The organism is Rhizobium sp. 62_C5_N11_2, from assembly GCF_051811185.1.
Taxonomy (GTDB): Bacteria; Pseudomonadota; Alphaproteobacteria; order Rhizobiales; family Rhizobiaceae; genus Rhizobium; species Rhizobium leguminosarum.
In genome coordinates, this window is sequence record NZ_JBPWPW010000001.1 from 4,557,672 (window position 1) to 4,613,705 (window position 56,034).

Here is a 56,034-nt window from a genome sequence, read left to right on the forward strand (position 1 = left end):
TGACCGGCGACGACGACGAAGTCTGACGACTGCATTTCGGCCCGGCGAGGAAAAAATTCTCCGGGCCGCATTTTTTTAGGCTTGCTATCTCTGAAAACCGGAAGTAATAAGCCGCCACTCCGCAGGGCACGCCTTGAGGAGTATCCCAGGACCGGCCTCGAGCCGGACCACCTTGATGGGGCTATAGCTCAGCTGGGAGAGCGCTTGCATGGCATGCAAGAGGTCAGCGGTTCGATCCCGCTTAGCTCCACCACGCTTCGCCCTTACGGGCTTCGCGTGGCACCGCCGCGAGAAACCGTTAGGCCGAAGCAGTGCCCGGCATAGCCCGAAGGGGGACGACGGGCTGAAACGCTGATGTGGTATGTTTATATTCTCCGCAGCGTTGATTTTCCCGATCAGGAATATACCGGGTCTACCGCAGATCTGAAACAGCGGCTTGCGGCTCACAATGCCGGAAAATCCACCCACACTGCCAAATTCGTACCATGGAATTTGCTCTGGTATTGTGCCTTTCCCGACAAGCACAAAGCCCTTGAATTCGAAAAATATCTGAAATCGCATTCTGGCAGGGCTTTTGCCAGCAAGAGATTAGTCTAGCTTGATTGGGATCCCGGTCGCCTGACCAATTAAAAGACCGATTCCGATTAGGCACCGCATGCTGCCGTGCGAAAACCGAACAGCTAATTTGTGCGAATATGCTTGGCACATTCGCAAATAAAAGACTCTCACCTCCCCACGCCAACTCCGGCAGGCCGCCTGCGCAGCCCGCCGGCGCCTTGCGCTCACATCTCGACGATAACAGCCGTCACCCGCCTGACCACCGGCAGCACCAATAGCAGGACGGGAAAGGCGATCGCCCAGGAGAGCGCCCATGCGGAGGGCCACATGGCAAGTGCAGGCGCAGTCAGGCCTTGTGCTCTCACGATGCTGATCGCTGAGACGACTGAGGTCATCAACAGCGAGAGGATAAGCGGCATGACGATCGTATTGTAACGTTTGGGGAGTTTGCCTTTGGGCATTTTGATCTCCGTAAGGTGCCGATCAGACAATTGCGCAGCGCCGATCGGCGGGTTGCGCGTTGATTGACGTAAACGCTTACGGAGCTTCGATCTGAAGCAACGCCGTTTCTATGGCCGAAAATGTGTTGCCATTCAAGTCCGCCCCCATCCGCTTCCGATCGCCTTTGCCAATTCCTCAATGAGAGGATGTATGTTCGTTGCTGGAATCTCAGCGATTCGGCTCCAGGACCCTCAGCCAATGACCAGATCAAGACGCCGTCGCATCATCCGGACCCGACGAACCCTGACCGGGCTCGCCCTCGTCGGCTCGATCTCGTTTCTGGCTGGCATGACCGATGCGACCGGTCTTCTGCTGACCGGCGATTTCGTCTCCTTCATGACAGGCAACACGACGCGGGCGGCACTGGCCTTGAGTGAGGGCAATCTTTATCACGCGGCGGTCCTGATCTCCGCCATCGTCGTTTTCGTGCTCGGCAACGCGGCTGGGGTCGTCATCGCTCATGTCTCCGAGCGCCGCATCTTCGTGGTGCTCGGCTGCGTCGGTCTCGTCCTGGCGCTCGCCTCGATGATGACGGTGCAGAACATGCTGTTCGCTCGGTTCTACATGATCGTTTTTTCCATGGGCATGGTGAACGCTGCCGTCGAACACATCGAAGGCCTGCCGATCGGCCTAACCTATGTGACCGGCGCCCTGTCGCGCTTCGGCCGCGGCATCGGCCGCTGGATCATCGGCGACCGCCATATCGAATGGACGATCCAGATTGTGCCCTGGGGGGGCATGATGCTTGGCGCGATCGTCGGCGCCGTCCTGACGCGGCTGACGGGCGCGCATGCACTGTGGCTGGTCTCCCTCTTCGCCATGGTGCTTGCACTTGCTGCCATGTTCATCCCGCGGCCGCTTCAGCGGCGCTTCAACCAGAAGATCGCGCCACATCGATCGGCCGCTGCGCGCGTGAAATAGAACCGTCGCATTCCTGTTACCGTCGAATCGGATAGAAAGGACCGCCGCCAATCCCCAAGGAGTGGGTCTTGTTCCTGATTTCGAAGCTTGTCTGGATTTTCGCTCAACCGCTGTCGCTGGCATTCTTCCTCGTCTTTTTTGCCCTGCTTGCCGGTCTTCTGCGCTGGCGTACCTTAAGTATCCTCGGCGCAACGGGTGCGGCCCTCATCCTTTTCGTCACGCTCTACACCACGGCCGGCAACCTTCTGATGCAGGGTCTCGAGCAGCGCTTCGCAAAGCCCGCCGCTGATCCGGGTAGCCTGCAATGCATGATCGTGCTCGGCGGCGCCTTCGAAAATGAGGTGAACACGGCGCGCCACGGCATAGAATTAAACGGCGGGGCCGACCGCTTCATCGAAGCCTTGCGGCTTGCGCAGAAATTTCCGCAGTCGCGCATTCTGGTATCGGGCGGCGACGGCTCCATTTCGGGCATCTACGAAGGCGATGCGGCGGCATCCGAGCGCTTCTTCCCGCTCTTCGGCGTTGGCAGGGATCGCCTGATCGAAGAGAGGCAATCGCGCACGACCTTTGAAAACGCCGTTAACACCAAGGAATTCCTGGCAAGCCAGGGGCTTTCCAATTGCCTGCTGATCACGTCGGGTTTCCACATGCCGCGGTCCGTCGGCATCTTCCGCAAGCTCGGCATCGATATCGTGCCCTGGCCGACCGATTATCGCACCGATGGCCAGGTGAGGCTCGGGCTCGATTTCACCCAGCCGAACCTCAACGCGCAGAACCTGGCGACGGCGATCCGCGAATGGTACGGCTTGGTGGGATATTATCTCGCCGGTCGCACGTCGGAACTTTATCCGCAATAGAGCGCCGCGCGTCCAACAGGACGCGCCAAGGACGCTCTATCACTTTGAATTTGCGAATGACTCGAAAATCGATTCCGATTTCGGGTCTTGCGCTGAGCTATTTCTTCGAGATGGTGACGAATTTCGTGCCGCGGACGCGGGCCGTCACGATGCAGGGATCACCTTCGGTGCGGTCGCAGAAACGCGGATGCATCTTCATCGCCAGCACCATGTTGCCGAAGCGCTGGACGAAATCGTAGCCATAGATCTGCGCCGTCGCGATCATGAAATAACCGCCCTCGGCAACCTGCAGGTAGAAATTATAGGTGCAGCCGTCGTCATTGCATTGCGGCCCCTTCTGCCCGTCGCAGGTCAGCTGGCCCTCGTTGACCACCGCATCGATCAGGCCATCATTGTTGATGTCCTGCCGGATGATGAAGCCGTCGGCAAATTCGGCCGTCTTGCACTGCTCCTGGAAGTGTTTCTTCTCGTAGATCTCAGGATCCGAGATCAACGATTGCTGGCCGAAGGCGACAGCCGGCATGACAAGCAGCAGGACGATATTCAGAACGGCGAGCACCAGCGTTTTCACGGCTTTCCTCTTTTGGATAAAGGCTCTGTAGCCCAATGCATGTCGTCCAAAAGTGTGCAGCGGTTTTGGGACAAAGACATGCATCAAATAAAGACCTTCGCTTTATGACGCCGCCGCCTTGCGCCGCCCTTGCCGCCGTGGTTCTTTCCCGAGAATAGGTAGAGCATGATGTCGTCCGAAAACTGCTGACATTTTTCGCCATCATGCTCTGAAACTTCTGCCGGTTCCGAGGTTCGCATGTCCTTGCTCGTCTATCTCGATTATGCCGGCATTGCGCTGTTTGCCGCGACGGGCGCGCTCGCCGCCTCGCGCAAGCAGCTGGACCTGATCGGTTTTCTGTTTTTCGCCATGGTGACGGGAACGGGCGGCGGCACGGTCCGCGATATCGTGCTCGGCCGCGTGCCGGTCTTCTGGGTTCTGAACCCGGCCTATATCCTCGTCTGCTGCGTCATGGGCGTCATCGTTTTCTTCACCGCCCACCTGCTGGAATCGCGCTATCGCCTGCTGATCTGGCTGGATGCGATCGGCCTTGCCGCCTATTGCGTGATCGGCGCCGCCAAGGGCCTCGCCGCCACCGGCTCGCCGACCATCGCGATCGTCACCGGCACGCTGACGGCGACCTTCGGTGGCATCCTGCGCGATCTGATGGCAAACGAGCCTTCGGTGCTGTTGAGGCCGGAAATCTACGTGACCGCAGCCCTCATCGGCTCCGGCGTCTTCACGCTCGCCAATGCGCTCGGAGTGCAGCTCTATCTTGCGTCTGCCTGCGGCGTCGTGGCGGCCTTTGCGGTGCGCGGTGGAGCCCTGTGGTTCGGCTGGACCTTCCCCACCTACAGGCACAAGCCTGGCCGGCATCCGGACGATGTCATGTGAAGCCTAATGCATGTCGCCCAAAAAGTGCGCAGCGGTTTTGGGACACCGACATGCATAAAAAAAGGATCTAAAGGGCGTCGCATGAGGCCGATCCGGCGCGGCTCTAGAGGCGTCGTCAGCCCTGCTTCGCGCGCAGGCGGATCACCACGTCGACATGGGCGATCTCCATGCCTTCAGGCGGTTCCGGCAGATTGGCGATCGTCAGGTTGCTGACGGGAATGTCGAGCACCTCGTTTTCGCCTTCGACGAAGAAATGGTGATGGTCGGAAACATTGGTGTCGAAATAGGTCTTGGCGCTCTCGACGGCGAGAACCCGGATGAGACCGGCTTCCGTGAATTGATGCAGCGTGTTGTAGACGGTTGCCAACGACACTGGCACGCCGGCGGCAACCGCCTCCTCATGCAGTTCCTCGACGGTCAAATGCCGGTCGCCCTTGGCAAACAGGAGGTCGCCGAGCGCGACACGCTGGCGAGTAGGGCGCAGGCCCGCACCGCGCAGCCTTACCTCTATTGCGATCGGGAGTGCACCCGTCATCAAAACCAACTCCAGTTATTCTGGCATAAAGCAATCATGTTTCTTTAAGGGGTATAACTTTTGCATCGGAGCCTTTCAATAGTTCAATGGGGACAGGAGCCTCATAAACGCGGCAAAAACGGGCTTTTGACGCAAATAGGTCTGGTCCCGGCCCTAGCCTTCCTGTATGCGACCACCAAATAATGGCGCAAGCCTGGTCCGGGGCGATGAATGAAGCTGCCTTGCTTGTGCTTCATTTTCTGAAGAACTTGGACTACACGTTCACATCCATCGGCTTGATGCGGGGGGAAAAGAAACTTTATGACGACCAGACAGTCCAGCTTCTCGTATGAAGAACTCATCGCTTGCGCCCATGGCGAGCTGTTCGGCCCCGGCAATGCGCAGCTGCCCCTGCCGCCTATGCTGATGGTTCACCGCATCACGGATATTTCCGAAACGGGCGGCACCTTCGATAAGGGCTACCTCCGGGCCGAATATGACGTTCGCCCGGATGACTGGTATTTTCCCTGCCATTTCGAAGGCAATCCGATCATGCCAGGCTGCCTCGGTCTCGACGGCATGTGGCAGTTGACCGGTTTCTTTCTGGGTTGGCTCGGCGAGGCAGGCCGTGGCATGGCGCTTTCAACAGGCGAAGTGAAATTCAAGGGCATGGTCCGGCCAGAGACGAAGCTGATCGAATATGGAATCGACTTCAAGCGTGTCATGCGCGGCCGTCTGGTCCTCGGCACCGCCGACGGCTGGCTAAAGGCGGACGGCGAGACCATATATCAGGCGGCCGACCTTCGCGTCGGTCTATCGAAAGACAAGACGGCCTGAAACCGCATTTCGAGCGGCTGACGAAAACAACAAAGGTTTGATCAGATGAGACGGGTAGTTGTCACGGGTCTGGGTGTCGTGTCCTCGATCGGAAACGACGCGGCCGAAGTCACCGAATCCTTGCGGCAGGCAAAGTCGGGTATCTCCTTTTCGAGCGATTTCGCCGAACATGGATTCAAGTGCCAGGTCTGGGGTAGTCCCAAGCTCGGTTCGGCGGAACTTGCCGAACTGGTCGACCGCCGCGCCATGCGCTTCCTGTCGCAGGGCGGTGCCTGGAACCATGTCGCCATGAAGCAGGCGATTGCCGATTCCGGTCTTGAGGACAAGGACATCGGCAACAACGAACGCACCGGTATCATCATGGGCTCCGGCGGCCCGTCCACCCGCACCCTCATCGAGGCTGCCGAAATCACTGTGAAGAACAACAGCCCGAAGCGTATCGGCCCCTTCGCCGTGCCGAAGGCGATGTCCTCGACCGCATCGGCCACACTCGCCACCTGGTTCAAGATCCACGGCGTCAATTATTCGATCTCGTCGGCCTGCTCGACGTCGGCGCATTGCATCGGCAACGCCGCCGAGATGATCCAGTGGGGCAAGCAGGACGTGATGTTCGCTGGCGGCCACGAGGACCTCGACTGGACGATGTCCAATCTCTTCGACGCCATGGGCGCCATGTCCTCCAAATATAACGACACGCCGGACAGCGCTTCGCGCGCCTATGACGTCAACCGCGACGGTTTCGTCATCGCCGGCGGCGCCGGCGTGCTGGTGCTCGAGGAGCTGGAGCGTGCCAAGGCCCGCGGTGCAAAGATCTATGCCGAAATCGTCGGCTACGGCGCAACCTCGGACGGCTACGACATGGTTGCCCCCTCGGGCGAGGGCGCTATCCGCTGCATGCGCCAGGCGCTCGCCACCGTCAAAGGTGATGTCGACTATATCAACACCCACGGCACGTCGACGCCGGTCGGCGACAGCAAGGAAATCGGCGCCATCCGCGAGGTATTCGGCTCGAAGATTCCGCATGTCCAGTCGACCAAGTCGCTGACCGGCCATTCGCTTGGCGCTGCCGGCGTGCAGGAATCGATCTATTCCCTGCTGATGATGCAGCAAGGCTTCATTGGCGAAAGCGCTCATATCACCGAGCTTGATCCCGAATTCGAAGGCGTGCCGATCGTGCGCAAGCGCATCGACGACGCCAAGATCGATATTGCCCTCTCCAATTCCTTCGGCTTCGGCGGCACCAACGCCACGCTCGTCTTCCAGCGCTATAACGGATAATAATATGACGGGAATTATGCAGGGTAAGCGCGGGCTCATCATGGGCGTCGCCAACAACCACTCGATCGCCTGGGGGATTTCAAAAGCTCTCGCCGCACAAGGTGCGGAACTCGCCTTCACCTATCAGGGCGATGCGCTCGGCAAGCGCGTCAAGCCGCTTGCTGCCGAGGTCAGCTCGGATTTCGTGCTGCCCTGCGACGTCGAGGACACCGCCTCGGTCGATGCCGTGGTCGACGCGATCAAGGAGCGCTGGGGCAAACTCGATTTCATCGTCCATGCCATCGGCTTTTCCGACAAGAATGAGCTCAAGGGTCTCTACGCCGATACGACGCGTGAGAATTTCAGCCGCACAATGGTCATTTCCTGTTTCTCCTTCACCGAGATCGCCAAGCGCTGCGCGCCGTTGATGGAAGATGGCGGTGCGATGCTGACGCTGACCTACAATGGCTCGACGCGCGTCATCCCGAATTACAACGTCATGGGGGTTGCCAAGGCAGCGCTTGAGGCTTCGGTGCGCTATCTCGCCGCCGACTACGGCCCGCGGGGCATCCGCGTCAATGCCATTTCCGCCGGCCCGATCCGCACGCTTGCCGGCGCCGGCATCTCGGATGCGCGCGCGATCCTCTCCTGGAACCAGCGCAATGCACCGCTGCGCAAGACTGTGACCATCGATCAGGTCGGCAACTCGGCTCTCTACCTGCTCTCCGACCTTTCCTCCGGCGTCACCGGCGAAATCCACTTCGTCGACGCCGGCTTCAACGTCACCTCCATGCCGACGCTGGAAACGCTGCGCAAAGCGGACGTCGAATAAACATTATTCGATCGAAACTCAAAGGCCGTGCGCAGATGATGCGCACGGCCTTTTTCTATCGATAAGAATGATCGGATCGAGGCTGCTTGAGCCCTATTTCTTCGCCCACAGCACCTTGAAGCGGGCGTTGCGGCAGGTTTCCCCGCTTTCCCTGAAATTCGCCGCCAGAACCGGTTCGTAAGGCAGGCCGCGATTGGCGACGAGCATCAGGCGGCCGCCGCCGCGAAGGGCGGATGCGGCAGTCTTGATCATTGCCTGGCCGAGTGCCGGCTCGGCTGCGTGCCCCTCATGGAAGGGTGGGTTCATGATGACGAGATCGTATTTGTCCTTGACCGGCTCACCCGCCAGATCGTGCCAGTAGAAGCGCGCAGGCGCGTTCGGGCAGTTCTCCGCCAGATTATCCCTGGCAGCCTCCAGAGCCGCGTGATCGGCCTCGTAGAGGTCGAGGCGCGTCAGTCCACGCGACTTCTGGGCCAGCTCGACGGAGAGATAGCCCCATCCGGCGCCAAAATCCGCAACGTCGCCGGTGAAATCCTGCGGTAGGCGCGAGGCCAGCAGTTCCGATCCGGCATCGATGCGGTCATGCGAGAACATGCCGGCGGTTGCATTGAAACGGCCGTCGACACGCACCGGCGCCTTTGCCAGCTTGGAGACAATCTCATCGGCATCCGCCGGCCGGCCGAACCAGAAGGCGACGCCGTGATATTTCGGCATATGGTCGACTGCGAGATTGAAACCTTCCATCCGCTTGCGCAGCGGCTGGATGCCGTCTTCCTTCGCGCCGGCAACGACGATCAGGCCGCCGACCCGTGTGCGGGCAATAGCGGCAGCAAGATTGGCCTCGTTCTCACCCTTGTGCTTGGTGCAGAGCACCAGAGCCGCATCGTAGTCCTCGCCGTCGATCTCTGGCTTCGCTTCGATGCGCTGCGCCAGCAGCTGCCGATAGAGTGGCCGGAAGCCCTGGACGGCGCTGAGCGAGGCGGCAAAGCCCTCCGGCAGCGCAAAGCCTGCCTCGGCGCCGAGGAAGAGTACGCGCTCGCCCTCGCCGGGCGCCTCGACTGTGCCGCTGGCAAAGGGATGGAACAGGGTCTTCAGCGTCTCGCTGCTCATGGGCCTCGTCTCGTCTTAAAGCATGTCGCGCAAAAGTGTTCAGCGGTTTTGCGATCACGACATGCGCAAAACCAAGGACCTAAAGTGTGGCAAGCGAATCTGAAAGATCGCGCCACGCTTTAGGATACAAAAAAGGGCGCGGAAGCATTCCCGCGCCCGATATTAAATTTGGAAGGCGGCTTATTCGGCCGCTTCTTCCTTCTTCTTCTCGTTCGGGATTTCCTGGCCGGTGGCCTGGTCGACGACCTTCATCGACAGGCGAACCTTGCCGCGTTCGTCGAAGCCGAGCAGCTTGACCCAGACCTTGTCGCCTTCCTTGACGACGTCCTGCGTCTTGGCAACACGCTCGGAAGCGAGCTGCGAGATGTGGACGAGACCGTCGCGGGCGCCGAAGAAGTTGACGAAGGCGCCGAAGTCGGCGGTCTTGACGACCGTGCCTTCGTAGACCTGGCCAATCTCAGGCTCGGCGACGATCGAGTGGATCCACTTGCGGGCCGCTTCGATCTCCTTGCCAGAGGACGAAGCGATCTTGACGGTGCCGTCGTCCTCGATGTTGATCTTCGCGCCGGTCTTTTCGACGATTTCGCGAATGACCTTGCCGCCGGAGCCGATGACTTCGCGGATCTTGTCGACCGGGATGTTCATGACTTCGATGCGCGGAGCGAATTCACCGAGCTGGCCGCGGCTTTCGGTAATGGCCTTGGACATTTCGCCGAGGATGTGGGCACGACCGCCTTGGGCCTGGCCAAGGGCGACCTTCATGATCTCTTCGGTGATACCGGCGATCTTGATGTCCATCTGCAGCGAGGTGATGCCGTCGGCGGTACCGGCGACCTTGAAGTCCATGTCGCCGAGGTGGTCTTCGTCACCGAGAATGTCGGAGAGGACAGCGAAGCGATCGCCTTCCAGGATCAGACCCATGGCGATACCGGCCACCGGCTTTGCCAGCGGAACGCCGGCGTCCATCAGAGCGAGCGATGTACCGCAGACAGTCGCCATCGAGGACGAGCCATTCGACTCGGTGATCTCGGAGACGACGCGCAGCGTGTAGGGGAACTGCTCGACGGTCGGCAGCATCGGACGGATCGCGCGCCATGCGAGCTTGCCGTGGCCGATTTCGCGGCGACCCGGGGAGCCCATGCGGCCGGTCTCGCCAACCGAGTAGGGAGGGAAGTTGTAATGGAGCAGGAAGCGCTCCTTGTACATGCCCGTCAGGCTGTCGACATACTGCTCATCTTCGCCGGTGCCGAGCGTGGCAACGACGATCGCCTGCGTTTCACCGCGGGTGAACAGCGCCGAACCGTGCGTACGCGGCAGAAGACCGACTTCCGAAACGATCGGACGAACGGTTTCGAGGTCGCGGCCGTCGATGCGGCTCTTGGTGTCGAGAATGTTCCAGCGGACGATCTTTGCCTGCAGGTGCTTGAAGATCGCGCCGACTTCTTCGGCCGTGTACCTGGCGTCGCCTTCCTCGGGGAGGAAGTGTGCCTTCACCTTCGCCTTGACGGCGTCGACGGCGGCGTAGCGGTCGGCCTTCTGGGTGATCTTGTAGGCTTCGCGAAGTTCACCTTCGGCAAGGCCGAGCATCTCGCTTTCGAGAGCGGAGTAGTCTTCCGGCTGGAAGTCGCGCGGCTCCTTGGCGGCAACTTCGGCGAGCTTGATGATCGCGTCGAGAACCGGCTGGAAGCCCTTGTGGCCGAACATGACGGCACCGAGCATGACGTCTTCGTTGAGTTCCTTGGCTTCGGATTCCACCATCAGCACGGCGTCGTAGGTGCCGGCGACGACGAGGTCGAGGCTCGATTCGTCCATCTCGTCGAGATGCGGGTTGAGAACGTATTCACCGTTGATGTAGCCGACGCGCGCACCGCCGACCGGGCCCATGAAGGGAACGCCGGACAGCGTCAGCGCTGCCGAGGTGGCAACCATCGACAGCACGTCGGGATTGTTTTCAAGGTCGTGCTGGATGACGGTGACGACGACCTGCGTGTCGTTCTTGTAGCCTTCCGGGAAGAGCGGGCGGATCGGGCGGTCGATCAGGCGGGAAACGAGGGTCTCGTTCTCGCTCGGGCGGCCTTCGCGCTTGAAATAGCCGCCGGGGATCTTGCCGGCAGCGTAGGTTTTTTCCTGGTAGTTGACGGTGAGCGGAAAGAAGTCCTGGCCGGGCTTCGGCGACTTGGCCGAGACGACGGTGGCGAGAACGACGGTTTCGCCGTAGGTGGCGAGAACCGCGCCGTCGGCCTGACGGGCGATCTTGCCGGTTTCGAGCTTCAGCGGGCGGCCGGCCCACTCGATTTCCACTGTGTGTGTATCAAACATCTCTTGTCCTTCAATGCGGGAGCACGCGCCATCGCCGATATCAAGGCGCAGCGCACAGTCGACCGCAATCAATGTGACGTATCACGGGCAAGACAACGGGAGGCTTTTCATCCTCGGCTTCCTCAGGAGTTCTTGAGAAACCGGGCCAAAGCTCATTGATAAGCCTTGGCCGAAAGCATCCGGCAATCCTGCCCCATGACAGGTCAACGGTTGGTTTGGCAGATCCGGCCCATCCGGGTCTACCGGTCTTTCCACCGCGTAAAATAGGGCGCGGCTGGAACATTTCATCGGGAGCCGTGTCCCGAAACACATCCGGCGGACGCTTGGAAAGCGCCCGCCGGATAATCTTAGCGGCGGATACCCAGGCTGGTGATCAGCTTGGAATAGCGGCCTTCATCCTTCTTCTTGAGATAATCAAGAAGCGAGCGGCGGCTCGAAACCATCGTCAGCAGGCCACGGCGGGAATGGTTATCCTTCTTGTGGTCCTTGAAGTGTTCGGTCAGGTTATTGATGCGTTCGGTCAGGATCGCGACCTGGACTTCCGGAGAACCGGTATCGCCTTCAACGGTCGCATATTCCTTGATCAGCGCAGACTTGCGCTCAGCAGTGATCGACATCGGGTGATCCTTTCTAAGAGGAGGAGATAGAGTCGCCAAAAGCCGGGATGTCGTCCAGCTTTGGCCGCGAATGCAAACGGGCGTACCCGATGCTGGCGCTGCCTATAAACCAAATATGGATCGATGGAAAGAGGGGTCGTCCTTGGCGGCTTCAACGGCCCGCCATGGCGCCCCGGATCATCCCGTCATAGGCTGAAGGATCCTGCAGCATGGCGAAATGGCTCACATCTTTCAGGATGACGAGTTTAGCGCCCGGAATCTGTTTTGCCATCATTTCCGTATGGTCGAGCTTTACGGCTTCATCATGATCGCCGATGGCAAGTGTGACCGGCACCGAGATCTTGCCAAGATCGGCGGCCGTCCAGGCAGGCTGGGTTGCCCACATTTCGGATATCTGCTTGACGAAGGCGTCGTATTCGTTCGGCGTCGGCGACAGCTTCCTGTAATATTCGCCGGCGACGTTGATGTAGTCGTTGAAGACCTTGTCGTTCAACACGTCTGGCTTGACGCCCTCTGTCGTGACATTGGCTGCCTGGGCAATGACCCGCGTCAGCTTCTCCGGATGTTTCATCGCCATGTCGATGCCGATGATGCCACCGTCCGACCATCCGACAAGCGTCACCTTGTCGATCTTCAGATAGTCGAGAAGTGCCACATAATCCGATGTCATCAGGTCGTAACCGAAGGGCTGCTGGCTGCGCGTCGAGCGTCCATGGCCGCGGCTGTCGGCAACGATGACCAAGTGGTCCTTGGCAAAATCGGCGACCTGATGACCCCAGACCTCGGCATTTCCAAGTCCGCCGTGAATGAACAGGATGGGGTCGCCTTCGCCGTATTCGGCGTAATACATCTTGATGTCGTTCACTTCGGCCATGCCGCTCGTCTTTGCCGCCGGCATCGAAGGAAAGGCCGGGAGCTCGGCCCAGCGCTCGGCGGATCGAGCGTTGGCCACGGTCAGGAACATCGAAAAGAACGTCAGTATTCCGATAGCAGTTACGCGCATATTCTTTCTCCTGTCGGGCCACCATGGCCCCTCGGGCCGCTATGGCGGCCCGACAGGGAAGATATCGCATCGTTACCGGCTGACAATCGCTATCGTTGTGGGGTCAGGCGAAAACACGCTTCGGGCGAAATTCGCCCTGGCCGATCTCGCCGATCGCGATCAGCCTGCCGCGGGCGGTCGCATAGGCTTCGCTTTCGGCAACCGGCGCATCGCGGCCACGCACCAGGATCGGGTTGCCCATCTTCAGCCGGTGCGCCTGGTCGTCGTTGATGACGAGATGGGGCAGGGCCGATAGCGCTTCGCAGGTGTCGATCAGCAGCGCGTCGAGGGCCGCCAGCCGCTCGTCCATATCCTCGATCGCCTCCAGTGCCACGAGATCTGCGAGCGGCACCATGGCCTCTTCCGCGAAGGGCGCGACGAAGGTGCGCCGCAGCCCGGACACATGGCCGTAGCAGCCGAGTTCGCGGCCGAAATCGCGCGCCAGCGCCCTGACATAGGTGCCCTTGCCGCATTCCACTTCGAAATGCGCGCTATTGGCGTCCGGGCAGGCAAGCAAGGTCAGCCGGAAGATATCGACCTCACGTGAGGGGATTTCGACGGTTTCGCCTTCGCGCGCCAGATCGTAGGCGCGTTCACCCGATATCTTGATAGCGGAAAACTGCGGCGGCACCTGGCTGATGGTGCCGATATATCGAGGCAGGATATCGCGGATCTGCTGTTCGCTCGGGCGTTTGTCCGAACTCTCAGTTACCTCGCCCTCGAGATCGTCGGTCGCGCGCTCCTCGCCCCAGCTCACCGTGAATTCATAGATCTTGCGGCCATCCATCACGTAGGGAACGGTCTTCGTCGCATCGCCGAGCGCGATCGGCAGCATGCCGGAGGCGAGCGGATCGAGCGTGCCGGCATGACCGGCCTTCTGCGCCTTGTAGAGCCATTTGATCTTGGAAACGGCTTCCGTCGAGCCGAAATCCACCGGCTTGTCGAGGATCAGCCAGCCGGAAATCGGCCGGCCCTTGGGTTTGCGTGGTTTGGACATGCGTCTCTTCTGTTTATTGTTCGTCATTATCGCCGTCGAGGTCGCGGCTCACCTCGGGCGAACGCAGCAGCTCGTCGATCTTCTTGTAGTTGTCGAAGCTGGTATCGTCGCGGAAGCGCACCTCCGGCATGTATTTCATCTGCCGGAGCTGCTGCCCGAGCCGGCCGCGGATGAACCTTGCATTGCGGTTCAACGCCTCGATGACGATGCTGTGGTCTGAAACGCCTAGCGGCGTCACATAGGCGGTAGCGATCTTGAGGTCTGGCGACATGCGCACTTCCGAGATCGAGATCACGGTCGCTTCGATGACGTCATCACGCACTTCGCCGCGCTGCAGCACCTGGGTGATAGCGGCGCGAACCTGTTCGCCAACGCGCAGCATGCGCTGCGAAGGCGCGGAAGAAGTTGCTCTGGTCATTGTTATCTCTATTTGCCGATGCGGCTGGGAATCGAACCCGTCAAAGGAGAGCGTCCATGACTCTTTTGGTCGAAAAGGTCAAGGCGGCAGATGCCCGAAAGCCATCCGCCGGTGGCGGATGGCTTTCGGAAAGCTCAGGCGCAGCAGTTTAGAGCGTGCGCGTGATATGCTCGACGCGGAAGCACTCGATGACGTCGCCGGCGCGCATGTCTTCGTAGTTTTCGAAGGCCATGCCGCATTCCTGACCCATCGGCACTTCGGACACTTCGTCCTTGAAGCGCTTGAGCGTCTTGAGCTTGCCTTCGTGAACGACAACGTCGTTGCGGATGAGGCGGACGCCCGCACCACGTTCGACCTTGCCTTCGACGACACGGCAGCCTGCGACCTTGCCGACCTTGGTGATGTTGAACACCTCGAGGATCTCGGCATTGCCGATGAAGGTTTCGCGCCGTTCCGGAGACAAGAGGCCCGACATCGCTGCCTTCACGTCATCCACGAGGTCGTAGATGATGTTGTAGTAGCGGATTTCGATGCCTTCGCGTTCGGCGAACTGGCGTGCCTGCGTATTCGCACGAACGTTGAAGCCGATGATGGCCGCGTTCGAGGCTTCGGCGAGCGAGATATCCGACTCGGTGATGCCGCCGGCACCCGAATGGACGATGCGGGCGCGGACCTCGTCGGTGCCGAGCTTCTCCAGCGCGCCGGCAATCGCTTCGATCGAGCCCTGCACGTCGCCCTTGATGACCAGCGGGAACTCCTTGATGCCGACGCTCTGGCGCTGCATCATCATCTGTTCCAGCGAACCGCGCTGTCCCGACTGGCGGGCAGCCGCCTTGTCGCGGGCCAGACGCTGACGATATTCCGAGATTTCGCGGGCGCGGCTTTCGCTTTCGACGACGGCGAACTTGTCGCCCGCCTGCGGCGTGCCGGAAAGACCGAGAACCTCGACCGGCGTTGCCGGACCGGCTTCCTTCACATGGTCGCCCTTGTCGGTGACGAGAGCGCGCACACGGCCCCAGACGTCGCCTGCGACGATGATCTGGCCCGGACGCAGCGTGCCCTTCTGGACGAGCACGGTCGCGACCGAACCGCGGCCACGATCGAGCTGGGCTTCGATAACCGTTCCTTCCGCGGTCCGGTTCGCATTGGCCTTGAGATCGAGAATTTCCGCCTGCAGCAGGATTGCCTCGAGCAGCTTGTCGAGGTTCTTGCCGGTCTTGGCCGAAACCTCGACGTCAAGCACTTCACCGCCCATGGATTCCACGAAGACTTCGTGCTGCAGCAGCTGGTTACGGACCTTCTGCGGATCAGCCTCGTGCTTGTCGACCTTGTTGATCGCCACGATGATCGGAACACCGGCCGCCTTGGCGTGGTTGATCGATTCGATCGTCTGCGGCATCACGCTGTCGTCGGCTGCGACGACCAGGATCGCGATGTCGGTCGCCTGCGCACCGCGGGCACGCATTGCCGTGAAGGCGGCGTGGCCGGGCGTATCGATGAAGGTGATCTTCTGACCGTTCTGCTCCACTTGATAGGCGCCGATATGCTGCGTGATGCCACCGGCTTCGCCGGAGACCACGTTGGCATGACGGATGGCGTCGAGCAGCGAGGTCTTGCCGTGGTCGACATGGCCCATGATGGTAACGACCGGTGGGCGCGAAACCAGTTCGCCATCCTCGTCGGAGACGTTGAAGATGCCGAGTTCGACGTCGGATTCCGACACGCGCCTGACCGTATGGCCGAATTCGCCGGCGATGAGTTCGGCAAGGTCGGCGTCAATGACGTCGCCCGGCTTCATCATCTGGCCTTCCTTCATCAGGTACTTGATGACGTCGACGGCGCGTTCGGACATGCGCTGCGACAGTTCCTGAATGGTGATGGTCTCGGGCAGAACCACCTCGCGGGAGATCTTCTCGCGGGTTTCCTGCATCTGACCGCGGCGGAACTTCTCCTGCCGGCGACGCATCGCCGAGAGCGAACGACCGCGGGCATTGTCCTCGCCGTCCACGTTGGCAGTGGTGATCGTCAACTTGCCGCGACGGCGCTCTTCATCCGTCTTCGGACGCGTGGTGACCGGCTTTGCGGGTTCCGGGCGAACGACGCGGCCACGGACCGGACCGCCGCGCACTGCGCCACGATCGTCGTCTTCCTTTTCCTCGCGACGGCCGCGAACGGCGCCGGGGACGGCAGCGCCGGGTGCCGGACGGGCAGCAGGTGCTCCAGCCGCATCGGACCGGCGTGCAGCAGGTGCCGACGATGCGGGCTGCGGCGGCCGTGGCGCGTCGGAGCGTGCTTCGGTCGGAGCCGGTTCTGCGACTGCGGGTTCTGCGACAGCGGGTGCCTCAGCCTGCCGGATAGCCTCTTCAGCGGCCCTGCGGGCAGCTTCTTCCGCTTCGGCGGCCTTGCGGATCACCTCTTCTGCGGCACGGCGCTTTTCTTCCTCGGCGCGGCGGATCGCATCCTGGGCGTCACGCGCCTGGGAGTCGGCAAGCGCGCGGCGCCGGGCGTCCATCTCTTCCGGTGACAGATGGTTCAGCACCACCGGGCGCGGACGATCGTTCTGGCGCGGCGGCTGGTGAGACTGCTGCGCCGGACGCTGGTTCGTCTGGTTGTTGTTGCCCTGCTGAACCCGCGGAGCCGGCGTCGGCTGCTGCGGACGCGCCTGCACGGGTGCGGGCGCCGGTTCGGCTGCGCGGACGGGGGCCGCCGGAGCGACGGGCGTGATCGGCTTTTCATCTTCCGGGCGCATCGGGCGCCGCTTACGGGTCTCGACGACGACCGCCTTGGTGCGACCTCGACCCATATCCTGGCGAACGGTGCCCTGGCTCATCCCCGATGGTTTCAGGGTGAGTGTCTTTTTGCCCGCTACGCTGATTGTCTTGTCGTCGTTACTATCGGTCATTCGTTCCCGTTCCTTCGGACAGGGAGCGATGACTAGATCAGACCCTGTCGTTCAATACTGTCGATCAATGAGTATGGGACCGGCCGATGCCGGTGACCGCCTCATTGTTTTTGCCGGCCAGCGCCGCCCGCTGCCCGGGACTGACCGCCAATACGGTACTGTTCGAGCATCTTTGCGCGCTTCACTACACCTTCACCCGCCTGCCCTGCAAGCACTGCGGCATGGATAAAAGCATTCTGGCCCATCAGGCCTTCCATTTCGCTCTCCGAGAAGAGACGGAAGGAAGGTATCTCCTCCTCGGTCTCCATTCCGAGGTGCCAGGCCTTGCGGGCCTGGTCGATTTTCCGGACGCCGTCGTCCGCTGCCCCAGTCGCGTGGAACACCGCAAGGGCTGCTCCGCTTCTAACCGCGGCATCCACTTTCGAGGATCCACTGACGAACTGGCCGGCTTTCCGCGCCATGTTCATCATCTGCATCAGTTGCGCCGCGAGCAGCCGATCGACACTCGCGCCGAGATCGTCCGCCGCCTTTACATCCGTCTTCAGTGCACGGGCGAAGAGCTTCTTCGCCACTGCCCTGTCGACCAGCGACCGGTCGATCTTCACCCAGCATCCACGTCCCGGAAGCTCGCGCTTCAGGTCGGCGACAACTGTTCCATCGGGAGCGGCGACGAAGCGGATCAGCTCTTCCGGCGATCCGCTTTCGCGCGTCACGATACACATGCGTCCGTTCACGTCATAACCTGCAAGATCGTCGTCCTCGAGAGGAGCGTCCGGTTCATGCGCGGTCATCATGCTTCTTGTTCGGCTTCGGTGACCTCTTCTTCGGTCCCCTTATCCAGGTCCTCTTGCGTGATCCAGCCGGCCGAAAGGCGGGCCTGGACGATCATCTGTTCTGCTTCGACGCGCGACACGTCGAACTTCGAGAACAGACCCTCGAACTTCTTCGTTTCGCCGTTCTTGCGCTCCGTCCAGCCGACGAGATCGTCGGCAGCACATCCGGCAAAGTCCTCGATCGTCTTGATGCCGTCTTCGCCGAGCGCCACCATCATCTGGGCGGTCATGCCGTTGATTTCACGCAGTTCGTCCTGAACACCGAGCGCCTTGCGCTTCTCGTCCATCTCGGCTTCGAGACGCTCGAGGAATTCGCGGGCGCGCTGCTGGATTTCCTGCGCCGTTTCCTCGTCGAAACCGTCGATCGAAGAGATTTCGTCGAGATCGACATAAGCCAGTTCTTCAACCGCGGCAAAACCTTCCGAAGCCAGAACCTGGCCGACCATCTCGTCGACATCGAGCGAATCCATGAACAGGTTGGTGCGCTCGTTGAATTCCTTCTGGCGGCGTTCCGATTCCTCGGCCTCCGTCATGATGTCGATATCCCAGCCGGTCAGCTGCGAGGCGAGGCGGACGTTCTGGCCGCGGCGGCCGATCGCAAGCGACAGCTGCTCGTCGGGAACGACGACTTCAATACGCTCTGCATCCTCATCGAGAACGACCTTGGCGACTTCGGCCGGCTGCAGGGCGTTGACGACGAAAGTCGCCGGGTCCTGCGACCACGGAATGATGTCGATCTTCTCGCCCTGGAGCTCGCCGACGACGGCCTGAACGCGCGAGCCGCGCATACCGACGCAGGCGCCGACCGGATCGATCGAGCTGTCGTTCGAGATCACCGCAATCTTGGCGCGCGAACCCGGATCGCGGGCGACCGACTTCACCTGGATGATGCCGTCGTAAATCTCCGGCACTTCCATGGTGAAGAGTTTCACCATGAACTGCGGATGCGTGCGCGACAGGAAGATCTGCGGGCCGCGCTGCTCGCGACGGACATCATAGACGTAGGCACGGACGCGGTCGCCATAGCGGACGTTTTCGCGCGGGATCATTTCGTCACGGCGGATGATGCCTTCGCCACGGCCGAGATCGACGATGACGTTGCCGTATTCGACGCGCTTGACGGTACCGTTGACGATTTCGCCGACGCGATCCTTGAATTCGTCGAACTGGCGGTCACGCTCGGCTTCACGCACCTTCTGCACGATCACCTGCTTGGCGGACTGTGCGGCGATACGGCCGAAATCCATCGGCGGCAGCGGATCGGCGATGAAGTCGCCGAGCGCAGCGTCCGGGTTGCGGTCGCGAGCAAGCTCCAGCGGGATCTGCGTCGAATAATCCTCGGCCTTCTCGACGACTTCAAGCAGGCGCTGCAGACGGATTTCGCCGGTCTTCGGATTGATGTCGGCCCGGATGTTGGACTCGGTGCCGTAACGGGAGCGTGCCGCCTTCTGGATGGCATCGGCCATTGCGGCCAGCACGATCTCGCGGTCGATGACTTTTTCGCGCGCCACTGCATCTGCGATCTGCAGAAGTTCGAGCCGGTTCGCACTGACTGCCATTGTCTTGTTTCTCCGTCTTTACTCGCCGGGTTCCCGTCCCTAGAGCGGTCTGTTGATCGGTTATTCTTCGTCTTCTGCTTCGTTCTGGTTGGCGGCCTGGGCTTTCGCCAGCTTATCGGCGCGCAACGCATCGCGGATCAGGTCGTCGGTCAGAATGAGCTTCGCATCGCTAAGCGCCGTGAAGGGAATGGTGACCTTCTGCTCTTCCCCATAGGCAACCTGGTCACGCTCGAGCGTGAAACCATCTGCGCCTGCTTCGACGATCTTGCCGCGGAAGCGCTTGCGATTGTCGATCAAGATCGACGTCTCGCATTTTACAAGGTGGCCCTGCCAGCGGACGAAATCGGATTTCCGCACCATCGGACGGTCGATGCCGGGCGAAGACACTTCCAGATGATACTCTTTATCGATCGGATCTTCCACATCGAGGACGGGAGAAATCGCCATCGAGACTTCTTCGCAATCCTGAACCGACATCGTGCCGTCGTTGCGTTCGGCCATAACCTGCATCGTCGCGCCGTTCTGGTTCAGCATACGGACGCGGATAAGCCTAAAGCCGATGCCGACGAGAACGGGTTCGATGATATCGGCAAGACGCTGGTCGAGCCCTGTTTCGGTAATCAGCCGCGGCTCAAGTTCGTTGTCTGCGTTTGTCATGTCCGACAAGCGGTGCGCTCCTCGCAATTTCATGCTGTTTAAGCGATCGCGGTAATAAAAAAGAGCGGGTCCTTGCGGCCCACTCTTCATCAAGCGATCAAGAATTTGAGAGCCATATAGTCGGGTTTTTCCGAAATTGCAAGGTCTGCGACCGATTCGGCCAATTCCCTTCCGGCGACGTGAACAGGCCTATGGCCAGCGCCGGTCTTGCGCATATATTGCCGTTGGCGCGCAATAACAAAAGCGGGAGAAATCGTGGCCTACACTTCGTCGACATTGGCGCCTTTGCGGCACGATACCTACCGCACCATCTGGTTTGCGAGCCTTTCTTCGAATTTCGGCGGCCTGATCCAGGCGGTCGGAGCCGCTTGGATGATGACCACGATCACCGCCTCGGAGGACATGGTCGCACTGGTGCAGACCTCGACGGCGCTGCCGATCATGCTGTTTTCGCTGATATCGGGCGCTCTGGCCGACAATTATGACCGCCGCCGGGTCATGCTGACGGCGCAGTGTATGATGCTCACCGTCTCGGCGCTGCTGACGGCCTCAGCTCTTCTCGGCTGGATCACGCCCTGGCTGCTGCTCTTCTTCACCTTCCTAATCGGCTGCGGCACCGCGCTCAACAATCCCTCCTGGCAGGCCTCGGTCGGCGACATGGTGCCGCGCGCCGATCTGCCGGCCGCGGTCACGCTGAACAGCATGGGTTTCAACATCACCCGCAGCGTCGGCCCGGCAATCGGCGGCGTCATCGTGGCGGCTGCCGGCGCGGCCGCGGCCTTCGCGGTGAACACGCTGAGTTACCTCGCGTTGATTTATGCGCTGCTGCGCTGGCGGCCAGCCGCGCCCGTCTCGACCCTGCCGCGGGAGGCACTCGGCAGCGCCATCTTCGCCGGCCTGCGTTATGTCTCGATGTCGCCCAATCTCGAAAAGGTCCTTGTCAGAGGGCTGCTCTTCGGCATCGGTGCCAGCTCGATCCTGGCGCTGCTGCCGGTCGTCGCCCTCGATCTCGTTGCCGGCGGGCCGCTGACCTATGGTTTCATGCTCGGCGCCTTCGGCATCGGCGCGATCGGCGGCGCGGTGCTGAATGCCAGGCTTCGCGAGGTGCTTTCCAGCGAGATGATCATCCGCCTCTCCTTTGCCGGCTTTGCACTGAGTGCTGTTATCGCAGCCTTCAGCCCGAGTGCCCTCCTCACCTCTGCCGGGCTGCTCGTCTCCGGCGCCTGCTGGGTCTCCGCACTTTCGCTCTTCAACACCATCGTTCAGCTTTCGACGCCGCGCTGGGTGGTCGGCCGTGCGTTGTCGCTTTATCAGACCGTCACCTTCGGTGGCATTGCCGGCGGCAGCTGGCTGTGGGGCATTGCCGCCGATCGCTATGGCGTCGCCGATGCGCTGCTGATGTCATCCGTCGTCATGCTGCTCGGCATCGCCATCGGCCTGCGTCTTTCGATGCCGGCCTTCGCCTCGCTCAATCTCGACCCGCTGAACCGCTTCACCGAGCCGGCCCTCAGTCTCGACATCACGCCACGCAGCGGGCCGATCGTCATCCAGGTCGATTACGAGATTGCCGATGAGGACCTTGCCGAGTTCATGGAATTGATGGGCGAGCGCCGCCGTATCCGCATCCGCGACGGGGCCCGCAACTGGGCGCTGATGCGGGATCTAGAAAATCCCAGCCTTTGGACGGAAACCTACCATACGCCGACCTGGGTCGAATACATAAGACACAACCAGCGGCGCACGCAGGCCGATGCCGAAAACACCGACAGGCTTCGTGCGCTTCACCGCGGCGAAGGTCCGCTGCATGTCCACCGGATGATCGAACGCCAGGCCATTCCACCGGGTGACGACGTCTTCCACAAGGCGCCGATCGATCTGCATCATTGAGATCAGCTATGCATAGATCAAGCATGTACAAATTCAGGCTCGCCCACACGTCCGATCTTGCTGCCATCGTCCGGCTTCTGGCCGATGACGATCTCGGCGGCACCAGGGAGATCGTTTCTGATCCCGTCGACGCGCGTTATCTCTCGGCCTTCGCTGCGATCGAGGCGGACGCCAATCAGCTTCTGGCCGTCGCAACCGATGCGGCCGATCGGGTCGTCGGCTGTCTGCAGCTGAGTTTTGTTCCAGGCCTTTCGAGGACAGGCATGTGGCGCGGCCAGATCGAAAGCGTGCGTGTCGCAAGCGATCTTCGCGGCTCAGGCCTCGGCTCGCACTTCATCGAATGGGCGATCGCCCAATGCGCCGAGCGTGGCTGCGGCCTCGTGCAGCTGACATCGGACAAGACGCGAGGGGATGCAATCCGCTTCTACGAGAAGCTCGGTTTTGTCGCCAGCCATGAAGGTTTGAAACGCAATATCTAAAGCCGGTTACTTCAGCTTGCCCTTCATCGTGGCCTCCGGAAAACATGTCGGCTTCAGGCCGTTCTTTGCCTGCCACTGGCCGATCGAGCGCCGCGTCTTGTAGCCCGGCAGGCCGTCGGAACCGCCGACATCATAGCCCTGCCGTTCCAGCGCCTTCTGCATGGCGGCGACGTCCGAGCGCAGCATCTTGCCGACATCGCCCCATCTGCCCTGAAAGGCGGCGCCATTATAGGCGATCCGGTCGGCGAGATTGCCGATATAGAGCGCGTAGAGATCGGAATTATTATATTCCTTGATGATGTAGAAATTCGGGGTGACGATGAATTCCGGTCCGTCGCGGCCGGCCGGTACCAGCATCATGCCCTCAGCCTTCATCTCGCCTGAGGGAAAGCCCTTGCCGGAGATGCGGTCGATGCCGAGCGAGGCCCAGTGCGACAGCGGCTTTGCCAGATCGGGTCCCTCCTGTGCGCAGGAGACCGCCTCCGGTATCGACACCTCGAAGCCCCAGTCGCGGCCGCGCTGCCAGCCTTTTTTGACCAGGTAATTGGCGATCGAGGCGAGCGTATCCGGCACCGAGGTCCAGATATTGCGGTGACCGTCGCCATCGAAATCCACCGCATATTTCAGATAGCTGGTCGGCATGAATTGCGGCTGGCCGAGTGCGCCCGCCCACGAACCCTTGAAATTGGCAGGTGTGACGTCGCCGCCGTCGAGAATATGGAGTGCGGCCACCAGCTCGGTACGGAACATCTCCTTGCGCGTCGACATGAAGGCCTTGGTCGCCAGCACCTCGATCGCCGAATTCGGGATCTTCGCCGCACCGAAGCCCGTCTCCCGGCCCCAGATAGCCAGCACGATCGAGCCCGGCACGCCATAAGTCTTTTCGATCCGCTTCAGCGTCGAGCCATATTGGGCGGCAAAGCCGCGTCCCGTTGCGGCAAGCTTCTTCAGTTGGTCTTCGTTGAAATAGGGAGCGGGCGAGGAAAACTCGGCCTGCGTCTGCTTCTGTTCCTTCGGCGGCGGGAAGCCCGGCGGAGCGAGATCGGGCAGGCTCCAGTTCAGCGTGATGCCAGAGAAAGCTGCTTGAAAGACCTTCTCCGAAATGCCGTTGGCCTTCGCCTCCGGCCAGAGGTCGCTCTGCACCCATTTCTCGAACTGCGCCTCGACATCGGCTTTCGAAGTGGCCGCGTAACAGGAGAGGGGCAAGAGAGCTGCCGCCAACGCGAGTGCGAATATCCCCGTGCTCTTCGGCATAGACAAGCCTCTCATATCACCGTCCGCGCCCGAAGTGCCGCCGCAAGCGTGCCCTCGTCGAGATAGTCGAGTTCGCCGCCGACCGGCACGCCATGCGCCAGCCGTGTGATCTTCACGTCGAGCCCCTGCAACTGATCGGTGATGTAATGCGCCGTCGTCTGTCCCTCGACTGTGGCGTTGACCGCGATGATCAGTTCCCGGATGCCGCCTTCGCCGACCCGGTCGATCAGGCCGCGAATATTGAGATCGTCAGGACCGACCCCGTCGAGCGGTGACAGCGTGCCGCCGAGCACATGATAGGCGGCGTTCATCGCGCCTGCCCGCTCCAGCGCCCAGAGATCCGATACGTCCTCGACGACAATGATGACGGATTGATCGCGTTGCGTGTCGGTGCAGACAATGCAGGGATCGACCGTATCGACATTGCCGCAGCGCGAGCAGATCTTCACCTTGTCATAGGCCTCGCCCATCGCATTCGACAGCGGGCCGAGCAGCTGGTCTTTCTTCTTGATCAGATGCAGTGCCGCCCGGCGCGCCGAGCGCGGCCCGAGGCCCGGCACCTTCGCCAGAAGCTGGATGAGTTTTTCGATTTCGGGGCCGGTGACTCGTTTTGCCATGCGCCGTTCTTAGCTGATATGGAACGGAAACGGAATCGCGGAAGGATTGCCCGTCTCATGAAAATCCTGGCCTTGTGCACCGGCAATCCCGAAAGACTGCCCGGCAAGAGCTACAAGACCGGCATCTTCAAACATGCCGTCAATGGCGCCGTGGTGATCGACGCCGAAGGTCTTGTCGGCGATGCGATCTGCAACCGCAAACACCATGGCGGCGTCGACCAGGCTGTGTATGTCGAGGGATCGCTGACACTCGATTGGTGGAGCAGGGAGCTCGGCAGGCCTTATGAACCCGGCACATTCGGCGAGAACATGGTGATATCGGATCTCGACAATCGCGACCTCGCAGTCGGCGACCGTTTCGTCGCCGGCGATTTCGTCCTCGAAGTCACGTCATGCCGCATTCCCTGCGCCACCTTCGCCGCCAGGATGGCCGATCCGACATTCGTCAAGCGCTATACGGACGCCGCCCGTCCCGGCATCTATTGCCGCGTCATCAAAGGCGGTGTGGTCGAGGCCGGAATGCCGGTCGACCATCGGCTTTTTACGGGAGAGAAGGTGACGATGCCGGAGCTGATGAAAACCCTTGGCCGGCGGCTTTCGGAGGCGGACTGGGCGCGATATCTCGCCTCACCGATCCACAACAAGCTTCGAGCGTTGTTGGAAGCCGGGCGCTGACCACTGGGCATAGGCGGCGTATCGATCAAAACGGCAACTTGAAGCCGGGCGGGATCGGCAGGCCGGCCGTCAGCGCCTTGGTCTTTTCAGCGGCCAGCGCCTCGGCCTTGTCCTTGGCGTCCTTGTGGGCGGCGACGATCAGGTCCTCGAGGATCTCGACGTCGTCTTCCTTGAACAGCGACGGATCGATCTTCAGGCTCTTCAGCTCACCCTTGCCCGATATGACGACGGCGACGAGCCCGCCGCCCGCCTTGCCTTCGGCCGTGAGCTCGGCGATCTCCGCCTGCATCTGCTCCATCTTGGCCTGCATTTCCTTGACTTTGCCCATCATGCCCATGATGTCGCGCATCGTCTCGCTCCTTGTTGAAACTTTAGAATTCTATGTCGTCGCCGGGCAGGATGTCACCTTCCTCGGATTCGGCGGCGGCCGGCGTCGTCGCCTCGCCTTCCTCCTCCGGTTCGGGCGCCCGTACGCGCACGTCGATGATCTTGGCACCCGGAAAATGCGCAAGGATTGCCGCTACGTCAGGGTCCTGGCGCGCGTCGATCACATGCTGTTCCCGGGTCCTGGCCTCCGCTTCAACAAGCGTCGGCTGGCCCTCGTCGCGGCTGAGGCTGACGATCCAGTGGATGCCGGTCCATTCCTTCAGCTTGACGGCAAGCTCGTTGAGCAGCGTCGTCGGCGCACCGGGAGCCAGGCTGACGTCGAGCCGGCCGGCTTCGATCCGCACGGGGCGCAGGAAGGTGCGCACCATCGCCTTCAGCTTCGGATCGCGTTTCTCGGTGGCGAGGTTGACGATATCATTGACCGAATTGACCGGGACGAGCGGCTTTAGGGCTTCCGCCGGTTTTGGCTCGATCCGCCCGACAGACATCGTCTCGGGCTGGCTGCTCGGCACGGCACGCAGCATCGCCACCGGCGCCGAAGGCTGTGGCGGGCTCGGTGCGGTTTCCGCGGCACGCGCCGCGACACTGTTCTGATAGGAAACCCGTGTCCCGTTGCCGCCGCCATTGCCGGACGGCGGAGCCGCAGGCCGCGGGCCGGAATTGTCGCCGGAAAATTCAGCAAGCCGCCGCGCCGCATCTTCGGGCGCCGGCAGATGCGCGGCATGTGCAAGCCGGATCAGCACCATCTCGGCGGCCCCTGCCGTCCGCGACGAGCCTTCCGTTTCCGGAATGCCCTTCAGCAGCATCTGCCAGATGCGCGACAGCGTCGTCACCGCAACGCCCTTGGCGAATTCCGCCGCCTTGGTGCGTTCGACCTCGCTGAGCGAAGGATCGTTTGCCGCATCCGGCACATATTTCAGCCGCGTCACCAGATGGGTGAAATCGGCAAGGTCGGTCAGCACCACCACCGGATTGGCGCCGGCTTCGTATTGGTTCTGGAACTCGCCGAGTGCGGCGGCCACATCGCCTTTGACGATATGCTGGAAGAGATCGACGATCCGGGCGCGATCGGCAAGGCCGAGCATGCCGCGCACGGCTTCCGCCTGCACGACGCCCGCGCCATGGGCGATCGCCTGGTCGAGCAGCGACAGGCCGTCGCGCGCCGAACCTTCGGCAGCACGCGCGATCATCGCCAGCGCGTCGGCTTCCGCCTCGATGCCTTCCTTGGCGGCGATCGTCGTGAACAGCCCGACGAGATCGGAGGCGCTGATGCGGCGCAGGTCGAAACGCTGGCAGCGCGATAGCACGGTGATCGGCACCTTGCGGATTTCGGTGGTGGCGAAGATGAACTTCACATGCTCCGGCGGCTCTTCCAGCGTCTTCAACAGGCCGTTGAAGGCCTGCGTCGACAGCATGTGCACTTCGTCGATGATATAGACCTTGTAGCGCGCCGAAACCGGCCGGTAGCGCACCTGCTCGATGATCTCGCGGATATCGTCGATACCGGTATGGGAGGCGGCATCCATCTCGATCACGTCGACATGCCGGCCTTCCATGATCGCCTGGCAGTGCTCCCCCGGCGTGCGAAGGTCGATCGTTGGCTTGTCGATTTCCGATGTCTTGTAGTTCAGCGCCCGCGCCAGGATGCGCGCCGTCGTCGTCTTGCCCACACCGCGCACACCCGTCAGCATATAGGCTTGCGCGATGCGGCCGGTTTCGAAGGCGTTGGTGAGGGTACGGACCATCGGCTCCTGGCCGACCATCAAGTCTGTGAAATCCTTGGGGCGGTATTTGCGAGCCAGCACCCGGTATCCGGTGCCCGTCGAGGCGGCATCTTTTGATTGTCGCTCGGTGTCGCTCATCGCCCTGCTTGTCGCCCGGATCGTCGGGCACTTCGTGGAGAGAAGGTGGGAGGCTGGCACGATGACCCGTGCCGGGCTCGTTAGGGCTGCTTCCTTCCGGACCTGACCCGGTTGGCGAGTGGCTCGTCCACCACCAACCTCCCGGATGCACATATCGGCAATATCGTCATCAAAAGCAAGCCAACATGCAAAAAAACTGCTAGTCGTTGGAAAACATGAGGAGAATGCCCTTTGAAAGGTTTCGCGCTTGACCCTCGGCTGGAAAACGACAGCGTCAGCATCATGGTCACCGGTCTCTGCGATCTGAGATTGTCGAGGGATGCCCGCTGGCCCTGGCTCATTCTCGTGCCGCGCCGGGCTGGTATCACGGAAATCTTCGAGCTGACGCCGCTCGACCAGGTGCTGCTTGCCTTCGAGACGGAGCTGGTCGCCAAGGCGCTGAAGGAAATCACCGGCGCGACAAAAATCAATGTCGGGGCTCTTGGCAATATCGTCCGCCAGCTTCATGTTCATATCATTGCCCGCTTCGAAGGCGATGCCAACTGGCCGGGTCCCGTCTGGGGCTTCGGGCGCGCGGAGCCCTACGAGGACGGAAAGAGAGACGAATTTAGAGCGAAGCTGCGGGAAGCCCTTTCATCATGAGTCATTCGCTTTTCGATTCGGATGTGCCGCATCCGGAACCCAGCAATCTCACGGCCTTTGCCGCCAACGACCTCAATCGCGATTCCGAACATCGCGATGAACAATCCGTCGAAAAGGCGCTGGCAAAGGAAGGCACCCATATCTTCGCCTTCGCGGGGGATAAGCTGGTGCTGAAGCATGACGGCCAGGTGCTCGACCCGCTCTTTGCCCGCTATGAGCTGCAGGGATTGCAGCCGGATTGGGATGAAACGGTGCTTCTCGGCTACCGGAAGACCGGCGAGCCGCGCCTTGCCGTTCCCGTCGGCATCGATGTCGACGACCTCACCAGCCAGTACAAGCCTGCCGACGGCCGCACGCTGTTTCGCGAAATGCTGATCGACGAAGTGTTGCTCGGCGAATTCGCCCAGGCCGCAAGCCTCATCCGCTGGAACGGCGACAATCGCTTCTGCGGCCGCTGCGGCTCGGCGATGGAGATCCACATCGGCGGCTACAAGCGCGTCTGCGCCGCCTGCGAGCACATGATCTTCCCCCGAACCGACCCCGTGGTCATCATGCTGACGATCGATGAGCAGCGCGACCTCTGCCTGCTCGGCCGCAGCCCGCATTTCGCGCCCGGCATGTATTCTTGTCTTGCCGGCTTCCTCGAACCCGGCGAGACCATCGAGAACGCCGTGCGTCGCGAAACGCTGGAGGAATCGGGCATCCGCACCGGCCGCGTCCGCTACCACGCCTCGCAGCCCTGGCCGATGCCGCATTCCCTGATGATCGGTTGTTACGCCGAGGCGAAATCCACCGAAATCAGCCGCGATGAGACGGAACTGGAGGATTGTCGCTGGTTTACCCGCGAGGAAACGATCGAGATGCTGGAACGCCCGAGCGCGACAGGCAAGGCCTCGCCGCCGAAAGGGGCGATCGCCCACCGCCTGATGCGTGACTGGGTGGAGTGGAAGCGGTAGCGCCATGCCGGTCGCCCGCTCGGAACGGCTGCTGACGCTGCTCCAGACGCTCCGGCGTTACCGGCGGCCGGTGACCGGCTCGGTGCTCGCTGAGGAGACCGGTGTCAGCCTGCGCACGCTCTATCGCGATATTGCCAGCCTGCAGGCCCAGGGTGCGATGATCGAAGGCGAAGCCGGCATCGGTTATGTGCTGAAGCCCGGTTTCATGCTCCCGCCGATGATGTTTTCCGAAGAAGAGCTGGAGGCATTGGTGCTCGGCTCGCGCTGGGTTGCCCGCGCCGCCGAGCCGCGCCTTGCCGGCGCTGGCGCCGACGCGCTGGCCAAGATTGCCGCCGTGCTGCCGGCCGATATGCGCGAGATGATCGATTCGGCAGCGCTTTTCGTCGGCCCTAAACGCAGGGACGAGGACAAGGCCGATGTCTCGGCCATCCGCAGGGCGATCCGCCTGGAGCGGATCCTCGAACTGCATTATGGCGATGAGCAGGGCCGTATTTCGCGTCGCCGCGTCTGGCCCTTCGCGCTCGGCTATTTCGAGCATGTGCGCGTCCTCATGGCCTGGTGCGAACTACGCCAGGATTTTCGCCATTTCCGCACCGATCGCATCATCGATATGGCGTTGCATGAGGGGCGTTATCCGCGCCGCCGCACGGTGCTCCTCAAGGAATGGCGCGAGACGCAGGACGTGCCGATGGAGAACTGAACGCTGCTGCCATAAACTGTCAGCAGATGCAGTTATCATCAGTGCCAATCCACCAGGAAGGAGTACTGATCATGGTAACGCCTCCAGCCATTCATTTCACCAACGACCGTTTTGCGGCCGAGGCCTTTGCCGATGTCATTTCGGCCGAGACTTTTGCCGATGTTCGCCAGTCAGCGCCGTCCGGCCTGCTGGACCTGGTCATGAACATTTTCCGATTTCGCAGAGGAGACCGCACCGGCTCGACCTTGAAGCGACACCGGATTACTTGAAGCGCGACCTCGGCTTCATCGACGGACGCGACCCGCGCTGCGAGGACCGTTTTCCGCTGTAAAGCATATCGCGCAAAGGTGTGCAGCGGTTTTGCGACAACGACATGCGCGACCGCTTTAGGCCGCCCATCCTTATCGACATTCTGCCCGACGAGAACGGGGCGTTGCGATCGCAACGCCCTCGGTAGTCAGCTGCCATAATCTGTCAGCAGACGAGATCTCTCGCGGCGCCATTTTTAAATAACGGGAGAACCGAAATGACCAGCCCCAATCTCATCATTCTTTACGTCAAGGACCCCGGTGAAAGCGCCAGTTTCTACCGGAACCTGCTCAATCGCGAACCGGCCGTGGAGGCGCCGAATTTCGTCGCTTTTCCGCTCGAGGGTGGCTTCACGCTCGGTCTCTGGCGGCGCAGCAAGGTCGAACCGCAGCCCTCCGCCATCGGCAATCGAGGCGAAGTGGCCTTCATGGTCGAGGGAGAAAATGCTGTCGCCAGACATTATGAGGACTGGCGCCAGCGCGGCCTGCCGATCGCCCAGGAACTGACCGAACTGGATTTTGGTCCGACCTTCGTCGTGCTCGATCCGGATGGGCATCGGCTGCGTGTCTGTGAGCCGGATAAATAATTAAGGCGACTTGCGGGGCTTGCCTTACAGCTGGCCTCGCATCGCATGCCCCTTGTAGACGCCGAGGATGCGGACTTTCTCGGAAAAGAAACGCAATTCCTCCAATGCCCGGCGCACGTTCGGATCGTTCGGATGGCCTTCGATATCGGCGTAAAACTGCGTCGCCACGAATTTTCCGCCGAGCTGGTAGCTTTCCAGCTTCGTCATGTTGATGTTGTTGGTGGCAAAACCGCCGAGCGCCTTGTAGAGCGCGGCCGGAATGTTGCGGACGTTGAAGACGAAGGTGGTGACGACCTTTTCTTCCGCCGAATTCCGCTGCGCCCATTCCTCGTCGCGGGACAGGACGACGAAACGGGTGACATTGTTTTCGGTATCCTCGACATTTTCGGCAATGATCTCGAGCCCGTAGAGATCGGCGGCAAGGCGTGGTGCCAAGGCGGCCATCGAGCGGTCGCCGGTTTCCTTGACGAGTTTTGCCGCCCCTGCCGTATCGCCGGCGATCACCGGTTTCCAGCCGTTGGCGCGAACGATCTTCCGGCACTGGCCGAGCGCGTGGATATGGCTGTGCACCGTGCGGATCTCGTCCTTGGTGACACCGGGCAGCACCATCAGCTGGAAGCGGATCGGCATGAAATATTCGCCGATAATGTGCAGCCGCGACTCCGGCAGCAGATGGTGGATATCGGCGACGCGCCCGGCAATCGTGTTCTCGATCGGGATCATCGCGATATCGGCGTCGCCGTTGTCGACCGCCGTGAACGCATCCTCGAAGGTCTGACAGGGCAGCGGCTCCATGGTCGGAAACATGTCGCGGCTGGCCATATCGGAATTGGCGCCGAATTCGCCCTGGAAGGCGATCCTGTTGGTCTTGATGTTCATGATGGTTCCGTCAGTTCGACTTTGCGGAGAGGATGCGCCGCGCTTTTTCGAGGTCGGCCGGAGTATCGACACCGAGCGGAACCGTGTCAACGATCTCGGCGTCGATGCGCATGCCGGCTTCCAGCGCCCGCAGCTGCTCCAGCGATTCGCGCTTTTCGAGCGTCGAAGGCCCGAGCGAGACGAACCGTTCGAGCGCCGCCCGCCGATAAGCATAGAGGCCGATATGGTGGTAGAGCGGCCCTTGGCCGTAAGGGGCCGTTGCCCGCGTGAAGTAGAGCGCGTGCAGCCGGGCGTCGGAAATCGGCGAGCCGACGATCTTGACGATGTGCGGCGCGGACTTGTCCTCCTCATTGTCGATTTCGGTTGTCAGCGTTCCGATATCGACCGCCTCGTTCTCGAGAGGGCGCAAAGCCGCGCGCACCGTTTCGGGATCGATCGTCGGCAGATCGCCCTGGACGTTGACGATGATTTTCGCCTTTCCGTCCGGATCGACTTTCTTCAGCGCCTCAAAGATTCGATCAGAACCCGATTGGTGGTCTACGCGGGTCATGACGACTTCGAAGCCGGCGGCGGCGACAGCATCGAACACTCGATCATCGTCGACGGCGACGACAACGCGGCCGATGGCTGCCTCCCTGGCGCGTAGCGCCACCTGGACGATCATCGGCAGGCCGCAAATATCGGCGAGCGGCTTGCCCGGAAGCCGGGTGGAGGCCATGCGCGCCGGGATCAATACGAGCACGCCGTCTAAATTTGAATCACTCATTGTTCGGGCCTTCTATTCCGGGCTGAAAAGTGTCAAAAAGTCTCACGCACAAGACCATTTAGACAGTTGCAACGATCAACCAAAAGACATAGGTTCCGCGCGATTTCAAGATGGTCCGGTTTATGGTCTGCCGGCTGCAAGGGGAGCATTGCAGATGAATTCATACGTCAATACGGCCGTGGGGGCGCTGCTCGGAACGATTTTCGTTCTGATGTCGGTCTCCATCGCGTCCGAAGGGATCTTCCATTCCGAAGCACCGGAAAAGGAAGGTTTCGCGATCGTTGCCGAAGAGGCGCCCGCCGCTGGTGGTGAGGCTGCGCCTGCCGTTGCTGTTCCGATCGCGCAATTGCTCGCTTCTGCAGATGCCAAGGCCGGTGAAACGGTCTTCAAGAAGTGTCAGGCCTGTCATGACGGCACCAAAGGGGGACCGAACAAGGTCGGTCCCAACCTCTTTGGTGTCGTAGATCGCCCGATCGCCTCGCATGAAGGCTTCGCCTATTCCGCTGCCATGAAGGATTTCTCCAAGGGCAGCAGCGAGAAGTGGACTTTCGAATTTCTCAACAAGTTCCTGCTGGCGCCGAAAAAGGACGTTCCGGGCACCGCCATGGGCTTCGCCGGTCTGGCGAAGGATCAGGACCGCGCCAACGTCATTCTTTACCTGCACACGCTCGCCGATTCGCCGGTGCCGCTGCCGGATCCGAACGCCGCGACGCAGTGACGCGGAAGACAATCGCATGACATCGAAGCCCGGCCCGCAAGCCGGGCTTTTCGTTGTGCAGAGAGCCGCTTAAAGCATGTCGCGCAAAACTGCGCAGCGGTTTTGCGCTAACGACACTACGACGCGCTTTAGGCGCCGAGGAAATAGGCCCAGAGCGAGACCGTGATGGCGCCGAGCGCCGTCGTCACCGTGATCGTCGAGGCGGCGAGGCTGTGACCGACGCCGAAGCGATTGGCAATCAGCCAGGCGTTGACGCCTGTCGGGACGGAGGAAGTCAGCACGATCGCTGCCGTCCATTCGGGACTGAGACCGAGGAGATGGCTCGCCGCCCACACGCAGCCGGGCAGCAACAGCAGCTTCAAGGTCGAGGTGACGCTGGCGATGCCGAGATTGCCGGAGACGCCGTATCTCTCCAGCGCCATGCCAAGCGATATCAGCGCCGCCGGACCGGCAATGCCGGCGATCTGCCCGACGACCGTTGCCACCGTCGTCGGCATGGTGAGACCGGAAAGGTGCATTGCCATGCCGGCCGCAAGCCCGATCACCAGCGGGTTGCGCACGAGATTGACCGCGATCTGGCGAAGCACGAGCACCATGCTGCGATCGCTTTTGCCGGCGATCTTGCGCTCGGCATGCTCCATCAGGACCGTGCCGGCGACCATCATCACCGGCAGATGCACGGCAAGCAGGATCGACAGCGCCACCAGCCCTTCGTCGCCGACGGTTCGCTCGACCAGCGGCAGGCCGATGAAAATATTGTTGGCGAAGGCCGAGGAAACGCCGGCCAGCACGCCGATCCGTTCGTCGCGGCCGAAGAGGCGTGTGGCCGCGATATGGCCGGCCGTCCAGGTTATGGCAACGCCGGAAAAATAGACGATCCAGAGTCGGAAGGGCGAGGCGCCATGAAAATCCGCCTCGGCGATGGTGCGGAAGAGCAGAAGCGGCACGGCGATCTTAAAGACGAATTCGCTGAGCGCTTCGCCGACATTCGACGCCATCAATCCGCTGCGGACGATCACCCAGCCGATGAGAATCAGGATGAAGATGGGAAGGACGTCGAGAATGATGGCTGACATGGGGGAGGCTGCTCTGCGCGGGGGAGTATTCGACGTCTACAGCGCCGCGCGTCTTTTCGAGCCGCGCAAAGGACGCTGTAGCACTTTGAATTGCTGCATAATTTTTTCCTTAAATCGATTCCGATTTAAGGAATTATGCAGTAGCAGCAAACCGCTTGGATTGAAAAGGCAATCGCCGTCCAATCAGGCGCATCGGCAAAACAAAAAAAAGCGGGCATAGCCCGCTTTTCCGCTCCGGTCTTGCCGGAAACCCGGATCACGAAGCTGCCAGTTCATCCGTGGTCAGCGTCGCGCCGGTAAGATCGAAGGGATCATCCCTCGTGCGCCCGGCTGCAACTGAAAGCTGCTCATGCCGGTCTTCTTGCGAGTATTTCTAGATTTGGAAGATGACAGGGACATGACGAATAGGCGGCACTTTTGCGAAGAAATAGATGCGCCATCCACCATTTATCCTTCCAAACCGCGGAAATTTCGCTAAGACCAAACCCCGGCTATCACAAAATCCGGGACCCCCCATTTCATGACAAGATTCGATGTTCTGACAGTCGGCAACGCAATCGTGGATATCATTGCCCGTTGCGACGACCAGTTCCTCATTGACAACCAGATCACCAAGGCGGCGATGAACCTCATCGATGCCGAACGCGCTGAACTCTTGTACTCGCGCATGGGACCGGCGCTCGAAGCCTCCGGCGGCAGCGCCGGCAACACGGCGGCGGGCGTGGCTAACCTCGGCGGCAAAGCTGCCTATTTCGGCAATGTCGCCGAAGATCAGCTCGGTGATATCTTCGCGCACGACATCCGCGCCCAGGGCGTCCACTACCAGACCCGGCCCAAGGGTACCTTCCCGCCGACGGCACGTTCGATGATCTTCGTCACCGAGGATGGCGAGCGCTCGATGAACACCTATCTGGGCGCTTGCGTCGAGCTCGGCCCGGAAGACGTCGAGACCGACGTCGTGGCCAACGCCAAGGTCACCTATTTCGAAGGTTATCTCTGGGATCCGCCGCGCGCCAAGGAAGCGATCCTCGATTGTGCCCGCATCGCCCATGAAAACGGCCGCGAAGTGTCGATGACGCTGTCCGACAGTTTCTGCGTCGACCGCTATCGCGGCGAATTCCTCGATCTGATGCGCTCCGGCAAGGTCGATATCGTCTTCGCCAATCGCCAGGAAGCGCTGTCGCTCTACGAGACCGACGATTTCGATGAGGCGCTGAACAGGATCGCCGCCGATTGCAAAATCGCCGCTGTGACGATGAGCGAGAATGGTGCCGTCATCCTGAAGGGCCGTGAGCGTTTTTACGTCGATGCGATCCGGATCAAGGAAGTTGTGGATACGACGGGTGCCGGCGATTTGTTCGCCTCTGGCTTCCTCTATGGCTACACCCAGGGACGTTCTTTGGAAGATTGCGGCAAGCTCGGTTGCCTGGCTGCCGGCATCGTCATCCAGCAGATCGGCCCGCGCCCGATGACCTCGCTTTCCGAGGCAGCCAAACGGGCAGGGCTTATTTGAAGGCTTCACCAGGATAGGCGCCCCAGATCTCCGACTGCGCCACCCAGCCCGAGGCGCCGTCGGTTTCGGCGCGGCACCAGTCGCCGTTGCATTCGCCAATGGTGATCATCACGCCGGGTTCTAGCTTGGCAACGATCGAGGCAGAGGGCTGCGCCTCGCGGCGCAGATTGACATAGACGCCTTTGCCCTTGGTCTTCATCCACGGGGCGGCAATCGCCGCGCGCTGGCCGGACAACAGTGACTGGTTGACCCAGCCTTCGGTGCCGTCAGCATCACGGATGCGGCGCCAGTTGTCGTATTCCTGGATGATCTCCACCGGCAGGCCGGATTTCAGGTACATCCACGAAACGGCGTAATCCGTTCCCGGACCGATGCGCAGGTTGACGCGCTTGGATTTCAGCGTGACGAAGCGCGGCAACGGCAGTCCGCTTGGCCCCTTGGCCGCCTGCGCATGGGCGAATTCGACACTTCCCATGGATGCGGCCAGTGCGATGGCAAGGGCGAGGCAGGACTTCAGGACTTTGCTGCTCATGGAAGTTTCCGTTTGCTCGAATTCGCGGGCAGGCCCGGCCTGCTCGCGGTCCGGGCTTTGACATTCCCCGGCTGCACCGCGAGTTTTGTTTGTCTTCGCGTGCGGGTCTGGTAGAAAATGCCCGGAATGGGAAAATTATCACCCCTCTTGGTTAAAGACCTCTGAACAAGGCACCACAGGCAGCCATGACAGCGAAGAAAAAACCGAAGGTCTACATCACCCGCAAGCTGCCGGATGCCGTCGAAACCCGCATGCGAGAGCTCTTCGACGCCGAGCTGAACATCGACGACGCGCCGCGTTCCGTTCCCGAGCTTATCGCCGCGGTCAAGACCGCCGACGTGCTGGTGCCGACCGTCACCGATCGCATCGACGCGGCGTTGATCGAGCAGGCGGGACCGCAGATGAAGCTGATTGCAAGCTTCTCCAATGGCACCGATCACATCGACGTCGAGGCGGCGGCGCGCAAGGGCATCACCGTTACCAACACGCCGAACGTCCTGACCGAAGACACCGCCGATATGACCATGGCGCTGATTCTCGCGGTGCCGAGAAGGCTCGGCGAAGGTGCGCGCGTGCTGACCGACAAGCCGGGTGAATGGGCAGGCTGGTCTCCCACCTGGATGCTCGGTCGGCGCATTCACGGCAAGCGAATCGGCATCGTCGGTATGGGCCGCATCGGCACGGCGGTGGCCCGCCGCGCCAAGGCTTTCGGCCTGTCGATCCACTATCACAACCGCAAGCGCGTCAATCCGGCCGTTGAGGACGAACTGGAGGCGACCTATTGGGAAAGCCTCGACCAGATGCTCGCCCGTGTCGACATCGTTTCGATCAATTGTCCGTCGACGCCGGCGACCTTCCACCTGATCTCGGCCCGCCGTCTGGCGCTGCTGCAGCCGACGGCCTATCTCGTCAACACCGCGCGCGGCGACGTGGTCGACGAAGCTGCGCTGATCAAATGCCTGAGGGAGGGCCGGATCGCCGGCGCCGGCCTCGACGTCTTCGAGAACGAGCCTGCCGTCAATCCGAAGCTGGTCAAGCTCGCCAATGAGGGCAAGGTCGTGCTGCTGCCGCATATGAGCTCGGCGACGATCGAAGGCCGCATCGACATGGGCGACAAGGTCATCATCAACATCCGCACCTTCATCGACGGTCACAGGCCGCCGAACCGCGTGCTGCCGGGTCGTTGAAGAACGCTGTAAATCAGGCGACGCAGATTGGAGGCGCAAGGACCTTGCGCATCTCGACGAATGTCGTCCTGGCAAAGCCGGGATGCGCCTTTTCGGCGGTTCTGGAAAATCCACAGGCGGCAAAGACGGCGTGATTGTCGGTGAGTTCGATGCGTGTTTCCAGCCGCAAAGCGGGAAGACCGAGCACCGCAGCCGTTTCCTCGGCAATCGCCAGCAGCCGCTTGCCGAGGCCCTTGCCCTGCATCTCAGGCAGGACGGCGAGCTTGCCGACATAGAGACAATCGGCCTCCGGCCGCAGGAAGAGGCAGCCGATCAGCTTTTCGCCGTCGATGGCGACATGGCCGATCTCGGCCCTGGCCTTTTCGGCCAGTGACTCCGTCGTCAGCTTGAGCGCCGAAGATGGCGGGTCGATCCTGCCGTTCATCGAGGCGAAGGCGGAAAGGACGAGCGTCAGCAGTTCGTCCCAGCGCGTGAAGCTATGATCAAGACGAATAATCGTCATCCGGCTGGTCTTTGTGTTGTACGGCGTCGTTTGTAGCGAACCGTGTCGAAGCGGGCCGAGAGCGCGTCGTAGAGCAGCAACCGTCCGACCAGCGGTTCGCCGGTGCCGGTGACGAGCTTGATCGCCTCCATCGCCATCATCGTGCCGATGACGCCTGTGAGCGCGCCGATGATGCCGGCCTCGGCGCAGGCGGGAATCAGACCAGCCGGCGGCGCTTCCGGAAACAGGTCGCGATATCTAGGGTTGGACGTTCCGTCCTCAGCCGTCTCATAGGGCTTGAGAACCGTCAGCGAGCCGTCGAAGCGCCCGACGGCGCCGGTGACGAGCGGGATGCGCGCTTCTTCCGCCGCATCGGCGGCGGCATAACGCGTGTCGAAATTGTCGGAGCCGTCGATCAGTAGATCGAAACCGGAGAGCTGACGGCGGGCGGCCTCCGGGGAAAAGCGTTCCTCGAAGCGGATCAGTCGGACATGCGGATTGAGCCTGGCGATGGCGAAGGCGGCACTCTCCGTCTTCAACTCGCCGATCGTGCCGGAATCATGGATCACCTGGCGCTGCAGGTTCGACAGCGACACCCGGTCGTCGTCGACGATACCGAGCGTGCCGACGCCGGCTGCGGCCAGATATTGCAGGACCGGTGCACCGAGGCCGCCGGCGCCGATCACCAGCACGCGGGCGGCTTTCAGTTTCTGCTGGCCGGCGCCGCCGATCTCGGGGAGCAGGATGTGGCGGTGATACCGCGCTATTTCTTCCGGGCTGAGCGGTTCCATGGCGCCGATGTTATCATGACGCCCGACGCCGGGAAAAGCCGCCTCCGTCATTCGAACACTCTTCCGTCGGAAACCGTGAAAAACTGCGCCCTGTCGCCGAGTGCCGAAAACATCGCGCGATCTGTTCCGGTCATGAAGGCCTGGCCGCCGAGCCCGTCGATAAGGTCGAACAGCGCGGCGCGTCTGTTCTCGTCGAGATGCGCTGCGATCTCGTCGAGCAGCAGGATCGGCGCATGGCCGGTGAGATTGCCGACGAGCCGCGCATGCGCAAGCACCAGGCCGACAAGCAGCGCTTTCTGCTCGCCGGTGGAGCAACGCTCCGCCTCCATCGCCTTTTCGCGGTGATGCACGATGAGGTCGGCCCGGTGCGGCCCCTCGAGCGTGCGTCCAGCGCCGGCATCGCGGTAGCGGCTCTCTGCCAGCATCGCCGCGTAGTCATCTTCGAGGTCGACCGAGGGGCGCGAGAACTGACCGTCCATGAAGCCCGAGAGCTGCAGCGATGCCGAAGGGAAGGGCGAGCTCTCCCGTGTTTCCTCGATCAGCCGGGTCAGGAGGCCGAGCATCTCCTGCCGGGCGAGCGCCATGGCGATACCGAGGCTTGCCATCTGCTCCTCGATGCCGGCAAGCCAGGACGGATCGAAGCGGCCTTCGTCCAGCAATTTGTTGCGGCTGCGCATGGCGCGCTCGAAATCGCTGGCGCGGCGGCCATGAGCGGGATCGAGTGACAGCACCAGCCGGTCGAGAAAGCGGCGTCGGTCGGAAGAGGCGCCGGTAAAGAGCCCGTCCATCGCCGGTGTCAGCCAGAGAAGGCGCAGATGGTCGGTCAGTTCGTCCGCAGTCTTTGCCGTCGTGCCATTGATGCGCAGCCTGCGGGCGATGGTCTCCTCGCTCGTTTCGATGCCGGTGCCGATCTCGACGTCACCCTCCATGCCGTCGAGCGCGGCGAAGATCGAAAAGCCACCGGCGGCGCCGACGCGGGTGATATCGCCATAAGCCGCGCGGCGCAGGCCGCGGCCAGGCGAAAGCAGGGAGACGGCCTCCATGAGATTGGTCTTGCCGGCGCCGTTATCTCCCGTCAGTACGGCATGCCGACCGTCAAGGGTAAGAGCCGCCGCCGCATAGTTGCGGAAGTCTGTCAGCTTCAGACGGGAAAGAGAAACCTTGTGCGGCATCGAATGTCCGGAATCGTAAAGCGTGACAGCTAAGCCGAAGCGGCGCTGATGGCAAGGCTGGCAGCTTTTTGGCCGTGGGATCGTACCGTCGGTGCTTCCGCAAGTCAGGGACGCGGCGGCTGGCGCCACCCAGGACATATATTCCAGAGATCCCGTGACCGAAGTCCTGGTGTCCGACATCTTCCCGGTGTAACGGCAGCCATGACACTTTCGAAATTCTGCTAAAAATACAACCACCGGAGATGGTCTGACATCGCCAAGCTGATACTGTCGACAGTTATTGTCAATGCCTCCCAGCTCCGGATATTCAGGGTTTGCTGCCATCCTTTAAGGCTATTGACGTAACGTAAAGCCCAAAAAAAGTCGGTTGAATTTTGCAACTGCAGGGTTGAGTTATCTGGTGCAGACGATATGGTAAACGGAACGTTTATGTATAAGAGAGTGATGAAGTGCCAGATCCGGTTGATATTATCGTCGGTCGCAACGTCAGACAGTTTCGCGCCCTTCGCCGTGTTTCCCAACTTGAGCTTGGCGAAGCACTCGGACTGACTTTCCAGCAGATCCAGAAATACGAAAAGGGAACGAACCGCGTTTCCGCCAGCAAGCTGCATCAGATCGCGGTTTTTCTCGACGTTGAGATCTCTGCTCTTTTCGAGGGCGCCGGCATGTCACCATTCGGCAGCCGTGTCGAACTCAGCCCCGACGCCTATGCGCTTGCGCTGAGCTACGACAAGCTGAACTCACCGGCAGGCAAGGAAGCGGTCAAGACCATCGTCACCCTCATGACTGGCGAAGTGGCCGAAACCGCCGCTTGATTCCACGACAGCGCCGGGCATCTTTTCGAGAGCCGCAAGGACGCTCTAACATTTTGAATTGCTGCATGATTTTTTCCCTGCATCGGTTCCGATAAGCTATGCAGCGGGCAATGGATTCCCACCGAAAGCACGACCTGTTCAAGGTCTGGATGATCTCGGACCGATGCGGGAGTACAGCGGTTTTGGAAGGACGGCGTGCCTCAAGGCGAAGACCGGGAAGCAGGTCGCCCGGTTCAGGTTCGATGCCGCGCGCTTCAGTGAATCTCGCATTCGTGCAGCGCCATCAGCAGATCGTCCTGCGTCTGGTGGCCGGCATGATAGAGGTCGATCGCGATGTTGGCGATTGAAAGGCCCTGCTGGCTGCGAAGCTTGATGTTGCGCTCGGCGCACCAAGTGTAGATGGCGCCGGCGAGAACGTCGACGTCTTCGGACTGAGAGGAAAAGGCTGGCGCCATGGTCGATACCCTTGGTTTGGTTGTCCCCCGCTAGAGCGCTAAGGACGCTCTATCGCTTTGATTTGGTGCATAACCCCAAAAGGAGATTCCGATCTTCGGAGTTATGCGCTGATCGCAGAGACTGAATTCATTTGGAAAACTTGCAAGCGGCATCATCTGGCTGCGTTAACGCAAGCCGTCTTCCCGCCTGCCGCCGTATCGATCCGGGACAGATTGGCCGGCGCGGGCGGCGAATGTCGCAAATCAGGATTCCTGGAACAAAAAAACCGGAGACGTTTCCGTCCCCGGCTTTCGAAATGGGCGTGTCGATCGCGGCTTCAGCCTTCGAAGAATTCCTTCATGCGGGCAAAGAAGCCCGTCGATTCCGGATTGTTCTCCTTGGAGGAAAGCTGCTCGAATTCCTGAAGCAGTTCGCGTTGGCGCTTGGTGAGTTTTTGCGGCGTCTCGATCTGGATCTGGATGTACAGGTCGCCCGTCTGCACCGAACGCAGCACCGGCATGCCCTTGCCCTTGAGGCGGAACTGTTTGCCGACCTGCGTGCCCTCAGGCACGGTTACGCGCGACTTGGTGCCGTCAAGCGTCGCTACGTCGAAGGTTCCGCCGAGCGCGGCCGTCGTCATCGAGATCGGAACGGCGCAATAGAGATCGGCTCCGTCGCGCTGGTAGAATTCATGCGGTTTGACGGACAGGAAGATATAAAGATCGCCCGCTGGTCCGCCGCGGGCGCCGGCTTCGCCTTCGCCCTGCAGCCGGATGCGCGTGCCGTCCTCGATGCCGGCAGGAATATTGACCGAGAGCGAACGCTCTTCCGTCACCCGGCCCTGGCCGTGGCACTTCGGGCAGGGATCGGGAATGATCTGGCCGCGGCCGTGGCAGGTCGGGCAGGTCCGCTCGATCGAGAAGAAGCCCTGTGCCGCGCGCACGCGCCCCGTTCCCTGACAGGTGCCGCAGTTCTTTGGCTGCGTGCCGGGCTTGGCGCCCGAACCCGTACAGACGTCGCAGGTGATCGAGGTGGGAACGCGGATCTGCGCCGTCTTGCCGGAGAAAGATTCTTCCAGCGTTATTTCCATGTTGTAGCGAAGATCGGCGCCACGCTCGCGGCCGCCCGATGAGCGCTGGCGAGCGCGCCCACCACCCATCATTTCGCCGAAGATATCCTCGAAGATGTCGGAGAAACCGCCGCCGGCAAATCCGCCGCCACCGCCGCCCATGCCGCCATGCTCGAAAGCCGCATGGCCATAGCGATCATAGGCCGCCCGCTTCTGCGGGTCCTTGAGCATCTCGTAGGCTTCGTTGATTTCCTTGAACTTCCGTTCGGCGTCCTTGTCATCCGGGTTTTTGTCCGGATGAAATTTCATTGCCAGTTTGCGGAAGGCGCTTTTCAGCTCTTTCTCGTCCGCCGACTTGGCTACACCCAGAGTTTCGTAAAAGTCCGCTTTTGCCATTAAGGATTAAACCCCGGAAATGGATTTTCCGGCTGCCATGGTGAGCAGCCGGATCAGGTGTTGAAGCATAACCACGCCGTCGCGGATTACGCGGACTTCTTGCGGTCGTCGTCCTTGATTTCCTCGTAGTCGGCATCGACGACATTGTCGCCGCCTTCCGCGGAGGCATCGCCAGCAGCGCCGCTTTCAGCCTGCTGTGCTTCATAGATCGCCTGGCCGAGCTTCATCGACACTTCCATCAGCGTCTGGGTCTTGGCCTTGATGTCGTCGGCATCGGGCTCCGACGCTTCCGACGCCGTCTTCAGCGCAGCGATCGCATCCGAGATCGCGGTGCGGTCGGCCTCGGAAACCTTGTCACCGTAATCCTTCAGCGACTTTTCCGAGGAATGGATCAGGCTTTCAGCCTGGTTCCGGGCTTCGACGGCCTCGCGGCGCTTCTTGTCTTCGGTGGCATGGGCTTCGGCATCCTTCACCATCTTCTCGATGTCGGCGTCGGAAAGACCGCCGGAAGCCTGGATGCGGATCTGCTGTTCCTTGCCGGTGCCCTTGTCCTTGGCCGAAACCTGCACGATGCCGTTGGCGTCGATGTCGAAGGTGACTTCGATCTGCGGCATGCCGCGCGGCGACGGTGGCAGACCAACGAGGTCGAACTGGCCGAGCAACTTGTTGTCGGCAGCCATTTCACGCTCGCCCTGCGAAACGCGGATGGTCACGGCCTGCTGGTTGTCTTCGGCGGTCGAGAAGGTCTGGCTCTTCTTCGTCGGGATCGTCGTGTTGCGTTCGATCAGGCGGGTGAAGACACCACCGAGGGTCTCGATGCCGAGCGACAGCGGCGTCACGTCGAGGAGCAGGACATCCTTGACGTCGCCTTGCAGAACGCCGGCCTGGATGGCAGCACCAAGCGCCACCACTTCATCCGGGTTGACGCCCTTATGCGGCTCCTTGCCGAACAGCTGCTTGACGACTTCCTGTACCTTCGGCATGCGGCTCATGCCACCGACGAGAACCACTTCGTCGATTTCGGCAGCGGTGACACCGGCATCCTTGAGCGCTGCCTTGCATGGCGCGATCGTGCGCTGGACGAGATCGTCGACCAGGCTCTCGAGCTTGGCACGGGTCAGCTTCAGCGTCAGATGCTTCGGGCCGGAGGCGTCGGCCGTGATGAACGGCAGGTTGATTTCGGTCTGCTGCGAGGACGAAAGCTCGATCTTTGCCTTTTCCGCAGCTTCCTTGAGGCGCTGCAGGGCAAGCTTGTCGTTCTTCAGGTCGATGCCGTTGTCCCTCTTGAACTCGGCAACGAGATATTCGACGAGACGCATGTCGAAGTCTTCACCGCCGAGGAAAGTATCGCCGTTGGTGGACTTCACTTCGAAGACGCCGTCACCGATCTCGAGGATCGAAATATCGAAGGTGCCGCCGCCAAGGTCGTAGACGGCAATTGTCTTGCCTTCTTTCTTGTCGAGGCCGTAGGCGAGGGCTGCAGCGGTCGGCTCGTTGATGATGCGCAGAACTTCAAGACCAGCGATGCGACCGGCATCCTTGGTTGCCTGGCGCTGCGCGTCGTTGAAATAGGCGGGAACGGTGATGACGGCCTTCTCGACCTTTTCGCCGAGATAGGATTCGGCGGTTTCCTTCATCTTCTGAAGGATCATCGCGGAAATCTGTGCGGGCGAGTAGCCCTTGCCATTGGCTTCGACCCAGGCGTCGCCATTGTCGCCCTTGACGATGGTGAAGGGAACGAGGTGCTTGTCCTTCTCGACGGTCGGATCTTCGTAGCGGCGGCCGATCAGGCGCTTGACCGCAAAGAGCGTGTTCGTCGGGTTGGTGACTGCCTGGCGCTTGGCCGGCTGGCCGACGAGGCGTTCGCCATCATCGGAAAATGCCACCATGGAAGGGGTCGTGCGTGCACCTTCCGCATTCTCGATAACCTTCGCGTCCTTGCCGTCCATGACTGCGACGCAGGAATTCGTCGTTCCAAGGTCGATACCAATTACTTTTGCCATGTCATTCTCTCCTTGAAGCAAGCTGTCGGAACCCCGAGAAGGCATTTCCCTGACAGCCCCTTACGGGATGGGTCTACTTGCGATTACGCAATCGTGATTGCGGTGATGCGGCGTATATAAGGAGCGGTTTTCTGGACTGCAAGGCGAGAAATGCCCCGGAATCCAGCAAAACGAATGTGTTGCGTTCAATTTTTACAGTAGCCGGGAAAGAGGTCGCCCCATGTCCGGAAAGCGGCCGATTTTTAGAGCATGTCGCGCAAAACTGTGAAGCGGTCTTGCGACGACGACATGCGTAAAACGAAGACCTAAAGCGCGAGGAGCGATTCTGAAAGATCGCGATGCGCTTTAGAGCATCGGGCTTGTGTTGGACGTGCAGCAAAGATCTCACTGGCCCATGATCAGATCGAGCAGCGTCGTGCGCCGCGGCTGGACAGAAGAGGTTGTCTGCGCGCCTCCGACATCCCCGGGTGGCACCACGCCCTCATAGTTCGAGCCGCCGCCTTCGGCAATGTCTGCGGGCGGAACCGGGCCATTGCCGGAGCTTGCCGCCTGCTGCCGGACAGGCGCTTGCGGATAGCGGTTTGCATTGTCGTCGCCGCCGAAGACGCCGGAAATGATACCGCCGATCGTCGACGGCGGCGCCTCGGCCGTCATCGGTTGCCCGCTGCCCAACTGCCCATCGCCCGTTTGTCCATCACCAGGGGCTGCCTGCGCCATCGGCTGACCATTGTTCGGATCGGCGATCAACTGGCCGTTGCCGAAGAGCGGTGCCGGCGAAAGACCCTTGTGGGCGGCGATCATGAATTCCTTCCAGGCCTTGGCGGGCAAGCCGCCGCCTGTCACCTTCTTCATCGGCTTGCCGTCGTCATTGCCGAACCAGACCCCCGTGGTGAGGTTGCTGGTGAAGCCGACGAAGAGCGCGTCGCGCGAATTCTGCGTTGTGCCGGTCTTTCCCGCCGCCTGCCAGCCTGGGATCTTAGCGCTCTTGCCGGTGCCGTTGTCGATGACGCCCATCATCATCGCATCCATCTCGGCGACGATCTGCTCGGAGAGCACGCGCGGCGGGCTGTCATAGGTATTTTCGTAGAGAACCTTCCCTTCGGCAGTCGTCACCCGGCGGATGACGTGCGGCGTCGCCTTGTAGCCGCCGTTCATGAAGGCGGCATAGGAGGCGGTAAGTTCCATCAGCGACACCTCGGACGTACCGAGCGCGATCGAGGCGTTCGGCTGCAGCTCGCTTTCGATGCCGAGCCGGTGGGCAAGCTTGATCACCTGATCCGGCCCGTCATACATCACCAGCTGGGCGGCCACCGTGTTCAGCGACTTGGCCAGCGCGGTCGCCAGCGTCACTTCGCCATTGTATTTCTTCTCGTAATTTTCGGGCGTCCAGTCACCAATCCGGATCGGCGCGTCGTTGAACACCGAATAGGGCGTCAGCCCCTTCTCGAGTGCTGCGGCATAGACGAAGGGCTTGAACGAGGAACCCGGCTGGCGTTTGGCCTTGACGGCGCGGTTGAACTGGCTCGTCGCATAGTCCCTGCCGCCGACGAGCGCCCGGATCGCGCCGGTGCCGTCGATCGAGACGAGGGCCGCCTGCGAGGCGTCGAGCTTCCCGCCCTCCTTGTCGAGCACGTCGACCAGCGATTGCTCGGCCTTCTTTTCCAGCGACTTGTCGATCGTCGTATCGACGATGACGTCTTCCTTGACGTCGCCGATCAGACCCGGCAGCTCGTCCATCACCATGTCGGCGACATAGTGCCCGGCGCCCGACCAGTAGCTCTTGGCCGAAGCCGGGGTCTGTGACATCGCCGTCTTGACCTCGGAATCGGTGATGAAACCCTGTTCGCGCATTGCTGCGAGCACGAGTTGGGCGCGGGCATTCGCCGCGTCGGCATCGCGGGCCGGCGAAAGCCGCGACGGCGCCTTGAGCAGGCCGGCCAGCACCGCGGCCTCGCCGAGGTTCACGTCACGCGCCGATTTGTTGAAGTAGCGGCGTGATGCCGCCTCGACGCCATAGGCGTTCGATCCGAAGAACACCCGGTTGAGATACACCGCAAGGATCTGGTCCTTGGTGTATTTCTGCTCCAGCCACAGCGCGAGCAGCACCTCCTGCACCTTACGTTCCAGCGTCCTGTCCGGGGAGAGGAAGAGGTTCTTGGCAAGCTGCTGCGTCAGCGTCGAGCCACCCTGCACCATGTGGCCGGCCGTGAAGTTGGTCACGATCGCCCGGCCGAGGCCGAGCGGATCGACGCCGAAATGCGAATAGAAACGCCGATCCTCGATGGCGATGACGGCTTCCGGAATATAGGGCGACATGTTTTCGAGCGACAGCGCCTCGCCGCCGGTCGCGCCGCGATTGGCGATGACGCTGCCGTCGACGGCGGTAATCTTCACATTCGGCGGCCGTTCCGGGATCGCCCATGTGCTGGCGCTCGGCATGCGCGAGCCATAATAGACCACAAGCCCGGCAACGCCGATGCCCGCCCAGATGAAAAGCACGACGCACCAGTAGATGACGCGGCGCAGGAATCCGAAAAACCCGCCGCCTTCACGCTCCCGCGGCTCGCGCCGCCGCCGGGGGGCTGCACGTTGCGGCGGGGGTTTCGAGCCGCCGCGGCGCTGGGATCGGCCTCCGGCAATGCGATCGTCGGCATCGAGCGAGAATTCGTCATCGTCGCGCGCCGGGCGGCCGCTGAAGGACGGTTCTATTCTGTCGCCTGATCTGCCTCTGCCTGCCATCGCGGACCGGTCACACCCCATGTTCGATCGCGAAGCCAGCTTCGCATAACGGTGCTCTTCTCCAGCGCCGCGCGTCTTTTCAGACGCGCAAAGGACGCTGGAGCACTTTGAGTGCCGCCGTGATCATCCGACTGAACTGTAAATGCGGCGATTTAACGGGGTGTTAATAATGGAAAGTAAGGCAGATCGCGCCGGGCGACAGCATTGGCCTTCAGAACTGCCGGGCCTCGTAATCGTCGAGCGTTTCCGGGTCCTGCTTATATTCCCACTCGCCCAGATGAAAGCGGCGCCAGATCTGGCCGGAAGGGTTGAGGCTCGCCCCATCGGTGAGGCGCACAGGCAGGATAGGGTTGTGTTTATGCCAAACGGTAACATCTGTGGCGGCTGCCCGAGGGGCGAAAAGCCCGAAGAAAGCCAGGTAGTCTTGCGTCATCAGGGTCCAGCCTCGAACGGATTAAAATCAATCCGCAACGCCACAAAACTGCAATAAAGAATCCTGCAAAACAAGAGCCTCGCGATGGCTTCACATCAAATTGTCGGTGACCGCATTCGAGGATCGATGCTTCCCCCGCGGTTCCTGTCTTGCGCTCGCCGGCGAAGCGGCGCGCGTCGTGAAAACAAAGGCCCCGAAGTGCGTGGCGTGAGTTACGTGCGATACGACGTGGATTACCGCGCCGCGCGTCTTTTCGAGAAGCGCAAAGGACGCTGTAACACTTTGAATTACTGCATAATTTCGTCCTTAAATTCGATTCCGATTTAAGGAATTATGCAGGAGGCGGAACCAATAGGCTCCGCGATTGTTTAAGTACAAGCGGGACAACCCCTCACGTCCCGCGCATGATCGGCCGTCTCCCCTCAACACGCGCCGATCGACATCAGGCCCGGTGCATCCCGCATGGGAGCGCCGGGCTTTTTCTTGGGTGTTTTCCCTTGGCTTCAAGCCTCGGAAGAGGACGGCGCTGCCGTCCCCTTTCTGTTTCATTCGTCGCAGGAGGGATCGCCGGGGCGGCAATCAAAGTCCCTGCGGTCGGGCCTGCGATCATCGCCTCTCCGGTCGTCCCTCTGCCGTTCACCTCTTTGCCGATCGCCCCTCTGCCGATCGTCCCTTTGATTGTCGTCGCGCCAGTCACGATTGCGGTCGCGCCCATCTCGGTCGCCATCCCGCTCGCGCCAGTTACGGTCGCGATCCCGGTTATCCCGATCGCGATCGCGATCCCGATTGTCGCGGTCGCGATAGTAATAGTCCGGGCCGCGGCTCCAGCGGTCACGGTCGCGATAGAAATCGCGGTTGCGGTAGTAGCGGTCCCAATAATTGTCGACGCTGAAGCGAATCATCGGAATGCCGAGCGGACGGTAATATTGCGGGCCGACATAGACGCGGCGCTGCTGGTAGGAGGCCTGCACGTACTGGCCGGAAACCCAGCCGCGGCCGCCGTAGAATTCCACGTCGCACCAGTTGACGTCGGAAAGGCATCCGCGGATTTCGACGGAAGAACCAGCCGGGATGACCGCGACGGCAGGATAACGGGTGCTCGGACCCGCACGCATGTTGACGTTCGCCGTCGAGTAGCCCTCGGCAGCCTGCGCTACGGCAGGCGCCAGCATAAGCAGGCCGACCGCTGCGATTTTAACAAAGAGATTTTTCACGCTTCTCAGTCCTTGTTGGCACGTTTTTCAGGCAGCGCTGGGCCGCGTTTCCTTGGCATATGCCACTGAAACAAAAGATAGACGGATCGCCCGCAGGTGTTTAGGGCGTTATCATTCGTCTTATCTTTCAATGGCTTATACGTCGCTCGCGATGAATGTAGCTTGAACGGCGAAATGTCTGTCAGCGCCCTTGGAGCCGCGAGTGGTGCTTCCGGCAAGGGCGGGCACTGTTAACGGTCCGTTAACCTTTCGGCGGCAGTCTCATTGCAATACCCGCTTGCTCCTTGACCACGGATGAACTGGCACTGAGATGAGCGGATGACGAAAGGCCGGGTCGAACCGGCCTTTTTGTTTGTCGCGACTTTGCGTGGCGCATCTTGATGGAAGGTGCGCCTTTTCCTTCAGGCAGCGAGCGACTGAAGAATCCGCACCCAGGAGCGGATGCCCTTGTGGTAGGAGATAAGCTCGTATTTCTCGTTCGGCGAGTGGATGCGATCATCGCTGAGGCCAAAGCCGACGAGCAGCGATTCCATGCCGAGCATCTTCTGGAAATCCCCGACGATCGGGATCGACCCGCCCATGCCGATGACGATGGCGGGTTTCGGCCACTCGTCGGAAAGCGCGTTCTTCGCCTTTGTCAGAACCGGCGAATCATAGGAGAGATGAATTGCCGGCGAGCCGCCATGCGGATGGAACTCCACCGAGCAATCGGCGGGAATCTTCGAGCTGATGTAGCTGCGGAAAGCTTCGCGGATGGCGGCCGGATCCTGCGTGCCGACAAGCCGGAACGAAACCTTGGCCGAAGCCTTGGCAGCGATCACCGTCTTGAAGCCTTCGCCGGTATACCCGCCCCAGATACCATTGATTTCGGCGGTCGGCCGGGCCCAGGTGAGTTCCAGCACCGAACGGCCCTTCTCGCCGGATGGAATGGAAAGGCCGACTTCGCCGAGGAAGCTCTCCGCGGTCTTGCCGAGCGTCTCCCATGATGCCTTGATGTTGTCAGGCGTTTCCTCGACGCCGTCATAGAATCCGTCAAGCGTGATGCGGCCGGTCTCGTCATGCAGGCCGGCAAGAGCCTCGACGAGAATATGGATCGGATTGGCAGCCGCGCCGCCGAAGAGACCGGAATGCAGGTCGCGGTCGGCGGCCGTCACGATCACTTCCTCGCCGACGAGGCCGCGCAGCGCTGCGGCGATCGCCGGCGTGTCGCGGTCCCACATGCCGGTATCGCAGACGAGCGCATAATCGGCCTTGAGCTCTGCGGCATTGGCTTCGAGGAAGGGCTTCAGGGACGGCGAACCGGATTCCTCCTCGCCCTCGAAGAGAATGGTAATGCGGCAGGGAAGCGCGCCGTTGATCTCCTTATAGGCGCGACAAGCCTCGACGAAGGTCATCAACTGGCCCTTGTCGTCGGAGGTGCCGCGGCCGGTCAGGATCTTGCGGCCCTCGCCGACATCCTTGATCGATGGCTCGAACGGGTCGTTTTCCCAGAGTTCGATTGGGTCGACCGGCTGAACGTCGTAATGGCCGTAGAAGAGAACATGCGGCGCATCGGCAGACGCGCCGGCATGATGGGCGACGACCATCGGATGGCCTGGTGTATCGCGCACCGAGGCCGCAAAGCCGAGCGTCCCGAGATAAGCGACGAGCCATTCCGCAGCCTTTCGGCATTCGGCTTTGTAGGCGGGATCGGTGGATATCGACTGGATGCGCAGAAGCTCGAACAGCTTGTCGAGGCTCGATGGAAGATTCTGATCCGCGCGCGCAAGCACTTGACGTACATCGGTCATTTTCGACTCCTTTTTGAAATTCGGCCGGACGATAGACCAAACCAGATAGGCAGGCGAGGCGGAAAAACAAAAAATCGGCGGCGCGAAAGACCGGCGGGGCATAGACTAATATCAAGAAGATTTGCTGGATAATATAGAAGGGAATTCTAATTCAATTTACCGTTATTTAGCATAACCTAAATAGCCTGACCGAATTCAGCTGTGCGAGGTTCGGATGTTTTCGGTCATTACATGTATTCGGGACAACCACGATTGGCGGCTGGTGCTTGCGGCTGCCGCCGTCTGCCTGGTCGGCGCTACGGCGGCTATGCTGCTGCTTTCCCGCGCCCAGGAATGCGATGCCGGGCGGCGCAAGCTCTGGATCGGCGCCTCGGCTTTCGCTTTCGGCACCGGCGTATGGGCAACGCACTTCATCGCGATGCTGGCCTATGACGGCGGCATGCCGATCGGCTACCAACTGGGCCTGACGACGCTCTCTTTCCTCCTGTCGGTTGTCGGTTCGTGGGCGGCGATCCTCGTCGCTTCGGAAAGCCGCGGCAGATTTTCTCGCATCCGCGGCGGCGTCCTGATGGCGCTCGGCATCGCCTCCATGCACCTGACCGGCATGCAGGCGATCGAAACGCAGGCGGTCATCCTTTATGATCCCTTGATGACGCTGAGTGCGGTTCTCGCAGGAGCGCTGTTGTCGGGCGCCGCCTTCCACGCCTTTTTCCAATTGAAGGGACTGAGGCGGCTCCTCGCCTCGTCAATCACTTTCGTCCTCGCGATCTGCGCTCTCCATTTCATCTCGATGGCTAGCATCACGCTGGTGCCGGATCCCGGCAAGCAAGTTCCGGCAACGGTGCTCGACGCCAGCCTGCTTGCTGTGATCGTCGTGGTGGCGGCGACGACGCTCATTCTGATTGCGCTCGCGGTGGTCTTTATCGAAAGCCACCTAACGGATCTGAGGGGGCTTGCGAATGCCTCGCAGGAAGGGCTGCTGATCCTGCGGGAAGGCCGGATCATCGATGCCAATGAACGCTTCCAGGGGCTTTCCGGCTGGAAGCTTGCCGATCTTGCCGGCAAGGCGCCCTCGGCTGTTTTGTCCGCTATTCAGGGAACTGGGCAGAACAGACCCAGCGAGACGCTGCTCAACACCAGGAACGGCAGGGAGATCGCCGTCGAAGTGACCGCGAGCAGGATCGTCTATCGTGGGCACAATTGCGAGGTGCTGGCGGTGCGTGATCTCACCGAGCGCAGGCAGGCCGAGGAGATGATCGAGCATCTCGCCCACCACGACGTGCTCACCGATCTGCCGAACAGGTCGCTGTTCGATACCCGCATCCGGCAGGCGCTGCAGATGGCCGAACGAAAGGACAGCGAGGTTGCCCTCTTCTATCTCGACCTCGATCGCTTCAAGGCCGTCAACGATATCTTCGGTCATGCCGAAGGCGACCGCATTCTCCGCAAGGTCGCCTCAATCCTGCGCCGCGTGGCCGATGAGAGTGATACGATCGCCCGCCTCGGCGGCGATGAATTCGCCATCATTCAGCCCGCCGGGCAACAGCCGGCGGCGGCGCAGAAGCTTGCGGCTGATATCCTCGACGAATTCGCCGCCGAGATGGACACGGCGCGTGACCCCACAGCCGTCGGCGTCAGCGTCGGCATCGCACTCTATCCCGCGGATGGCGCTGCTGCTGAAGAACTCTGCAACAATGCCGATACTGCACTCTACCGCGTCAAGCATGACGGTCGCGGCAAGGTCTGTTTCTTCGACGCGGAAATGGACAAGGCGGCACGGAACCGCCGCCAGATCGAAAGCGAACTGCGCCATGCGATCTCCCGCAACCAGATCCATGTCAGCTATCAGCCGATCCTCGATGCGCAGAGCGGCGAGATCGGCGGCTACGAGGCCCTGATGCGCTGGAACCGGCCAGGTTACGGCCTGACCGAGCCCGATATCTTCATCCCGATCGCCGAGGAAAGCGGCTCGATCGTCCAACTCGGCGAATGGGTGTTGCTGCAGGCCTGCAGGGAGGCCGTGCGCTGGCCGCTGCCGCTGATGATCGCCGTCAATCTCTCACCGGTGCAATTCATGCTGCCGAACCTCTGTGAGCGGATCGAGTCGATCCTCGCCGAAACCGGGCTTGCGCCCAGCCGGCTGGAGCTCGAGATCACCGAGGCGGCCCTCATTCGCGATCGCGACCGGGTGATGACGACGCTGCTGCGGCTACACAAGCTCGGCGTGCACATCGTCATGGATGATTTCGGCACCGGTTTTTCCTCGCTGTCCAACCTGCGTTCATTCCCTTTCGACAAGATCAAGGTCGACCGCAGTTTCACCGGCGTGCTGGAACATGATGCGTCGGCACGCTCGATCGTGCGCGCCATCATCGGCCTTGGTCATAGCCTCGGCATGCCTGTCGTGACGGAGGGCGTGGAAACGGAGATGCAGCGCCGGATCGTCGTCGAGGAAGGCTGCGCGCAAGTGCAGGGCCTTTTACTCGGCAAGCCGGATATCGAGCCGAGCGTCAAGCTTGCCGCCGACGAAAACGTCCTGACCATGCAGATCGAAACCGGCGTGTCCCTATTGCGACGCGCACAGCGTGCCGGCGAGTGACAGCGCCGCGCGTCTTTTCAGACGCGCAAAAAACGCTGTAACACTTTGAATTGCTGCATAATTTTATCCTTAAATCGATTATGATTTGAGGATAAAATTATGCAGCGGTCAGAGCGCCTTGGCGTTTTCCAGCAGCCGGCGGATATATTCGAGCGTCAGCTCGCGCTCGAAAACCCGGAAACCTTTAAACAGCGCAAGGTCGGCCTCACGCGCGGTCTCGATCGCCTCGGCCTCCATGGCGCGGGCCCTCGGCGTCAGGAAGAGCAGTTGCGCCCGCTTGTCGGACGGATGCGGCCGGCGCTCGATCAGCCCGTCGCGGACCATGCGCGAAAGCGTATTGGCCATGGTCGCCTGCTCGATATCGACCCGCTCGAGAAGCTGTTTCTGGGTCAGCCCGTCCTCGGCCCAGAGTTCCAGCAGGATGGGGAACTGGCCCGGAGAAAAACCAAGCCCGACCGCGCGCTGGTGCAGCGAGCGGGCAAAACCCTTCGCCAGCTGGCTGGCAAGGTAGGCTCCCGAATCCATGCGGTTAAATCCCATGATTGCAAGTTAGGCTCAAAACCATGCCGGAGACAATGCAGCAAATCGCATACGATGCTCCTTAACATGCAAGCCGTGATGATAATTTCGAGTGCCTCGAAAAAACAAAAGTCGCCATGGCCTGGAGGTTGGCCATGGCGACTTTAAAGTGGGGACAAAGGCCCGGAGAGGGGGATAAGGCCTTTGTCCAAGCCTGACGCGGCGGGGGACAAGCCGGTAATCAGACCCGCGACGCAATCAAGCGCCGGTGACATGGATTTGTGGCTCAGAATGTGGTTTTTCAAGGGAGGGCGATCGTTACAAATCGGTAACAGTTTGGTGAGCTGGAATCGCTGCCGCACAATTCCTGAGATCGGAATCGATGGAAGGATAAAATTGTGCAGCAACGCCAAGTGCTCAGCGTCCTTTGCGCGTCCGAAAAGACGCGCGGCGCTGTGTGACGCTCCGAACGCCACAATCCTTTTCGCGCGCCGAACTTTATGCCGAACTCTATATGGACCTCGTCCGATGCCCGCGCTATCCATGCACGCATGAAAAAAGGCGATCACCTCTTCCTAGTCGATGGTTCCGGATTCATCTTCCGGGCGTTTCATGCATTGCCGCCGCTGACCCGCAAGACCGACGGCCTGCCGATCGGCGCCGTGTCCGGTTTCTGCAACATGCTGTGGAAGCTGCTGAGGGATGCGCGCAATACCGATGTCGGTGTGACGCCGACACATCTTGCCGTCATCTTCGATTATTCCGCCAAGACGTTTCGCAAGGATCTCTACGACGCCTACAAGGCGAACCGCTCCGCCCCGCCGGAAGAGCTCATCCCGCAATTCGGCCTTATAAGAGAGGCGACCCGCGCCTTCAATCTGCCCTGCATCGAGACCGAAGGCTTCGAAGCCGACGACATTATCGCCACCTATGCCCGCCAGGCCGAGGCAACCGGCGCCGATGTCACCATCGTCTCCTCCGACAAGGATCTGATGCAGCTCGTCAGCCCCAATGTCCATATGTATGACAGCATGAAGGACAAGCAGATCGGCATTCCCGATGTCATCGAGAAATGGGGCGTGCCGCCGGAAAAGATGATCGACCTGCAGGCGATGACCGGTGATTCCGTCGACAACGTTCCCGGCATTCCGGGCATCGGCCCGAAAACCGCCGCCCAGCTGCTTGAGGAGTACGGCGATCTCGACACGCTGCTCGAACGCGCCACCGAGATTAAGCAGGTCAAGCGCCGCGAGACGATCCTCGCCAATATCGACATGGCCAGGCTCTCGCGCGACCTCGTGCGGCTGCGCACCGATGTGCCGCTCGATCTCGATCTCGACGCGCTGGTTCTGGAATCGCAGAACGGCCCGAAGCTGATCGGCTTCCTGAAGACGATGGAATTCACCACGCTGACGCGCCGCGTCGCCGAGGCCTGCGATTGCGATGCGAGCGCCATCGAACCGGCGATCGTTCGCATCGAATGGGGCGAGACCGCCCGCGGCCCGGATCTCGATGCCGCGGAGCCCGAGCCTGTTGCCGGCGGCATCCCCGAGGTCTCGGGCGAATCCGTGCCGATGCCGCCGCGTGCGAAGGCGAAGAGCGCCGTCGAAGGCGCCTTTTCGCCCGCCGATCTTGCCAAGGCGCGGGCCGAGGCCTTTGCAACGCTGCCCTTCGATCATTCGGCCTATGTCACGATCCGCGACCTGGCGACGCTCGACCGCTGGATCGCCGATGCGCGCGCTACCGGACTCGTTGCTTTCGATACCGAGACCACGTCGCTGGATGCGATGCAGGCCGAACTTGTTGGCTTTTCGCTGGCGATCGCCGACAATACGGCCGATCCCACCGGCACGAAGATCCGCGCCGCCTATGTGCCGCTTGTCCACAAGAACGGCGTCGGTGATCTGCTCGGCGGCGGCCTTGCCGACAACCAGATCCCGTTGCGCGATGCCCTGCCGCGGCTGAAGGCATTGCTGGAGGACGAAGCGGTTCTCAAGGTCGCCCAGAACCTGAAATACGACTACCTGCTGTTGAAGCGCTACGGCATCGAGACCAGGAGTTTCGACGACACAATGCTGATCTCCTACGTGCTCGACGCCGGCACCGGCGCGCATGGCATGGATCCGCTCTCGGAAAAATTCCTCGGCCATACCCCGATCCCCTACAAGGACGTGGCGGGCAGCGGCAAGGCGAACGTCACCTTCGATCTGGTCGACATCGACCGCGCCACCCACTATGCCGCCGAAGATGCCGACGTGACGCTGCGCCTCTGGCTGGTGCTGAAGCCCCGGCTGGCGGCAGCAGGGCTGACCAGCGTCTATGAACGGCTGGAGCGGCCGCTATTGCCCGTGCTTGCGCGTATGGAAGCGCGCGGCATC

General features: G+C 61.2%; 54 protein-coding genes, 1 tRNA gene, 1 other RNA gene and 1 pseudogene (2 of these 57 running past the window's edge). 23 read left to right on the top strand and 34 right to left on the bottom strand.

Going from position 1 to position 56,034, the window contains the following annotated elements; genetic code table 11:
• The 3 genes from AB8B31_RS22230 to AB8B31_RS22240 form a co-directional block, all read left to right on the top strand.
• Positions 1 to 26: the end of a TIGR02300 family protein gene (locus tag AB8B31_RS22230; protein WP_003544290.1), read on the top strand. 358 nt of this gene lie to the left of the window's left edge; 26 of the gene's 384 nt are visible here — the last part of the coding sequence; its start codon lies off the left edge, out of view; its stop codon occupies positions 24 to 26.
• A gap of 151 nt (positions 27 to 177) precedes the next feature.
• Positions 178 to 253 (top strand) — tRNA-Ala (locus AB8B31_RS22235).
• Between the two features lie 101 nt (positions 254 to 354).
• On the top strand, positions 355 to 597 hold the full coding sequence (locus tag AB8B31_RS22240; RefSeq protein ID WP_018244245.1) for a GIY-YIG nuclease family protein: 243 nt from the start codon (positions 355 to 357) through the stop codon (positions 595 to 597).
• Positions 598 to 782: 185 nt separating this feature from the next.
• Here the strand turns inward: AB8B31_RS22240 and AB8B31_RS22245 are convergent, their stop codons facing one another.
• Positions 783 to 1,019, bottom strand: coding sequence for a DUF2798 domain-containing protein (locus AB8B31_RS22245; RefSeq protein ID WP_065276732.1), 237 nt, complete (start codon positions 1,017 to 1,019; stop codon positions 783 to 785).
• A 238-nt stretch (positions 1,020 to 1,257) separates the two neighbouring features.
• Between AB8B31_RS22245 and AB8B31_RS22250 the strand changes: the two genes are divergently transcribed.
• Together AB8B31_RS22250 and AB8B31_RS22255 are read left to right on the top strand one after the other, a co-directional pair.
• Positions 1,258 to 1,980, top strand: coding sequence for a YoaK family protein (locus tag AB8B31_RS22250; RefSeq protein WP_065276738.1), 723 nt, complete (start codon positions 1,258 to 1,260; stop codon positions 1,978 to 1,980).
• Positions 1,981 to 2,048: 68 nt separating this feature from the next.
• On the top strand, positions 2,049 to 2,837 hold the full coding sequence (locus AB8B31_RS22255) for a YdcF family protein (RefSeq protein WP_018448036.1): 789 nt from the start codon (positions 2,049 to 2,051) through the stop codon (positions 2,835 to 2,837).
• Positions 2,838 to 2,934: 97 nt separating this feature from the next.
• Here AB8B31_RS22255 and AB8B31_RS22260 read toward each other — a convergent pair whose 3' ends face one another.
• Entirely contained in the window at positions 2,935 to 3,408 is a 474-nt protein-coding gene (locus AB8B31_RS22260) for a hypothetical protein (protein ID WP_018448035.1), read from the bottom strand.
• An 83-nt stretch (positions 3,409 to 3,491) separates the two neighbouring features.
• Entirely contained in the window at positions 3,492 to 3,647 is a 156-nt protein-coding gene (locus AB8B31_RS22265; RefSeq protein WP_018448034.1) for a hypothetical protein, read from the bottom strand.
• On the opposite strand from AB8B31_RS22265, the gene AB8B31_RS22270 reads away from it, so the two are divergent.
• Positions 3,646 to 4,281 (top strand): trimeric intracellular cation channel family protein, encoded by a 636-nt coding sequence (locus AB8B31_RS22270; RefSeq protein ID WP_018448033.1) that lies wholly within the window; start codon positions 3,646 to 3,648, stop codon positions 4,279 to 4,281. The two genes, AB8B31_RS22265 and AB8B31_RS22270, sit on opposite strands and share 2 nt — an antisense overlap.
• 115 nt (positions 4,282 to 4,396) lie before the next feature.
• On the opposite strand, the gene irrA is transcribed toward AB8B31_RS22270, so the two are convergent.
• A complete protein-coding gene (gene irrA, locus AB8B31_RS22275) occupies positions 4,397 to 4,816 on the bottom strand; it encodes an iron response transcriptional regulator IrrA (RefSeq protein WP_003555773.1) in 420 nt (139 codons plus the stop codon).
• A gap of 300 nt (positions 4,817 to 5,116) precedes the next feature.
• Between irrA and fabA the strand changes: the two genes are divergently transcribed.
• The 3 genes from fabA to fabI are packed head-to-tail and all read left to right on the top strand — an operon-like array spanning position 5,117 to position 7,721.
• The gene (fabA, locus tag AB8B31_RS22280) at positions 5,117 to 5,632 is read left to right on the top strand and encodes a 3-hydroxyacyl-[acyl-carrier-protein] dehydratase FabA (RefSeq protein WP_018448031.1); all 516 of its coding nucleotides are present in this window, start codon (positions 5,117 to 5,119) and stop codon (positions 5,630 to 5,632) included.
• Between the two features lie 45 nt (positions 5,633 to 5,677).
• A complete protein-coding gene (gene fabB / locus AB8B31_RS22285) occupies positions 5,678 to 6,910 on the top strand; it encodes a beta-ketoacyl-ACP synthase I (RefSeq protein WP_028731865.1) in 1,233 nt (410 codons plus the stop codon).
• Positions 6,911 to 6,914: 4 nt separating this feature from the next.
• Positions 6,915 to 7,721 (top strand): enoyl-ACP reductase FabI, encoded by an 807-nt coding sequence (gene fabI, locus AB8B31_RS22290; protein WP_018244255.1) that lies wholly within the window; start codon positions 6,915 to 6,917, stop codon positions 7,719 to 7,721.
• A gap of 93 nt (positions 7,722 to 7,814) precedes the next feature.
• Here the strand turns inward: fabI and AB8B31_RS22295 are convergent, their stop codons facing one another.
• The 10 genes from AB8B31_RS22295 to rimP all read right to left on the bottom strand — a co-directional run bounded on the left by AB8B31_RS22295 (position 7,815) and on the right by rimP (position 20,184).
• Positions 7,815 to 8,831 carry a class I SAM-dependent methyltransferase gene (locus AB8B31_RS22295; protein ID WP_128408457.1) on the bottom strand — a complete coding sequence of 339 codons (1,017 nt, stop codon included), beginning with the start codon at positions 8,829 to 8,831 and terminating at the stop codon, positions 7,815 to 7,817.
• A 180-nt stretch (positions 8,832 to 9,011) separates the two neighbouring features.
• On the bottom strand, positions 9,012 to 11,150 hold the full coding sequence (gene pnp / locus AB8B31_RS22300; protein WP_026188572.1) for a polyribonucleotide nucleotidyltransferase: 2,139 nt from the start codon (positions 11,148 to 11,150) through the stop codon (positions 9,012 to 9,014).
• 347 nt (positions 11,151 to 11,497) lie between these two features.
• Positions 11,498 to 11,767, bottom strand: coding sequence for a 30S ribosomal protein S15 (gene rpsO, locus AB8B31_RS22305; RefSeq protein ID WP_003544317.1), 270 nt, complete (start codon positions 11,765 to 11,767; stop codon positions 11,498 to 11,500).
• A gap of 151 nt (positions 11,768 to 11,918) precedes the next feature.
• A complete protein-coding gene (locus tag AB8B31_RS22310; protein WP_065277615.1) occupies positions 11,919 to 12,770 on the bottom strand; it encodes an alpha/beta fold hydrolase in 852 nt (283 codons plus the stop codon).
• Positions 12,771 to 12,873: 103 nt separating this feature from the next.
• Positions 12,874 to 13,806, bottom strand: coding sequence for a tRNA pseudouridine(55) synthase TruB (gene truB, locus AB8B31_RS22315; protein ID WP_018244259.1), 933 nt, complete (start codon positions 13,804 to 13,806; stop codon positions 12,874 to 12,876).
• 13 nt (positions 13,807 to 13,819) lie between these two features.
• The gene (rbfA, locus tag AB8B31_RS22320) at positions 13,820 to 14,224 is read right to left on the bottom strand and encodes a 30S ribosome-binding factor RbfA (protein ID WP_017966457.1); all 405 of its coding nucleotides are present in this window, start codon (positions 14,222 to 14,224) and stop codon (positions 13,820 to 13,822) included.
• Positions 14,225 to 14,372: 148 nt separating this feature from the next.
• On the bottom strand, positions 14,373 to 17,126 hold the full coding sequence (gene infB, locus AB8B31_RS22325; RefSeq protein ID WP_065277616.1) for a translation initiation factor IF-2: 2,754 nt from the start codon (positions 17,124 to 17,126) through the stop codon (positions 14,373 to 14,375).
• Between the two features lie 101 nt (positions 17,127 to 17,227).
• The gene (locus AB8B31_RS22330) at positions 17,228 to 17,920 is read right to left on the bottom strand and encodes an RNA-binding protein (protein WP_017989926.1); all 693 of its coding nucleotides are present in this window, start codon (positions 17,918 to 17,920) and stop codon (positions 17,228 to 17,230) included.
• The gene (nusA, locus tag AB8B31_RS22335) at positions 17,917 to 19,518 is read right to left on the bottom strand and encodes a transcription termination factor NusA (RefSeq protein WP_018244263.1); all 1,602 of its coding nucleotides are present in this window, start codon (positions 19,516 to 19,518) and stop codon (positions 17,917 to 17,919) included. Before nusA ends, AB8B31_RS22330 begins: the two co-directional genes overlap by 4 nt.
• Positions 19,519 to 19,578: 60 nt before the next feature.
• A complete protein-coding gene (gene rimP, locus AB8B31_RS22340) occupies positions 19,579 to 20,184 on the bottom strand; it encodes a ribosome maturation factor RimP (protein ID WP_018244264.1) in 606 nt (201 codons plus the stop codon).
• Between the two features lie 198 nt (positions 20,185 to 20,382).
• On the opposite strand from rimP, the gene AB8B31_RS22345 reads away from it, so the two are divergent.
• Positions 20,383 to 22,062, top strand: a complete 1,680-nt coding sequence (locus tag AB8B31_RS22345; RefSeq protein ID WP_197730794.1) for an MFS transporter — start codon at positions 20,383 to 20,385, stop codon at positions 22,060 to 22,062.
• A 23-nt stretch (positions 22,063 to 22,085) separates the two neighbouring features.
• On the top strand, positions 22,086 to 22,541 hold the full coding sequence (locus AB8B31_RS22350) for a GNAT family N-acetyltransferase (RefSeq protein WP_065277618.1): 456 nt from the start codon (positions 22,086 to 22,088) through the stop codon (positions 22,539 to 22,541).
• A gap of 6 nt (positions 22,542 to 22,547) precedes the next feature.
• Here the strand turns inward: AB8B31_RS22350 and AB8B31_RS22355 are convergent, their stop codons facing one another.
• Positions 22,548 to 23,795, bottom strand: coding sequence for a lytic murein transglycosylase (locus tag AB8B31_RS22355; RefSeq protein WP_065277619.1), 1,248 nt, complete (start codon positions 23,793 to 23,795; stop codon positions 22,548 to 22,550).
• Between the two features lie 11 nt (positions 23,796 to 23,806).
• Positions 23,807 to 24,412, bottom strand: a complete 606-nt coding sequence (gene recR, locus AB8B31_RS22360; RefSeq protein WP_003555792.1) for a recombination mediator RecR — start codon at positions 24,410 to 24,412, stop codon at positions 23,807 to 23,809.
• Positions 24,413 to 24,469: 57 nt separating this feature from the next.
• Here recR and AB8B31_RS22365 point away from each other — a divergent pair, with 57 nt between their 5' ends.
• Positions 24,470 to 25,087, top strand: a complete 618-nt coding sequence (locus tag AB8B31_RS22365; protein WP_065277620.1) for an MOSC domain-containing protein — start codon at positions 24,470 to 24,472, stop codon at positions 25,085 to 25,087.
• Between the two features lie 25 nt (positions 25,088 to 25,112).
• Here AB8B31_RS22365 and AB8B31_RS22370 read toward each other — a convergent pair whose 3' ends face one another.
• From AB8B31_RS22370 to ffs, 3 genes are all read right to left on the bottom strand, one after another.
• Positions 25,113 to 25,436, bottom strand: a complete 324-nt coding sequence (locus tag AB8B31_RS22370; RefSeq protein WP_003555794.1) for a YbaB/EbfC family nucleoid-associated protein — start codon at positions 25,434 to 25,436, stop codon at positions 25,113 to 25,115.
• A 22-nt stretch (positions 25,437 to 25,458) separates the two neighbouring features.
• Positions 25,459 to 27,336: a DNA polymerase III subunit gamma/tau gene (locus AB8B31_RS22375; RefSeq protein ID WP_065277621.1), complete on the bottom strand. Its 1,878-nt coding sequence runs from the start codon at positions 27,334 to 27,336 to the stop codon at positions 25,459 to 25,461.
• Between the two features lie 45 nt (positions 27,337 to 27,381).
• Positions 27,382 to 27,478: signal recognition particle sRNA small type (gene ffs / locus AB8B31_RS22380), an RNA gene on the bottom strand.
• Between the two features lie 89 nt (positions 27,479 to 27,567).
• Between ffs and AB8B31_RS22385 the strand changes: the two genes are divergently transcribed.
• The 5 genes and pseudogenes from AB8B31_RS22385 to AB8B31_RS22405 all read left to right on the top strand — a co-directional run bounded on the left by AB8B31_RS22385 (position 27,568) and on the right by AB8B31_RS22405 (position 30,529).
• A complete protein-coding gene (locus tag AB8B31_RS22385; RefSeq protein ID WP_065277622.1) occupies positions 27,568 to 27,978 on the top strand; it encodes an HIT domain-containing protein in 411 nt (136 codons plus the stop codon).
• On the top strand, positions 27,975 to 28,934 hold the full coding sequence (gene nudC / locus AB8B31_RS22390) for an NAD(+) diphosphatase (protein WP_065277623.1): 960 nt from the start codon (positions 27,975 to 27,977) through the stop codon (positions 28,932 to 28,934). The genes AB8B31_RS22385 and nudC overlap by 4 nt, the downstream gene beginning before the upstream one ends.
• A gap of 4 nt (positions 28,935 to 28,938) precedes the next feature.
• Complete coding sequence (locus AB8B31_RS22395) at positions 28,939 to 29,634, top strand: helix-turn-helix transcriptional regulator (RefSeq protein WP_018448015.1); 696 nt, start codon at positions 28,939 to 28,941, stop codon at positions 29,632 to 29,634.
• Positions 29,635 to 29,705: 71 nt separating this feature from the next.
• Positions 29,706 to 29,965 (top strand): annotated as a pseudogene (locus tag AB8B31_RS22400) (hypothetical protein).
• Between the two features lie 195 nt (positions 29,966 to 30,160).
• Entirely contained in the window at positions 30,161 to 30,529 is a 369-nt protein-coding gene (locus tag AB8B31_RS22405; RefSeq protein ID WP_003555800.1) for a VOC family protein, read from the top strand.
• A gap of 24 nt (positions 30,530 to 30,553) precedes the next feature.
• Here the strand turns inward: AB8B31_RS22405 and AB8B31_RS22410 are convergent, their stop codons facing one another.
• The gene (locus AB8B31_RS22410) at positions 30,554 to 31,408 is read right to left on the bottom strand and encodes a prephenate dehydratase (RefSeq protein ID WP_018244274.1); all 855 of its coding nucleotides are present in this window, start codon (positions 31,406 to 31,408) and stop codon (positions 30,554 to 30,556) included.
• A gap of 10 nt (positions 31,409 to 31,418) precedes the next feature.
• On the bottom strand, positions 31,419 to 32,174 hold the full coding sequence (locus AB8B31_RS22415; RefSeq protein WP_018244275.1) for a 3-deoxy-manno-octulosonate cytidylyltransferase: 756 nt from the start codon (positions 32,172 to 32,174) through the stop codon (positions 31,419 to 31,421).
• A 154-nt stretch (positions 32,175 to 32,328) separates the two neighbouring features.
• Between AB8B31_RS22415 and AB8B31_RS22420 the strand changes: the two genes are divergently transcribed.
• Positions 32,329 to 32,892 (top strand): c-type cytochrome, encoded by a 564-nt coding sequence (locus tag AB8B31_RS22420; protein ID WP_018244276.1) that lies wholly within the window; start codon positions 32,329 to 32,331, stop codon positions 32,890 to 32,892.
• Positions 32,893 to 33,020: 128 nt separating this feature from the next.
• Here the strand turns inward: AB8B31_RS22420 and AB8B31_RS22425 are convergent, their stop codons facing one another.
• Complete coding sequence (locus AB8B31_RS22425; RefSeq protein WP_003555804.1) at positions 33,021 to 33,968, bottom strand: AEC family transporter; 948 nt, start codon at positions 33,966 to 33,968, stop codon at positions 33,021 to 33,023.
• Positions 33,969 to 34,488: 520 nt separating this feature from the next.
• Between AB8B31_RS22425 and AB8B31_RS22430 the strand changes: the two genes are divergently transcribed.
• Positions 34,489 to 35,481, top strand: a complete 993-nt coding sequence (locus tag AB8B31_RS22430) for an adenosine kinase (RefSeq protein ID WP_065277136.1) — start codon at positions 34,489 to 34,491, stop codon at positions 35,479 to 35,481.
• Here the strand turns inward: AB8B31_RS22430 and AB8B31_RS22435 are convergent.
• Positions 35,474 to 36,013, bottom strand: a complete 540-nt coding sequence (locus AB8B31_RS22435) for an SH3 domain-containing protein (RefSeq protein ID WP_018244278.1) — start codon at positions 36,011 to 36,013, stop codon at positions 35,474 to 35,476. The genes AB8B31_RS22430 and AB8B31_RS22435 overlap by 8 nt on opposite strands.
• 185 nt (positions 36,014 to 36,198) lie before the next feature.
• Here AB8B31_RS22435 and AB8B31_RS22440 point away from each other — a divergent pair, with 185 nt between their 5' ends.
• Positions 36,199 to 37,200, top strand: a complete 1,002-nt coding sequence (locus AB8B31_RS22440) for a 2-hydroxyacid dehydrogenase (protein WP_018244279.1) — start codon at positions 36,199 to 36,201, stop codon at positions 37,198 to 37,200.
• 13 nt (positions 37,201 to 37,213) lie between these two features.
• On the opposite strand, the gene AB8B31_RS22445 is transcribed toward AB8B31_RS22440, so the two are convergent.
• The 3 genes from AB8B31_RS22445 to recF are packed head-to-tail and all read right to left on the bottom strand — an operon-like array spanning position 37,214 to position 39,644.
• Entirely contained in the window at positions 37,214 to 37,702 is a 489-nt protein-coding gene (locus AB8B31_RS22445; protein ID WP_065277137.1) for a GNAT family N-acetyltransferase, read from the bottom strand.
• Positions 37,699 to 38,523, bottom strand: a complete 825-nt coding sequence (locus tag AB8B31_RS22450; protein ID WP_018244281.1) for a molybdopterin-synthase adenylyltransferase MoeB — start codon at positions 38,521 to 38,523, stop codon at positions 37,699 to 37,701. The genes AB8B31_RS22445 and AB8B31_RS22450 overlap by 4 nt, the downstream gene beginning before the upstream one ends.
• Positions 38,520 to 39,644, bottom strand: a complete 1,125-nt coding sequence (recF, locus tag AB8B31_RS22455; protein ID WP_018448011.1) for a DNA replication/repair protein RecF — start codon at positions 39,642 to 39,644, stop codon at positions 38,520 to 38,522. Before recF ends, AB8B31_RS22450 begins: the two co-directional genes overlap by 4 nt.
• Before the next feature lie 449 nt (positions 39,645 to 40,093).
• Here recF and AB8B31_RS22460 point away from each other — a divergent pair, with 449 nt between their 5' ends.
• A complete protein-coding gene (locus tag AB8B31_RS22460) occupies positions 40,094 to 40,459 on the top strand; it encodes a helix-turn-helix domain-containing protein (RefSeq protein WP_018244283.1) in 366 nt (121 codons plus the stop codon).
• Positions 40,460 to 40,713: 254 nt separating this feature from the next.
• Here AB8B31_RS22460 and AB8B31_RS22465 read toward each other — a convergent pair whose 3' ends face one another.
• The 7 genes from AB8B31_RS22465 to AB8B31_RS22495 all read right to left on the bottom strand — a co-directional run bounded on the left by AB8B31_RS22465 (position 40,714) and on the right by AB8B31_RS22495 (position 50,538).
• Positions 40,714 to 40,914 (bottom strand): hypothetical protein, encoded by a 201-nt coding sequence (locus AB8B31_RS22465; RefSeq protein ID WP_018244284.1) that lies wholly within the window; start codon positions 40,912 to 40,914, stop codon positions 40,714 to 40,716.
• Positions 40,915 to 41,231: 317 nt separating this feature from the next.
• Positions 41,232 to 42,359 (bottom strand): molecular chaperone DnaJ, encoded by a 1,128-nt coding sequence (gene dnaJ / locus AB8B31_RS22470; RefSeq protein WP_018244285.1) that lies wholly within the window; start codon positions 42,357 to 42,359, stop codon positions 41,232 to 41,234.
• Between the two features lie 86 nt (positions 42,360 to 42,445).
• Positions 42,446 to 44,362: a molecular chaperone DnaK gene (gene dnaK / locus AB8B31_RS22475; RefSeq protein ID WP_018244286.1), complete on the bottom strand. Its 1,917-nt coding sequence runs from the start codon at positions 44,360 to 44,362 to the stop codon at positions 42,446 to 42,448.
• Positions 44,363 to 44,746: 384 nt separating this feature from the next.
• Positions 44,747 to 47,101, bottom strand: a complete 2,355-nt coding sequence (locus AB8B31_RS22480) for a transglycosylase domain-containing protein (RefSeq protein ID WP_439007509.1) — start codon at positions 47,099 to 47,101, stop codon at positions 44,747 to 44,749.
• A 211-nt stretch (positions 47,102 to 47,312) separates the two neighbouring features.
• A complete protein-coding gene (locus AB8B31_RS22485) occupies positions 47,313 to 47,534 on the bottom strand; it encodes a hypothetical protein (protein ID WP_018244288.1) in 222 nt (73 codons plus the stop codon).
• A 545-nt stretch (positions 47,535 to 48,079) separates the two neighbouring features.
• Positions 48,080 to 48,748 (bottom strand): SH3 domain-containing protein, encoded by a 669-nt coding sequence (locus tag AB8B31_RS22490; RefSeq protein ID WP_018244289.1) that lies wholly within the window; start codon positions 48,746 to 48,748, stop codon positions 48,080 to 48,082.
• Between the two features lie 401 nt (positions 48,749 to 49,149).
• Complete coding sequence (locus AB8B31_RS22495) at positions 49,150 to 50,538, bottom strand: M20/M25/M40 family metallo-hydrolase (protein WP_065277034.1); 1,389 nt, start codon at positions 50,536 to 50,538, stop codon at positions 49,150 to 49,152.
• 214 nt (positions 50,539 to 50,752) lie between these two features.
• Here AB8B31_RS22495 and AB8B31_RS22500 point away from each other — a divergent pair, with 214 nt between their 5' ends.
• Complete coding sequence (locus tag AB8B31_RS22500) at positions 50,753 to 53,137, top strand: bifunctional diguanylate cyclase/phosphodiesterase (protein ID WP_130813513.1); 2,385 nt, start codon at positions 50,753 to 50,755, stop codon at positions 53,135 to 53,137.
• Between the two features lie 108 nt (positions 53,138 to 53,245).
• Here the strand turns inward: AB8B31_RS22500 and AB8B31_RS22505 are convergent, their stop codons facing one another.
• Complete coding sequence (locus tag AB8B31_RS22505) at positions 53,246 to 53,662, bottom strand: MarR family winged helix-turn-helix transcriptional regulator (protein ID WP_003544385.1); 417 nt, start codon at positions 53,660 to 53,662, stop codon at positions 53,246 to 53,248.
• A gap of 545 nt (positions 53,663 to 54,207) precedes the next feature.
• Between AB8B31_RS22505 and polA the strand changes: the two genes are divergently transcribed.
• A protein-coding gene (gene polA / locus AB8B31_RS22510; RefSeq protein WP_065277026.1) for a DNA polymerase I crosses the window boundary here: on the top strand, positions 54,208 to 56,034 show its 5' portion. The gene runs 1,173 nt beyond the window's last position; only the first 1,827 of its 3,000 coding nucleotides appear in the window; the start codon lies at positions 54,208 to 54,210; the stop codon falls past the right edge of the window.

Coding starts and splice junctions, on each gene's coding strand:
- fabI (WP_018244255.1), top strand. CDS start 6,915: ATGACGGGAATTATGCAGGGTAAGCGCGGGCTCATCATGGGCGTCGCC.
- AB8B31_RS22295 (WP_128408457.1), bottom strand. CDS start 8,831: ATGAGCAGCGAGACGCTGAAGACCCTGTTCCATCCCTTTGCCAGCGGC.
- nudC (WP_065277623.1), top strand. CDS start 27,975: ATGAGTCATTCGCTTTTCGATTCGGATGTGCCGCATCCGGAACCCAGC.
- AB8B31_RS22430 (WP_065277136.1), top strand. CDS start 34,489: ATGACAAGATTCGATGTTCTGACAGTCGGCAACGCAATCGTGGATATC.
- AB8B31_RS22370 (WP_003555794.1), bottom strand. CDS start 25,436: ATGCGCGACATCATGGGCATGATGGGCAAAGTCAAGGAAATGCAGGCC.
- AB8B31_RS22425 (WP_003555804.1), bottom strand. CDS start 33,968: ATGTCAGCCATCATTCTCGACGTCCTTCCCATCTTCATCCTGATTCTC.
- AB8B31_RS22245 (WP_065276732.1), bottom strand. CDS start 1,019: ATGCCCAAAGGCAAACTCCCCAAACGTTACAATACGATCGTCATGCCG.
- AB8B31_RS22310 (WP_065277615.1), bottom strand. CDS start 12,770: ATGCGCGTAACTGCTATCGGAATACTGACGTTCTTTTCGATGTTCCTG.
- AB8B31_RS22405 (WP_003555800.1), top strand. CDS start 30,161: ATGACCAGCCCCAATCTCATCATTCTTTACGTCAAGGACCCCGGTGAA.
- AB8B31_RS22250 (WP_065276738.1), top strand. CDS start 1,258: ATGACCAGATCAAGACGCCGTCGCATCATCCGGACCCGACGAACCCTG.
- AB8B31_RS22395 (WP_018448015.1), top strand. CDS start 28,939: ATGCCGGTCGCCCGCTCGGAACGGCTGCTGACGCTGCTCCAGACGCTC.
- AB8B31_RS22440 (WP_018244279.1), top strand. CDS start 36,199: ATGACAGCGAAGAAAAAACCGAAGGTCTACATCACCCGCAAGCTGCCG.
- AB8B31_RS22480 (WP_439007509.1), bottom strand. CDS start 47,101: ATGGCAGGCAGAGGCAGATCAGGCGACAGAATAGAACCGTCCTTCAGC.
- recF (WP_018448011.1), bottom strand. CDS start 39,644: ATGCCGCACAAGGTTTCTCTTTCCCGTCTGAAGCTGACAGACTTCCGC.
- irrA (WP_003555773.1), bottom strand. CDS start 4,816: ATGACGGGTGCACTCCCGATCGCAATAGAGGTAAGGCTGCGCGGTGCG.
- dnaK (WP_018244286.1), bottom strand. CDS start 44,362: ATGGCAAAAGTAATTGGTATCGACCTTGGAACGACGAATTCCTGCGTC.
- recR (WP_003555792.1), bottom strand. CDS start 24,412: ATGGCAAAACGAGTCACCGGCCCCGAAATCGAAAAACTCATCCAGCTT.
- rbfA (WP_017966457.1), bottom strand. CDS start 14,224: ATGACCAGAGCAACTTCTTCCGCGCCTTCGCAGCGCATGCTGCGCGTT.
- rpsO (WP_003544317.1), bottom strand. CDS start 11,767: ATGTCGATCACTGCTGAGCGCAAGTCTGCGCTGATCAAGGAATATGCG.
- AB8B31_RS22450 (WP_018244281.1), bottom strand. CDS start 38,523: ATGACGGAGGCGGCTTTTCCCGGCGTCGGGCGTCATGATAACATCGGC.
- AB8B31_RS22485 (WP_018244288.1), bottom strand. CDS start 47,534: ATGACGCAAGACTACCTGGCTTTCTTCGGGCTTTTCGCCCCTCGGGCA.
- AB8B31_RS22330 (WP_017989926.1), bottom strand. CDS start 17,920: ATGATGACCGCGCATGAACCGGACGCTCCTCTCGAGGACGACGATCTT.
- AB8B31_RS22505 (WP_003544385.1), bottom strand. CDS start 53,662: ATGGATTCGGGAGCCTACCTTGCCAGCCAGCTGGCGAAGGGTTTTGCC.
- AB8B31_RS22375 (WP_065277621.1), bottom strand. CDS start 27,336: ATGAGCGACACCGAGCGACAATCAAAAGATGCCGCCTCGACGGGCACC.
- AB8B31_RS22410 (WP_018244274.1), bottom strand. CDS start 31,408: ATGAACATCAAGACCAACAGGATCGCCTTCCAGGGCGAATTCGGCGCC.
- truB (WP_018244259.1), bottom strand. CDS start 13,806: ATGTCCAAACCACGCAAACCCAAGGGCCGGCCGATTTCCGGCTGGCTG.
- infB (WP_065277616.1), bottom strand. CDS start 17,126: ATGACCGATAGTAACGACGACAAGACAATCAGCGTAGCGGGCAAAAAG.
- AB8B31_RS22500 (WP_130813513.1), top strand. CDS start 50,753: ATGTTTTCGGTCATTACATGTATTCGGGACAACCACGATTGGCGGCTG.
- AB8B31_RS22355 (WP_065277619.1), bottom strand. CDS start 23,795: ATGCCGAAGAGCACGGGGATATTCGCACTCGCGTTGGCGGCAGCTCTC.
- AB8B31_RS22365 (WP_065277620.1), top strand. CDS start 24,470: ATGAAAATCCTGGCCTTGTGCACCGGCAATCCCGAAAGACTGCCCGGC.
- pnp (WP_026188572.1), bottom strand. CDS start 11,150: ATGTTTGATACACACACAGTGGAAATCGAGTGGGCCGGCCGCCCGCTG.
- AB8B31_RS22240 (WP_018244245.1), top strand. CDS start 355: ATGTGGTATGTTTATATTCTCCGCAGCGTTGATTTTCCCGATCAGGAA.
- nusA (WP_018244263.1), bottom strand. CDS start 19,518: ATGGCAGTCAGTGCGAACCGGCTCGAACTTCTGCAGATCGCAGATGCA.
- fabA (WP_018448031.1), top strand. CDS start 5,117: ATGACGACCAGACAGTCCAGCTTCTCGTATGAAGAACTCATCGCTTGC.
- AB8B31_RS22465 (WP_018244284.1), bottom strand. CDS start 40,914: ATGGCGCCAGCCTTTTCCTCTCAGTCCGAAGACGTCGACGTTCTCGCC.
- dnaJ (WP_018244285.1), bottom strand. CDS start 42,359: ATGGCAAAAGCGGACTTTTACGAAACTCTGGGTGTAGCCAAGTCGGCG.
- AB8B31_RS22415 (WP_018244275.1), bottom strand. CDS start 32,174: ATGAGTGATTCAAATTTAGACGGCGTGCTCGTATTGATCCCGGCGCGC.
- AB8B31_RS22445 (WP_065277137.1), bottom strand. CDS start 37,702: ATGACGATTATTCGTCTTGATCATAGCTTCACGCGCTGGGACGAACTG.
- AB8B31_RS22270 (WP_018448033.1), top strand. CDS start 3,646: ATGTCCTTGCTCGTCTATCTCGATTATGCCGGCATTGCGCTGTTTGCC.
- AB8B31_RS22435 (WP_018244278.1), bottom strand. CDS start 36,013: ATGAGCAGCAAAGTCCTGAAGTCCTGCCTCGCCCTTGCCATCGCACTG.
- AB8B31_RS22495 (WP_065277034.1), bottom strand. CDS start 50,538: ATGACCGATGTACGTCAAGTGCTTGCGCGCGCGGATCAGAATCTTCCA.
- AB8B31_RS22350 (WP_065277618.1), top strand. CDS start 22,086: ATGTACAAATTCAGGCTCGCCCACACGTCCGATCTTGCTGCCATCGTC.
- AB8B31_RS22420 (WP_018244276.1), top strand. CDS start 32,329: ATGAATTCATACGTCAATACGGCCGTGGGGGCGCTGCTCGGAACGATT.
- AB8B31_RS22265 (WP_018448034.1), bottom strand. CDS start 3,647: ATGCGAACCTCGGAACCGGCAGAAGTTTCAGAGCATGATGGCGAAAAA.
- fabB (WP_028731865.1), top strand. CDS start 5,678: ATGAGACGGGTAGTTGTCACGGGTCTGGGTGTCGTGTCCTCGATCGGA.